51 protein-coding genes and 1 tRNA gene are annotated in these 56,431 nt (G+C 63.9%); 26 read left to right on the top strand and 26 right to left on the bottom strand.

Annotated features, from left to right (window positions below; all coding sequences use genetic code 11):
• Positions 1-128: 128 nt before the first annotated feature.
• The 4 genes from nagA (at position 129) to nagE (ending at position 6,717) form a co-directional block, all read left to right on the top strand.
• Entirely contained in the window at positions 129-1,232 is a 1,104-nt protein-coding gene (gene nagA / locus AWB83_RS22725) for an N-acetylglucosamine-6-phosphate deacetylase (protein ID WP_087047875.1), read from the top strand.
• Positions 1,225-2,232, top strand: coding sequence for an SIS domain-containing protein (locus AWB83_RS22720; protein ID WP_087047874.1), 1,008 nt, complete (start codon positions 1,225-1,227; stop codon positions 2,230-2,232). Before nagA ends, AWB83_RS22720 begins: the two co-directional genes overlap by 8 nt.
• Positions 2,233-2,244: 12 nt before the next feature.
• Positions 2,245-4,833: a phosphoenolpyruvate--protein phosphotransferase gene (gene ptsP, locus AWB83_RS22715; RefSeq protein ID WP_167389154.1), complete on the top strand. Its 2,589-nt coding sequence runs from the start codon at positions 2,245-2,247 to the stop codon at positions 4,831-4,833.
• Between the two features lie 84 nt (positions 4,834-4,917).
• Positions 4,918-6,717, top strand: a complete 1,800-nt coding sequence (nagE, locus tag AWB83_RS22710) for an N-acetylglucosamine-specific PTS transporter subunit IIBC (RefSeq protein WP_087047873.1) — start codon at positions 4,918-4,920, stop codon at positions 6,715-6,717.
• Positions 6,718-6,851: 134 nt separating this feature from the next.
• Here nagE and rpoH read toward each other — a convergent pair whose 3' ends face one another.
• Positions 6,852-7,787, bottom strand: coding sequence for an RNA polymerase sigma factor RpoH (gene rpoH / locus AWB83_RS22705; RefSeq protein ID WP_087047961.1), 936 nt, complete (start codon positions 7,785-7,787; stop codon positions 6,852-6,854).
• A gap of 366 nt (positions 7,788-8,153) precedes the next feature.
• On the opposite strand from rpoH, the gene AWB83_RS22700 reads away from it, so the two are divergent.
• Positions 8,154-8,720 (top strand): acyloxyacyl hydrolase, encoded by a 567-nt coding sequence (locus tag AWB83_RS22700; protein WP_087047872.1) that lies wholly within the window; start codon positions 8,154-8,156, stop codon positions 8,718-8,720.
• A gap of 45 nt (positions 8,721-8,765) precedes the next feature.
• Positions 8,766-9,149 (top strand): nuclear transport factor 2 family protein, encoded by a 384-nt coding sequence (locus AWB83_RS22695; RefSeq protein WP_087047871.1) that lies wholly within the window; start codon positions 8,766-8,768, stop codon positions 9,147-9,149.
• 25 nt (positions 9,150-9,174) lie between these two features.
• Here the strand turns inward: AWB83_RS22695 and leuA are convergent, their stop codons facing one another.
• Both leuA and ybiB read right to left on the bottom strand, forming a co-directional pair.
• Complete coding sequence (gene leuA / locus AWB83_RS22690; protein WP_087047870.1) at positions 9,175-10,830, bottom strand: 2-isopropylmalate synthase; 1,656 nt, start codon at positions 10,828-10,830, stop codon at positions 9,175-9,177.
• 444 nt (positions 10,831-11,274) lie between these two features.
• Positions 11,275-12,246 carry a DNA-binding protein YbiB gene (gene ybiB / locus AWB83_RS22685; RefSeq protein WP_087047869.1) on the bottom strand — a complete coding sequence of 324 codons (972 nt, stop codon included), beginning with the start codon at positions 12,244-12,246 and terminating at the stop codon, positions 11,275-11,277.
• Between the two features lie 330 nt (positions 12,247-12,576).
• Here ybiB and AWB83_RS22680 point away from each other — a divergent pair, with 330 nt between their 5' ends.
• Genes AWB83_RS22680 through AWB83_RS22670 form a run of 3 tightly spaced genes read left to right on the top strand, consistent with a single transcriptional unit; the run spans position 12,577 to position 14,559 of the window.
• The gene (locus AWB83_RS22680) at positions 12,577-13,275 is read left to right on the top strand and encodes a fumarylacetoacetate hydrolase family protein (protein ID WP_087047960.1); all 699 of its coding nucleotides are present in this window, start codon (positions 12,577-12,579) and stop codon (positions 13,273-13,275) included.
• Between the two features lie 10 nt (positions 13,276-13,285).
• Complete coding sequence (gene maiA, locus AWB83_RS22675; protein WP_087047959.1) at positions 13,286-13,930, top strand: maleylacetoacetate isomerase; 645 nt, start codon at positions 13,286-13,288, stop codon at positions 13,928-13,930.
• Positions 13,927-14,559, top strand: a complete 633-nt coding sequence (locus tag AWB83_RS22670) for a LysE/ArgO family amino acid transporter (RefSeq protein ID WP_087047868.1) — start codon at positions 13,927-13,929, stop codon at positions 14,557-14,559. Before maiA ends, AWB83_RS22670 begins: the two co-directional genes overlap by 4 nt.
• Positions 14,560-14,608: 49 nt before the next feature.
• Here AWB83_RS22670 and ftsY read toward each other — a convergent pair whose 3' ends face one another.
• Positions 14,609-15,892, bottom strand: a complete 1,284-nt coding sequence (ftsY, locus tag AWB83_RS22665) for a signal recognition particle-docking protein FtsY (RefSeq protein ID WP_087047867.1) — start codon at positions 15,890-15,892, stop codon at positions 14,609-14,611.
• A 234-nt stretch (positions 15,893-16,126) separates the two neighbouring features.
• On the opposite strand from ftsY, the gene rsmD reads away from it, so the two are divergent.
• The 3 genes from rsmD to AWB83_RS22650 all read left to right on the top strand — a co-directional run bounded on the left by rsmD (position 16,127) and on the right by AWB83_RS22650 (position 17,699).
• Positions 16,127-16,753, top strand: a complete 627-nt coding sequence (rsmD, locus tag AWB83_RS22660; protein ID WP_208636797.1) for a 16S rRNA (guanine(966)-N(2))-methyltransferase RsmD — start codon at positions 16,127-16,129, stop codon at positions 16,751-16,753.
• Between the two features lie 100 nt (positions 16,754-16,853).
• A complete protein-coding gene (coaD, locus tag AWB83_RS22655; RefSeq protein WP_087047865.1) occupies positions 16,854-17,360 on the top strand; it encodes a pantetheine-phosphate adenylyltransferase in 507 nt (168 codons plus the stop codon).
• Between the two features lie 81 nt (positions 17,361-17,441).
• Positions 17,442-17,699: a YfhL family 4Fe-4S dicluster ferredoxin gene (locus AWB83_RS22650; RefSeq protein ID WP_087047864.1), complete on the top strand. Its 258-nt coding sequence runs from the start codon at positions 17,442-17,444 to the stop codon at positions 17,697-17,699.
• Positions 17,700-17,714: 15 nt separating this feature from the next.
• Here the strand turns inward: AWB83_RS22650 and hisC are convergent, their stop codons facing one another.
• The 8 genes from hisC to AWB83_RS22610 all read right to left on the bottom strand — a co-directional run bounded on the left by hisC (position 17,715) and on the right by AWB83_RS22610 (position 24,842).
• Complete coding sequence (hisC, locus tag AWB83_RS22645; RefSeq protein ID WP_087047958.1) at positions 17,715-18,782, bottom strand: histidinol-phosphate transaminase; 1,068 nt, start codon at positions 18,780-18,782, stop codon at positions 17,715-17,717.
• Between the two features lie 13 nt (positions 18,783-18,795).
• Positions 18,796-19,398, bottom strand: a complete 603-nt coding sequence (gene pth / locus AWB83_RS22640; RefSeq protein ID WP_087047863.1) for an aminoacyl-tRNA hydrolase — start codon at positions 19,396-19,398, stop codon at positions 18,796-18,798.
• A 127-nt stretch (positions 19,399-19,525) separates the two neighbouring features.
• Positions 19,526-20,146, bottom strand: a complete 621-nt coding sequence (locus AWB83_RS22635) for a 50S ribosomal protein L25/general stress protein Ctc (protein ID WP_087047862.1) — start codon at positions 20,144-20,146, stop codon at positions 19,526-19,528.
• A 153-nt stretch (positions 20,147-20,299) separates the two neighbouring features.
• Positions 20,300-21,253, bottom strand: coding sequence for a ribose-phosphate pyrophosphokinase (locus tag AWB83_RS22630; RefSeq protein WP_087047861.1), 954 nt, complete (start codon positions 21,251-21,253; stop codon positions 20,300-20,302).
• Positions 21,254-21,304: 51 nt separating this feature from the next.
• Positions 21,305-21,381 (bottom strand) — tRNA-Gln (locus AWB83_RS22625).
• Between the two features lie 54 nt (positions 21,382-21,435).
• Positions 21,436-22,317: a 4-(cytidine 5'-diphospho)-2-C-methyl-D-erythritol kinase gene (ispE, locus tag AWB83_RS22620; protein ID WP_087047860.1), complete on the bottom strand. Its 882-nt coding sequence runs from the start codon at positions 22,315-22,317 to the stop codon at positions 21,436-21,438.
• Positions 22,318-22,347: 30 nt separating this feature from the next.
• The gene (gene lolB, locus AWB83_RS22615; RefSeq protein ID WP_087047859.1) at positions 22,348-22,983 is read right to left on the bottom strand and encodes a lipoprotein insertase outer membrane protein LolB; all 636 of its coding nucleotides are present in this window, start codon (positions 22,981-22,983) and stop codon (positions 22,348-22,350) included.
• Positions 22,983-24,842 carry a tetratricopeptide repeat protein gene (locus tag AWB83_RS22610; RefSeq protein ID WP_087047858.1) on the bottom strand — a complete coding sequence of 620 codons (1,860 nt, stop codon included), beginning with the start codon at positions 24,840-24,842 and terminating at the stop codon, positions 22,983-22,985. Before AWB83_RS22610 ends, lolB begins: the two co-directional genes overlap by 1 nt.
• A gap of 85 nt (positions 24,843-24,927) precedes the next feature.
• Here AWB83_RS22610 and mutM point away from each other — a divergent pair, with 85 nt between their 5' ends.
• Positions 24,928-25,758 carry a bifunctional DNA-formamidopyrimidine glycosylase/DNA-(apurinic or apyrimidinic site) lyase gene (gene mutM / locus AWB83_RS22605; RefSeq protein WP_087047857.1) on the top strand — a complete coding sequence of 277 codons (831 nt, stop codon included), beginning with the start codon at positions 24,928-24,930 and terminating at the stop codon, positions 25,756-25,758.
• Between the two features lie 6 nt (positions 25,759-25,764).
• The gene (gene mutY, locus AWB83_RS22600; protein WP_087047856.1) at positions 25,765-26,826 is read left to right on the top strand and encodes an A/G-specific adenine glycosylase; all 1,062 of its coding nucleotides are present in this window, start codon (positions 25,765-25,767) and stop codon (positions 26,824-26,826) included.
• On the opposite strand, the gene AWB83_RS22595 is transcribed toward mutY, so the two are convergent.
• From AWB83_RS22595 to kdsD, 11 genes are all read right to left on the bottom strand, one after another.
• The gene (locus AWB83_RS22595) at positions 26,823-27,455 is read right to left on the bottom strand and encodes an LON peptidase substrate-binding domain-containing protein (RefSeq protein WP_087047855.1); all 633 of its coding nucleotides are present in this window, start codon (positions 27,453-27,455) and stop codon (positions 26,823-26,825) included. The two genes, mutY and AWB83_RS22595, sit on opposite strands and share 4 nt — an antisense overlap.
• Positions 27,456-27,489: 34 nt before the next feature.
• Positions 27,490-28,386 carry an RNase adapter RapZ gene (gene rapZ, locus AWB83_RS22590; RefSeq protein WP_087047854.1) on the bottom strand — a complete coding sequence of 299 codons (897 nt, stop codon included), beginning with the start codon at positions 28,384-28,386 and terminating at the stop codon, positions 27,490-27,492.
• Positions 28,387-28,485: 99 nt separating this feature from the next.
• Positions 28,486-29,454 (bottom strand): HPr(Ser) kinase/phosphatase, encoded by a 969-nt coding sequence (gene hprK, locus AWB83_RS22585; RefSeq protein ID WP_008351692.1) that lies wholly within the window; start codon positions 29,452-29,454, stop codon positions 28,486-28,488.
• A 183-nt stretch (positions 29,455-29,637) separates the two neighbouring features.
• A complete protein-coding gene (ptsN, locus tag AWB83_RS22580) occupies positions 29,638-30,093 on the bottom strand; it encodes a PTS IIA-like nitrogen regulatory protein PtsN (RefSeq protein WP_087047957.1) in 456 nt (151 codons plus the stop codon).
• A 413-nt stretch (positions 30,094-30,506) separates the two neighbouring features.
• Positions 30,507-30,866, bottom strand: a complete 360-nt coding sequence (gene hpf, locus AWB83_RS22575) for a ribosome hibernation-promoting factor, HPF/YfiA family (protein WP_087047853.1) — start codon at positions 30,864-30,866, stop codon at positions 30,507-30,509.
• Between the two features lie 188 nt (positions 30,867-31,054).
• Positions 31,055-32,572, bottom strand: coding sequence for an RNA polymerase factor sigma-54 (locus AWB83_RS22570; RefSeq protein ID WP_087047852.1), 1,518 nt, complete (start codon positions 32,570-32,572; stop codon positions 31,055-31,057).
• 153 nt (positions 32,573-32,725) lie between these two features.
• A complete protein-coding gene (gene lptB, locus AWB83_RS22565; RefSeq protein WP_087047851.1) occupies positions 32,726-33,493 on the bottom strand; it encodes an LPS export ABC transporter ATP-binding protein in 768 nt (255 codons plus the stop codon).
• Positions 33,494-33,504: 11 nt separating this feature from the next.
• Complete coding sequence (lptA, locus tag AWB83_RS22560; protein ID WP_087047850.1) at positions 33,505-34,200, bottom strand: lipopolysaccharide transport periplasmic protein LptA; 696 nt, start codon at positions 34,198-34,200, stop codon at positions 33,505-33,507.
• Between the two features lie 30 nt (positions 34,201-34,230).
• On the bottom strand, positions 34,231-34,833 hold the full coding sequence (lptC, locus tag AWB83_RS22555) for an LPS export ABC transporter periplasmic protein LptC (protein WP_087047849.1): 603 nt from the start codon (positions 34,831-34,833) through the stop codon (positions 34,231-34,233).
• 4 nt (positions 34,834-34,837) lie between these two features.
• Positions 34,838-35,407, bottom strand: a complete 570-nt coding sequence (locus tag AWB83_RS22550; protein ID WP_087047848.1) for a KdsC family phosphatase — start codon at positions 35,405-35,407, stop codon at positions 34,838-34,840.
• Positions 35,407-36,390: an arabinose 5-phosphate isomerase KdsD gene (kdsD, locus tag AWB83_RS22545; RefSeq protein ID WP_087047847.1), complete on the bottom strand. Its 984-nt coding sequence runs from the start codon at positions 36,388-36,390 to the stop codon at positions 35,407-35,409. Before kdsD ends, AWB83_RS22550 begins: the two co-directional genes overlap by 1 nt.
• 162 nt (positions 36,391-36,552) lie before the next feature.
• Here kdsD and AWB83_RS22540 point away from each other — a divergent pair, with 162 nt between their 5' ends.
• The 5 genes from AWB83_RS22540 to purU all read left to right on the top strand — a co-directional run bounded on the left by AWB83_RS22540 (position 36,553) and on the right by purU (position 41,598).
• Positions 36,553-38,547 (top strand): monovalent cation:proton antiporter family protein, encoded by a 1,995-nt coding sequence (locus AWB83_RS22540; RefSeq protein ID WP_087047846.1) that lies wholly within the window; start codon positions 36,553-36,555, stop codon positions 38,545-38,547.
• A gap of 57 nt (positions 38,548-38,604) precedes the next feature.
• Positions 38,605-39,171: an adenine phosphoribosyltransferase gene (locus AWB83_RS22535; RefSeq protein WP_087047845.1), complete on the top strand. Its 567-nt coding sequence runs from the start codon at positions 38,605-38,607 to the stop codon at positions 39,169-39,171.
• Between the two features lies 1 nt (position 39,172).
• Positions 39,173-39,787 (top strand): LysE family translocator, encoded by a 615-nt coding sequence (locus tag AWB83_RS22530; RefSeq protein WP_087047844.1) that lies wholly within the window; start codon positions 39,173-39,175, stop codon positions 39,785-39,787.
• Between the two features lie 68 nt (positions 39,788-39,855).
• Positions 39,856-40,701: an NUDIX hydrolase gene (locus AWB83_RS22525; RefSeq protein WP_087047843.1), complete on the top strand. Its 846-nt coding sequence runs from the start codon at positions 39,856-39,858 to the stop codon at positions 40,699-40,701.
• A gap of 27 nt (positions 40,702-40,728) precedes the next feature.
• Positions 40,729-41,598 carry a formyltetrahydrofolate deformylase gene (gene purU, locus AWB83_RS22520; protein WP_087047842.1) on the top strand — a complete coding sequence of 290 codons (870 nt, stop codon included), beginning with the start codon at positions 40,729-40,731 and terminating at the stop codon, positions 41,596-41,598.
• A gap of 68 nt (positions 41,599-41,666) precedes the next feature.
• On the opposite strand, the gene AWB83_RS22515 is transcribed toward purU, so the two are convergent.
• Positions 41,667-42,758, bottom strand: coding sequence for an AI-2E family transporter (locus AWB83_RS22515; protein ID WP_087047841.1), 1,092 nt, complete (start codon positions 42,756-42,758; stop codon positions 41,667-41,669).
• 121 nt (positions 42,759-42,879) lie between these two features.
• The gene (gene uvrA, locus AWB83_RS22510; protein ID WP_087047840.1) at positions 42,880-45,753 is read right to left on the bottom strand and encodes an excinuclease ABC subunit UvrA; all 2,874 of its coding nucleotides are present in this window, start codon (positions 45,751-45,753) and stop codon (positions 42,880-42,882) included.
• Positions 45,754-46,098: 345 nt separating this feature from the next.
• On the opposite strand from uvrA, the gene AWB83_RS22505 reads away from it, so the two are divergent.
• From AWB83_RS22505 to AWB83_RS22480, 6 genes are all read left to right on the top strand, one after another.
• Entirely contained in the window at positions 46,099-47,301 is a 1,203-nt protein-coding gene (locus AWB83_RS22505) for an MFS transporter (protein WP_087047839.1), read from the top strand.
• A gap of 120 nt (positions 47,302-47,421) precedes the next feature.
• Positions 47,422-47,940, top strand: a complete 519-nt coding sequence (locus tag AWB83_RS22500) for a single-stranded DNA-binding protein (RefSeq protein WP_087047838.1) — start codon at positions 47,422-47,424, stop codon at positions 47,938-47,940.
• 463 nt (positions 47,941-48,403) lie between these two features.
• On the top strand, positions 48,404-49,036 hold the full coding sequence (locus tag AWB83_RS22495) for a response regulator (RefSeq protein ID WP_087047837.1): 633 nt from the start codon (positions 48,404-48,406) through the stop codon (positions 49,034-49,036).
• A 123-nt stretch (positions 49,037-49,159) separates the two neighbouring features.
• Positions 49,160-49,840, top strand: a complete 681-nt coding sequence (locus AWB83_RS22490; protein WP_087047836.1) for a response regulator — start codon at positions 49,160-49,162, stop codon at positions 49,838-49,840.
• 114 nt (positions 49,841-49,954) lie between these two features.
• Positions 49,955-50,605, top strand: coding sequence for a response regulator (locus tag AWB83_RS22485; RefSeq protein WP_087047956.1), 651 nt, complete (start codon positions 49,955-49,957; stop codon positions 50,603-50,605).
• 122 nt (positions 50,606-50,727) lie between these two features.
• Positions 50,728-53,685, top strand: a complete 2,958-nt coding sequence (locus AWB83_RS22480) for an ATP-binding protein (RefSeq protein ID WP_341866736.1) — start codon at positions 50,728-50,730, stop codon at positions 53,683-53,685.
• Positions 53,686-53,718: 33 nt separating this feature from the next.
• On the opposite strand, the gene AWB83_RS22475 is transcribed toward AWB83_RS22480, so the two are convergent.
• On the bottom strand, positions 53,719-54,678 hold the full coding sequence (locus tag AWB83_RS22475) for a LysR family transcriptional regulator (RefSeq protein ID WP_087047834.1): 960 nt from the start codon (positions 54,676-54,678) through the stop codon (positions 53,719-53,721).
• 441 nt (positions 54,679-55,119) lie between these two features.
• Between AWB83_RS22475 and AWB83_RS22470 the strand changes: the two genes are divergently transcribed.
• Positions 55,120-56,301, top strand: a complete 1,182-nt coding sequence (locus tag AWB83_RS22470; protein ID WP_087047833.1) for a porin — start codon at positions 55,120-55,122, stop codon at positions 56,299-56,301.
• Positions 56,302-56,431: the final 130 nt, after the last annotated feature.

Here is a 56,431-nt window from a genome sequence, read left to right as displayed (position 1 = left end):
CGACAGCAAGAAAGAGAACGAGAGGACCCAAGGAAACCGTTCGCTTCTTCCGCCATGGAAGCCTGCTCGCAGCAAGGCGCGGACGGCGCTGAACCTCATTTAGGCATCGCGTACTTCCAGAGACATTCATGCTGAAAGGAAACATACTCACGACCGATGGCTGGATCCATGGATCGATCCGCTTCGAGAACGGCCGCGTGACGGCGCTCGAAGGTCATATCGCCGATCCCCTTGCCAACGACGCGCCGTACATATTGCCCGGCTTCATCGACCTGCACGTGCACGGTGGCGGCGGGCGCGACATCATGGAAGGCGGCGACGCGGCGGACACCGTCGCGCGTCAGCATGCTCAGCACGGCACGACGAGCCTGCTCGCCACCACGATGACGGCGCCGCGCGACGAACTCATGCAAGTGGTCGCAGGCCTGGGCGAACAGGCGAAGCGCCGCGCCGCGGGGGGCGCGCGCGTGCTCGGCGTACATCTCGAAGGGCCGTACATCAATCCCGGCAAGCTCGGCGCGCAGCCGGACGCGGCCGCCGTCGCGGTGCGCGACGAGGTGTTGAAGTACCTCGAACTCGCGCCGATCCGGGTCGTCACCATCGCGCCGGAAATCTCCGGCCATCTCGACATCATTTCTGAAATGGCCGCGCGCGGCGTGCGCGTGCAACTCGGCCATTCGCTCGGCACCTACGACGACGCCGTCAACGCGCTCAAACACGGCGCGCGCGGTTTCACGCATCTGTTCAACGCGATGTCGCCGCTGCATCACCGCGACCCCGGCATGGTCGGTGCGGCACTCGCGCATGCCGAATATGCCGAGCTCATTCCCGATCTGCTGCACGTTCATCCCGGCGCCATCCGTGCCGCGATGCGCGCGATCCCGCGGCTTTACGTCGTGACCGACAGCACGTCGGCGGCCGGCATGCCCGACGGCGAATATCGCCTGGGCAGCCAACACGTCACCAAATGTATGGGCGGCGTGCGTCTCGCGGACGGCACGCTCGCCGGCAGCACGCTGACGATGGATCAGGCGCTGCGCAATCTCGTTTCGCTGGGCATTCCGCTCGCGGACGTCTCGAATCGCCTGTCGCGTTATCCCGCCGACTACCTCGGACTCGAGGATCGCGGCCGCATCGCGCGCGGCGCATGGGCCGATCTCGTCGTGCTCGACCGTGACCTCGCGCTGACCGCCACCTATGTCGAAGGAGAATCAATTGTCGAATATGCTTAACGAGGCGCTGGAGTCCGCGGATGTCGTCGCGGCCCAGCTCGCCGACACCTCGCGCATCGAAGCGCTGGCCGTCAAGCTCGCCGAACAGCCGCGCCATGTCGCGCTGACGGTCGCGCGCGGCAGCTCCGATCACGCGGCGAGTTACTTCGCAAGCCTGACGATGAGCCGCATCGGCGTGCCGGTGGCGTCGCTGCCGATGTCGGTCGCGACGCTCCAGCAGGCGCCGCTGCGCGTGTCCGGTCAGCTCGCCGTCGCGTTCTCGCAATCGGGCAAGAGCCCCGATCTCGTCGGCACCATGCAGGCGCTGCGCGATGCGGGCGCGTTCACCGTCGCGGCCGTCAACGTCACGGGCTCGCCGCTCGAAAGCGCGTGCGAATACTTCCTGCCGCTGCTCGCGGGACCCGAGCTTTCGGTTGCCGCGACCAAGAGCTATATCGCGATGCTCTCGCTGTCCGCCATCGTGATCGCGCACGTGCAGCGCGACGTCGAATTGCTCAAGGCGCTCGAGTCGCTGCCGGACAAGCTGCGCGGCGCGGGCAGGCTCGACTGGACGCGCGCCGTGAACGAGCTGAAGAACGTCGATCGCATGATCGTGATCGGCCGCGGTCTCGGCCTCGCGATCGCGCAGGAAGCGGCGCTGAAGCTCAAGGAAACCTCGGGCATCCAGGCCGAGGCGTTCTCCAGCGCGGAAGTGCGTCATGGCCCGATGGAAATCATCGACCGCGACTATCCGCTGCTCGTGTTCGCGCCGCGCGGGCCGGAGCAGGCGGGGCTCATCCAGCTCGCCGCCGACATGCGCGCCCGCGGCGCGCGCGTGCTGCTTGCCGCACCCGACGACGTCGCGGACGCGGAGCTTCCGCTCGTCGCCACCGATCACCCGGCGCTCGATCCGATCGCCGCGATTCTTTCCTTCTACGTAATGGCCGCGGGTCTGGCCGCCGCGCGCGGGCGCAATCCCGACGTGCCGCGCCACCTGAACAAGGTCACCGAAACCCATTGAGTGAGAACGCCGATGCGCCGTGCCGAGGAGTCCCTGTTGAACCATTCCACCGATAACCCGAACGACGTCGTTCTGCTCGCGCCGTTCACCGGCCCCATCGTGCCGCTCGCCGACGTGCCCGACCCCGTGTTCGCCGAAGGCATGTTCGGCGACGGCATCGGCATCGATCCGCTCGACAACGTGCTCGTCTCGCCCTGCGACGGCGCGATCACGCACCTCGCGCGCACGCATCACGCGGTGACGCTGCGCACGAAGGAAGGCGCGGAGATTCTCGTGCATATCGGCATCGACACGGTCGAGCTGGGCGGCAAGGGCTTCGCGCCGATGGTCGAGCAAGGCGCGACGGTGCGCGCCGGTCAGCCGCTGATCGAATTCGATGCGGATTACGTCGCGCGGCACGCGCCGAGCCTCGTGTCGGTCATCGCGGTGGCGAATGGGGATGCCTTCGACGTCGTCGAGCGCGCCGGACGTGGCGTGCTGCAGGCGGGCGCGCGCATGCTCGTTCTGCGCGCGAAGGACGGCGCGAAGGCTGAAACGGCGCGCTCCGGCGCGGCCGTCATGGAGGAGGCGCGCCGCAGCCTGACGCTGGCGCATGCGGGCGGCCTGCACGCGCGTCCGGCGGCGCGGGCGCGCGAGGCGTCGCGCGGCTTCGACGCGAAGGTCGAAGTGCGCTACGAAGGCAAGAAGGCGCCGGTGGAAAGCGTTGTCGGCCTGCTGGGTCTCGGTGCGGGCGAGGGCGCCACCATCGAGCTGGTTGCCATCGGCGCGCAGGCGCAGCAGGCGGTCGAAGCCGTCGCCGCCGAGTTGCTGCGCGCGGCACAAGGCGAAGTCGAAGAGACGCCGGCGCGCAACAAGTCGCCGGCGCCCGTCGCTCAGGCCGCCATGTCGGGCCAGCCGCTGCCGCCGAATACGCTCGCGGGCGTGTGCGCCGCGCCGGGCATCGCGGTCGGCAAGCTGGTGCGCTGGGACGATCAGGAAATCGTGCCGCCCGAGCAGGCGAGCGGTTCGTCGGCGGCGGAGAGCCGGGCGCTGGATAAAGCCATCGCTCAGGTCGATGTCGAACTCGGCGAAACCGTGCGCACCGCGTCGCAGCGCGGCGCGGTCGGCGAAGCAGGCATTTTCGCGGTGCATCGCGTGCTGCTCGAAGATCCGACGCTCGTCGATGCCGCGCGCGACCTGATCAGCCTCGGCAAGAGCGCGGGCTTCGCGTGGCGCGAGGTGATCCGCGCGCAGATCGCGCTCCTGAACAACGTCAACGACGAGTTGCTCGCCGAACGCGCGGCCGATCTGCGCGATATCGAAAAGCGCGTGCTGCGCGCGCTCGGGCTCACGAACACGGCGGCGCGCGAGCTGCCGGAAGAAGCCGTGCTCGTCGCCACCGAATTCACGCCGTCCGATCTGTCGTCGATCGACCGCACGCGCGTCACCGCGCTCGTGATGTCGCGCGGCGGCGCGACCTCGCATGCGGCGATCATCGCGCGGCAGGTGGGGATTCCGGCGCTCGTCGCCGTCGGCGATGCACTGCACGCGATTCCCGAAGGCACGCAAGTGGTCGTGGATGCATCGGCGGGCCGCATCGAGCACGCACCGACCGAACTCGACGTCGAACGCGCCCGCGCCGAGCGGCAGCGCCTCGCCGGCGTGCGCGAAGCGAACCGTCGCGTGTCGCAGCAAGCCGCGTCGACGAAGGATGGCCGCGCGATCGAAGTCGCCGCCAATATCGCGACACTCGACGACTCCAGGGCCGCCGTCGAGAACGGCGCGGACGCGGTCGGCCTGCTGCGCACCGAACTGCTGTTCATCCATCGCCAGTCGGCGCCGACGGTCGCGGAGCACACGGAAAGCTATCAGGGCATCGTCGATGCGCTGCAAGGCCGCACCGCGATCATCCGCACGCTGGACGTCGGCGCGGACAAGGAAGTCGATTATCTGACGCTGCCGCCGGAAGAAAACCCGGCGCTCGGCCTGCGCGGCATCCGTCTCGCGCAAGTGCGCCCGGATCTGCTCGACGATCAACTGCGCGGTCTGCTCGCCGTGAAGCCGATGGGCGCCGTGCGGATCCTCTTGCCGATGGTCACCGATTCCGGCGAACTGCAGCGCCTGCGCGCGCGCATCGACGAACTGGCGCGCGAAGCCGGCCGCACCGAGCCGATCGAAGTCGGCGTGATGATCGAAGTGCCGTCGGCGGCGCTGCTCGCCGACCAGCTCGCGAAGTACGCCGATTTTCTCTCGATCGGCACCAACGATCTCACGCAGTACACGCTCGCGATGGACCGCTGCCAGCCCGATCTCGCCGCGCAGTCCGACGGCCTGCATCCCGCCGTGCTGCGTCTCATCAAGGCGGCGGTGCAGGGCGCGGAGCAGCACGGCAAGTGGGTCGGCGTGTGCGGTGCGCTCGGCGGCGATCCGCTTGCGGTGCCGCTGCTCGTCGGACTGGGCGTGACCGAGCTGTCGGTCGATCCGGTGTCGGTGCCGGGCATCAAGGCGCGTGTGCGCAATCTCGATTACCACCTTTGCCGTCAGCGCGCCGAGGACTGCCTCGCGCTCGAGTCGGCACAGGCAGTAAGAGCGGCAAGCCGCGAAATCTGGCCGCAGGACTAACGTCCGTCCCTCGGTCCGTATCGCGGAGCCTTTTCAGTAATCCCCGAAGCAGTAACGACAAGACTTATATTTTTGGAGAACCCGATGGACGCCAACCCGTTTGCAAAGATGCAGCGACTAGGTCGCGCGCTGATGCTGCCGATCGCCGTGCTACCGGTGGCCGGTCTGCTATTGCGTCTCGGCCAGCCCGATGTCTTCAACATCAAGATGATCGCCGACGCCGGCGATGCGATCTTCTCCAACCTGCCGCTGCTCTTCGCCATCGGCGTGGCGGTGGGCTTCGCGAAGGACAACAACGGCACGGCGGGCCTCGCCGGTGCGATCGGCTATCTCATCGAGGTGGCCGTGATGAAGGACATCAACGACAAGCTCAACATGGGCGTGCTGTCGGGTATCGTGGCCGGCATGGTGGCGGGCTATCTGTACAACCGCTACAAGGACATCAAGCTGCCCGAGTATCTGGCGTTCTTCGGCGGCAAGCGCTTCGTGCCGATCGTGACAGGCGTCGCGTGTCTGGTGCTCGGCATCGTGTTCGGCTATGTGTGGCAGCCGGTGCAGTCGGCCATCGATGGCGCGGGCAACTGGCTCACGACGGCGGGCGCCCTCGGCACCTTCGTGTTCGGTGTGCTGAACCGCATCCTGCTGGTCACCGGTCTGCACCACATCATCAACTCGCTCGCATGGTTCGTGTTCGGCTCGTTCACGCCGCCGGGCGGCGGCGCGGTGGTGCACGGCGACCTGCATCGCTTCTTCGCGGGCGATCCCACCGCGGGCGGCTTCATGACCGGCTTCTTCCCGATCATGATGTTCGGCCTTCCGGCTGCGTGCCTCGCGATGTTCCACGAGGCGCCGAAGGAACGCCGCGCGGTCGTCGGCGGCCTGCTGTTCTCGATGGCGCTGACCGCGTTCCTGACGGGCGTGACCGAGCCGATCGAATACAGCTTCATGTTCCTGGCTCCCGTGCTCTATGGCATTCACGCGATTCTGACCGGCCTGTCGCTCGCGATCTGCTCGGCGCTCGGCATCCATCTGGGCTTCACGTTCTCGGCGGGCGCGATCGACTACGTGCTGAACTACGGCCTGTCGCAGCGCGGTTGGCTGGCGCTCGTGGTCGGCGTCGTGTACTTCGTCGTCTACTACGGCCTGTTCCGCTTCTTCATCCGCAGGTTCAACATGGCGACGCCGGGCCGCGAACCGGCGACGACCGATGCCGAAACCGACGCCCAGGCGACCGTCGAAGGCGGTCTGATTCCGCCGCTGCCGGGCGCGGCCGCGTCCGCATCGGGCACGCGTGCTTCGAAGTACATCGCGGCGCTCGGCGGCGCGTCCAATCTGACGCTCGTCGATGCATGCACGACGCGTCTGCGTCTGTCGGTGGCGGACACGGAAAAGGTGTCTGAAGCGCAGTTGAAGACCATCGGCGCGCGCGGCGTGCTGAAGCGCGGTGCGACCAACGTGCAGGTGATCATCGGGCCGGAAGCAGACCTGATCGCCGATGAAATCCGCGGCGAGCTGGAGCATTCGTCGACGCGCGGCGCGACGCCCGCCTCATCCGCGCCGGCTCAATCGAGCGCGGCGGTCGCGGTGGCGAGCGGCGCCGATCAGACGGAGGGACCGCTCGACCCCGATCCGCTCCGCTGGCTGGCGGTGTTCGGCGGCGCGACCAATATCGCATCGCTCGACGCGGTCGCCGCGACGCGCCTGCGCGTGGTCGTGCGCGATCCGTCGTCGGTGGATCGTCAGCGGCTTTCGTCGCTCGACGTGGCGTGGGTGTCGGCGGATACGTTCCACATCGTCGTGGGCACGGCGGCACAGCGTTATGCGGCGCAGATGTCCACGCGTCTGTCGGGCAACGGCGGCGGTGCGGCACCGCTGCCGGCATGATGCGTTAGCAAGCTTGTTGTAACGGAACGGCGCCTTCGGGCGCCGTTTCTTGTTCCACCGCACGACGGACCAAAAAAAAGCCCGCCGTCCTTCGACGGCGGGCTTCGCATTTTCTGCTAAAGCACAGTCAGGTATTACGCGTAGTCGTGCAGCGCCGAGCGCATCTTCTTCATTGCGCTCGCCTCGATCTGGCGAATGCGCTCAGCCGATACGCCGAACTCGTCGGCCAGTTCATGCAGCGTCTTGCCGCCCGAGCCGTCGTCCTGCACGTCGAGCCAGCGCGCCTTGATGATGCGGCGGCTGCGCTCGTCCAGCGACTCCAGCGCGTCGGCGAGGCCATCGCTCTGCAGCTTGTCGAACTGGCGTGCGGCGATGACGTTCGTCGGCTCGTTGTGCGAGTCCGCCAGATAGGCGATCGGCGCAAACGCTTCCTCGCCGTCGTCGACCTGGCCTTCGAGCGCGATATCGCCGCCCGACAAGCGGGTTTCCATCTCCGCGACTTCCTCGCGCTTCACGTTCAACTCGCTCGCCAGACCGTCGATTTCATCCGGCGTGAACGCCGAGTGGCCGGTCTTGTGGCTGCGAAGGTTGAAGAACAGCTTGCGCTGCGCCTTGGTGGTCGCGACCTTCACCATGCGCCAGTTGCGCAAGATGTACTCATGGATCTCAGCCTTGATCCAGTGCATCGCATAGGAAACCAGGCGCACGTTTTGCTCTGGATCGAATCGCTTCACGGCCTTCATCAGACCGATGTTGCCTTCCTGGATCAGGTCCGCGTGCGGCAGGCCGTAGCCCAGATAGTTGCGGGCGATCGACACGACGAGCCGCAGGTGCGAAAGCACGAGCTGGCGCGCGGCGTCCAGGTTGCCATGCTCGCGGAATTCGGTGGCGTACTGACGTTCCTCTGCCGGCGAAAGCATCGGAATACGGTTCACTGCTTGTATGTATGAATCGATGTTGCCGATCTGGCCGGTCAGCATCGACGACTGTGCGTACGTCAGCGCGCCTGCCGAAGATGCCTTGGCAGGTGCCGAGCTCACAACATTCGGAAGGGTCATCGCATTGGTCACGCTCATAAGCTCCTTGTCAACAATTCATTGCCCGCGGCCGCCATGCGGCGGCGGCGAATCAAGCACGATATTAGCACTCCCATTCAGCGAGTGCTAAGAGTTAGAGGTCAAAGGCATGTGCGAGTTCCCACAAATACTATCGAATTTGTGGGTCTCATAGGACAGATCGTTGCGCGGGTCGATGTCACATTTACCGACATGCCGGCGCCGATCGAATTGATTACCGCGCTTGTGCACTGCGGCGAAAGATAATTCAACAAAATGTAGTATGTGAATGCGATTCCTGCAAATCTTGTAGAAGGTCTCTAGAATCCGCCAGGCGACACCGTTTGTGAAACACGCCCGTTATTTGAATATGGGGTGCTCATGCATAAAAAAAAGAGTTCATGGCTTAGTCCGTTGTCCCGTCTGGCAATCTGCGCGACGTTAGGTCTCGCGTCGGCGGCGGCTCACGCCGACCGGTTCGGGGTTCAGATCGCCGGCGGCGTCGCCGACCGCGACATCAAGAAGGCCGACCTCGGCGTGGTCTGGGATCCGGGCCTCACCTGGTGGGAAATCGGCGGCTTCCACTTCACGCTTCTGGGCGAAGGCCATGTTTCCTACTGGCATTCGACCGAGGCCAACGCCGTCAACCCGAACATCTGGGAGTTCGGCCTCACGCCGGTCGTGCGTTTCGTGAAGAGCGCGGGCTACTTCCGGCCCTTCATCGAGGCGGGCGTCGGCGTGCGGTTGCTCTCGCACGCGCGCATCACACAGGACTTCACCGTATCGACGGCGTTCCAGTTCGCCGACATGGTGGGCGTCGGCATGATCTTCGGCGAGAAGCAGAATTACCAGGCGGGCTTTCGCTTCCAGCACCTGTCGAACGCCAGTATCAAAGAACCGAATCCTGGTATAAATTTCAGCCAGCTATATCTGCAATACAACTTCTGACGAGGCGCCGGCGCAGCGGTTCCTCGACACAAGGGGAACCGACAGATGCCGGCAAAAACCATTGAGGCCATACGCGGCCTCGAGCGCGACCGCTTCCGTGCGATGGTCGAGGGCGACAGCGCGGCGCTGGATGCGCTGCTGGCTGAAAACGTCAGCTACGTTCATACGAATGGCAAGCGGGAGACGAAGCGCCAGTTCATCGACGCCATCACCGCGGGCCGCCGCCGCTATCGCCAGATCGAAATCCAGTCGCAGGACGTGCTTCCCGCCGGTCGCGATACCTGTCTGGTTTCCGGCCGCGCGCTGATCGAGATGGAATCGAAGAACGGCGCGCTGCTTTTTCCCATCGCCTATACGGCCGTGCACATCCAGACCGAGGGGCAGTGGCAACTGCTCGCGTTGCAGGCGACGCGCGTAGCCCTCGAGTAGCACTACGCGCGCGGTACGCTGAGGATTACGCCGCCTCCATCGTCTCGTCCTGACGCTCTTCCTGCGCGACGCGCTTCGAGCGGTTCACCGCGCTCACGACCGCATCGGCGACGGCGAGCGCCGGGTTCGCATGCACCGCGACGCCGAAGCGCGTCGGGCCATCGCCGACGCGGCAGCCGACGAACGCCGCCGTATCGCCGCCCGCCGTCACGGCCGTCTCGAACCAGTTCACGTTCGCATCGACGCCCAGCGCCGCCGCGACGGCCTGCGCCCAGATGTCGCCGCTCTCCGCGCTCGATGCCGGCGTCACCGCGACGCGTCGTCCGAGCACCGACAGCGTCGACGCGTCGACGCGCGAAACCGGCCCGCCCGCGTCGAAGTACTCGCGCTTGAAGAGGGCGCAGATCGCCTCGCCGCTGATTTCCTCGCCGGATGCGTCGGCGAGCGCCTGCACCGCGTGGCTGAACTCGATCTGCACGCGGCGCGGCGGCGTGAAGCCGAGACCGCGCTCGAGCAGATACGTCGCGCCGCCCTTGCCGGACTGGCTGTTGACGCGAATCACGGCATCGTAGCTACGGCCGAGGTCGGCCGGATCGATCGGCAAATAGGGCACTTCCCAGACCGCTCCGGGCACGCGCTGCGCGAAACCCTTGCGGATTGCGTCCTGATGCGAACCCGAAAACGCCGTGAACACGAGATCGCCCGCGTACGGATGGCGCGGATGCACCGGAATCTGATTGCAGCGCTCGACCACGCGGCGCACGGCGTCGATGTCGGAGAAATCGAGGCCCGGATCGATGCCTTGCGTGTAGAGATTGAGCGCGAGCGTCACGAGATCGACGTTGCCCGTGCGCTCGCCGTTGCCGAAGAGGCAGCCCTCGACGCGCTCCGCGCCCGCCAGCACCGCGAGTTCCGCCGCGGCCACCGCCGTGCCGCGATCGTTGTGCGGATGCACCGAGAGGATGATGCTGTCGCGATAGCCCATGTTGCGGTCCATCCACTCGACGTGATCGGCGAAGACGTTCGGCATCGCGGCTTCGACGGTCGCGGGCAGGTTGACGATCATCTTGTGATCGGGCGTCGGCCGCCACATCTGCGCGACGGCGTCGCAGACCTCGCGCGCGAACGGGAGCTCGGTCATGCTGAAGGTTTCGGGCGAGTATTGATAGATCCAGTGCGTCTCCGGCCGCGCGGCCGCGCATTCCTTGATGACGCGCGTGCCTTCGACCGCCAGCGCCTTCACTTCTTCCTTCGACTGATTGAACACGATGCGGCGGAACGACGGCGCGATCGCGTTATAGAGATGCACGATCACCTTCCTCGCGCCCACGACGGCCTCGAACGTGCGTTCGATCAGTTCGCGGCGCGACTGAACGAGCACTTCGATGGTGACGTCGTCCGGGATGCGCTTTTCGTCGATCAGCTTGCGGACGAAGTCGAAATCCGTCTGCGATGCCGACGGGAACCCCACCTCGATCTCCTTGAAACCCGTTGCCACCAGCATGTCGAAGAATTCGAGCTTGGCCGCGATGCTCATCGGCTCGATCAGCGACTGGTTGCCGTCGCGCAGATCGGTGCTCATCCAGATCGGCGCCTTTTCGATCGTGCGATTCGGCCAGCGACGGCCATTCAGACGGACTTGCGGAAACGGGCGGTATTTCTCGGCGGGGTTCGGCATCATGATCGTCGATCTCTCTTGGGACGGTTTGCGTAGCGTCTGCGAGAGAGGCCGTGTCCGGCGGCTGGCCGGGCGTGGCGGGATGCACGTGAAACCGGGCAGCGCGCGCGGTCACACGGATCACCAGCGACGGTGACGCCTGCGACCAATGTGAACGTGCGCGAAGCAGCGTGCATTTGACCCTCGCGTTTCCGTTTCGCGGGATGCGCGAACGAAAAGCTGACGACTACAGGTGGTAAGAAAAGGAACTGCGGGAACTGCGGGAAGGACCGCGCGCCTTGCGACGCACGGCGCTATGTCTGGCGACTTACGCTAGACGTAGCGATAGGGGCCGCGCTAGGCGGCCCGAAATAATTCGGAGGGAGGAAGGCTGGGTGAAGCTCATGCGTTCGACTTTAAACCAGCGCTGAAGACTGTGTCAAATGCGGATTTCGCTGACGAACGCGATCAAGCCGGCCTGCGGACCACGTCCGCGATCGCTTCGACCTGCCGTGCGACCGCGGACGGCACCGGCACGTCGCCGCGCAGCACGGATTCGGTCCAGCGCGCGGTAGAGGCCGCGTCGAGCGCCTCGGGCAACTCGACGGGCAGCGCGTCCGGCTGCGAACGCTCCGGCGATATCAGCGTTTCGGCGCGTCCTGCGTGGAACCAGTCGACTTGCACTTGGCGGCGCGTATCCGCGACGGCTTCGCCCTCCGTGCCGCGCGCGAGCAGCGCACCGCCCGATGCCGCATCCGGATGCTCGGAGAAGAGCCCGGTGAGGCTCTCGCGATACTGGGGATGCGTGTAGTTGACGAGCCTCAGTCCCGGCTCCGCGAACGGCTGAAGGAGCTTCACGAGCGTATGCGTCGAATTGCGCACGCCCATCCGGCGCCTGAGCGCCAGGAGCCGCGCGAGCTTCGGCGCGAGCACGGTGATCGGCGCGAAGGCGAGGCGGCGCGACGCGAGGCTGTCCTCGATTTCATCGTGCGAGGCCGCGTGCGGAATGCCCAATTCCGTGAATATCTCGGCGCTCGTCACGCGGCCCGGATCGTCGGTAACGCCGTGCACCAGCACCGGCACGCCTTCGCGCGCGAGCAGGAGCGAGAGCAGCGGCACGAGGTTGGGCGTCTTGCGCGCGCCGTTGTAGCTCGGAATCGAGACGGGCCGCGCGTGTTCGCGGCCATCCTGAACGTGCAGCGGCTCGAACGAGCGATGCGCGGCGGAAAGCATCGCGGCGAGTTCGGCGGAAGTCTCGCCCTTGACGCGATAGGCGAGCAGCACTGCGCCGAGTTCGAGCTCGGGAACACGGCCGTCGAGCATTGCTTCATAGAGCGCGTAGGCGTCGTCGTGCGAAAGCGCGCGCGCGCCGTGCGGCCCGCGGCCGATTTCCTTGATGTAGCGCGCGCAGGTGAAAGTGGGGGCAGCGGAGTCGGTCATCGGCAGGGTGCGCGGTTCGGGCGCTCATTTCCGTAGGGTGAGCGATGCCGTCGCGCGTATTCAGGGTGCAGGAATGTCATTCAGTATCGCATTTGCGCAGCGCTGGCAAGGTGGGATGATCAAAGGTTTCGCGCGGATTTGGTCCGATGCATCGTCGCGATGCCCGGCCGGCCGAGCCGCCGAAGGCTCGTCGAAAGCTCGCAAAGCCGCGCCCGACAAGCCTCGCCACGATTTGCGCGCGCACGTTAAACTCCCTTTTCTCGCGGGTCGTTCGCGCCAGCGCATGCGCCCATGAATCTGCCAATCCAGAAACAGCAACAGGAGAGCGGGATGAGTTATGTGTTTCCTCCGGCGCCGGCGGCAGCCGTGCCCGTCGATGGTTCGAACGAGCAGTTTCCCGTGCGCCGCATCTATTGCGTCGGGCGCAACTACGAAGCCCACGCGCGCGAAATGGGGCACGACCCGGACCGCGAGCCGCCGTTCTTCTTCAGCAAGCCCGCGGATGCCGTGCTGTATGTCGCGCCCGGTGCGACCGGCGAGTTTCCGTATCCGTCGCAGACGAAGAACCTGCACTTCGAGATGGAGCTGGTCGCCGCGATCGGCAAGCAGGGCAAGGACATTCCCGCCGATAAAGGGCTCGACTACGTCTACGGTTACGCGCTCGGCCTCGACATGACGCGCCGCGACCTGCAAGGCGAAGCGAAGAAGCTCGGCCGTCCGTGGGACACCGCGAAGGGTTTCGACCGCTCCGCGCCGATCGGCCCGATTCACCCCGTGTCGAAGGTGGGGCATCTGGAAAAGAGCGCGATCTGGCTGACCGTCAACGGCGAGGAGAAGCAGCGCTCGGACATCTCGCAGCTGATCTGGTCGGTGGGCGAGACGGTCGCGTATCTCTCGACGCTTTTCGAACTGTTTCCCGGCGATCTCATCTTCACCGGCACGCCCGAAGGCGTCGGCGCGGTCGTGAAGGGCGATCTGCTCAAGGGCGGCGTGGACGGGATCGGCGAATTCTCCGTGCGCGTGGTCTGAGTCCATGACCATGAAGCTCTACAGCTATTTCCGCAGCTCGGCCGCGTATCGCGTGCGCATCGCGCTGAACCTGAAGGGCCTCGGCTACGAGTACGAGGCGATCCATCTTCTGCGCGACGGCGGCCAGCAGCTCAAGCCCGAATACCGTGCGCTGAATCCGGACGGCATCGTGCCGACGCTGATCGACGGCGACGACGTGCTGACGCAGTCACTCGCGATCATCGAGTATCTGGAGGAGACGCATCCCGAGCCGCCGCTCTTGCCGAAGAGCCCGTCGGATCGGGCGTTCGTGCGTTCGGTCGCGATGCAGGTCGCGTGCGAAATCCATCCGCTCGACAATCTGCGCGTGCTCAAGTACCTGAAGCATCAGGTGAAAGTGCCGGACGAAGTCAAGGACACCTGGTACCGGCACTGGGTCGACACCGGTTTCGAGTCGCTTGAAAAGCGGCTTGCGGCCGACAGGCGCGTCGGCGCACTGACCTTCGGCGACACGCCGACAGTCGCCGATCTGTGCATCGTGCCGCAGGTGTTCAACGCGCGGCGCTTCGGCATCGACGTGAGCCGCTTTCCGACGCTCGCGCGCATCGCCGATCACGCCTGCACCATCGACGCCTTCGCACGGGCCGCTCCGGCGCAGCAGCCGGACGCCGAATGACGGGAGCGGTTTCAGCGGGAGCGCTGGCGAGCTATCTGTCGGGCGCGGGGCTCGGAGCGAGCCTGATCGTCGCGATCGGCGCGCAGAACGCGTTCGTGCTGCGGCAGGGACTGAAGCGCAGGCACGTCGGCATCGTGGTGTCGATCTGCGCGCTCATCGACGTGCTGCTGATCGCGCTCGGCATCGGCGGAATGGGCGCGCTCATCGCGCGCGCGCCTTTTCTGCTCGACGTGATTCGCTGGGCGGGCGCGGTCTTCGTGTTTCTATACGGACTGCGCGCGTTTCTTGCAGCGTGGCGCGGGCCGGGGCATCTGAATGCGTCCGACGGCGATTCGCAGACGGCGCTCGGCGCGGCATCCACCGTGCTCGCGCTGTCGCTGCTCAATCCGCACGTCTATCTTGATACCGTGGTGCTGCTCGGCGGCATCGGCGCGCGGCGCGGCTGGCCGGGCAACGCGTGGTTCGCGGCGGGCGCGATGTGCGCGTCGGTCATCTGGTTCATGGTGCTCGGCTACGGCGCGCGTCTGCTGGAGCCGTGGTTCGAGAAGGACATGTCGTGGCGCGTGCTCGACGTGATCGTCGGCTGCGTGATGTGGTGGATCGCAGCTTCCCTGATCCTCGCGCGATGAAAAAAGGGCGTTCGCCCGAACGCCCTGTTTCTGCCAGTCAGCCTGCGAATCAGCCCAGCAGCGCGTCCGCGAATTCCTCCGCGCTGAACGGCTGCAGATCCTCGACCTTCTCGCCCACGCCGATGAAGTACACCGGGATCGGCCGCTGCCGCGCGATCGCGGCGATGATGCCGCCCTTCGCGGTGCCGTCGAGCTTCGTCACGATGAGGCCGGTGAGGCCCAGCGCGTCGTCGAAGGCCTTGACTTGCGCGAGCGCGTTCTGACCCGTGTTCGCGTCGATCACGAGCAGCACTTCGTGAGGCGCGTCGGGCATCGCTTTCGCGATCACGCGGCGCACCTTGCGCAGCTCTTCCATCAGATGCAGCTGCGTCGGCAGGCGGCCCGCGGTGTCGGCCATCATCACGTCGATCTTGCGGGCGCGCGCCGCGCCGACGGCGTCGTAGATGACCGCCGCGGCATCGCCGCTTTCCTGCGCGATCACCGTCACGTTGTTGCGTTCGCCCCAGACCGTCAGCTGTTCGCGCGCGGCGGCGCGGAAGGTGTCGCCCGCGGCCAGCAGCACCGACTGGTTGAAGCGCTGCAAATGCTTCGCCAGCTTGCCGATGCTCGTCGTCTTGCCGACGCCGTTTACGCCCGCGATCATCATCACGAGTGGCTGCGCGCGGCCGAGCATCAGCGTCTTCTCGAGCGGACGCAGCAGATCGACGAGCAAATCGCGCAGCGCGGCCTTGACCTGCGGCGCATCGGTGAGACGCTCCGAGCGCACTTTCTCCCGCAGCGATTCGAGCAGGAATTCCGTTGCGTCGACGCCCGCGTCGGACATCAGGAGCGCGGTTTCGAGCTCTTCGTACAGATCTTCGTCGATTTTCGCGCCGACGAAGATGCCGGTCAGGTTCGAGCTCGTCTTCGAGAGGCCGTGGCGCAGGCGCGAGAGCCACGACTTCTTCGCGACCGGATCGGGCTCGGGCGGCGGCACGAATTCTTCGCTCGCCTCATCCGTTTCGGGACCGCGTGACCATTGCGACTGAGTCCGGCCCTCCCAGTATTCCTTCGACTCCTCCGCTCGTGGCGCCGCGGGCGAAGCGGATGCGGGAGCGGGAGCGGCGACGGCTTTGGCGGGCGTCGGCGCGGCGGGCGCTGCGGGTGCGGCAGGCGCCGATTCCTCGCGCGCATCCGGCTGCGCCTCTTCCGGCGTCGCTTCGGAGGCAAGCGCCTGCCGTTCCAGTTCGGCCTCGGAGACTTCTTCCTCTTCGGCCGCCTCGACGGATTCTTCCTGAGGCGTGTCGAGCGGCTCGTCAGCCGGCTTTTTGAATCGTTTGAAGAAGCTGAACATGGGTGTGTGGCGATGATGCGCGCGTCATCAGACGGCTTGCCGCGTGCGCCGCGAAGCGCCACGCCGGAAAAGCCCGCGCGATGGAGTGGAAGCCGCGTATTTTATCAGGCGCGGCCGGTGACTTCCGGGCCGGAAAAGTGCGGTACCCGGCACACGAAGCCGCTGTGGTAACGTTGGCGGTCAATACGCGCGAAAACCATGCGAAGACCGCGCCCCGATTCGAATTCCGTTCCTATGCCTCGCTCGTCCGCCACTCGATCCGCCTTGCCCAGCCATACTCCATCGCGCGGAGGCAAACCTCATACGATCCGCATCATCGGCGGAGACTGGAAGCGCACGCCGCTGCCCGTGCTCGATCTCGACGGCCTCAGGCCGACGCCGGACCGCGTGCGCGAAACGCTCTTCAACTGGCTCGGCCAGGACCTTTCCGGACAGAATTGTCTCGACATGTTCGCCGGCAGCGGCGCGCTCGGCTTCGAGGCGGCGTCGCGCGGCGCGGCGCGGGTGCTGATGGTCGAGAGAAGCGCGAAAGCCGCCGGGCAGCTCAGGGCGAACCAGGCGAAGCTCGGCGCGCGCAATATCGAAATCGCGGAAGCCGATGCACTGCGGCTCGCCGCCGGCCTCGCGCCCGGTTCGTTCGACGTGATCTTTCTCGATCCGCCGTTCGGCGATCACGCGCTGCTCTTGCGCGCACTGGAACTGGCGGCGCCGCTCGCCACCGCCGACGGCGTGATCTACGTCGAATGCGGCGATCCGCTCGACGTGCCGGGCATCGGTGCGCTCGCGGGCTGGTCGGTCGTGCGCGAAGGGAAGGCCGGCGCGGTCCGCTATCATTTGCTGCGCCGCGAAAATGAGGAATAATGCGCGTTCCCGATTCTCGCGCAGCCAATGTCGCAGGAAATGAGGCAGAGTTGGTCGTCGCAGCCACGCGGCCCAAGGTCAATTAGAAGAGGAGAAGCTCATGGTTGTCGCCGTGTACCCGGGAACGTTCGACCCGCTCACTCGCGGGCATGAGGACATCGTCCGGCGCGCATCGAGCATTTTCGATCAGCTCGTCGTGGGCGTCGCGGACAGCCGCGCGAAGAAGCCGTTTTTCTCGCTGCAGGAGCGGCTCGACATCGCGCACGACGTGCTCGGGCATTACCCGAACGTCCATGTGAGCAGTTTCACTGGTCTTTTGAAGGATTTCGTGCGCAAGAACAACGCGCGCGTGATCGTGCGCGGCCTGCGCGCCGTCTCCGATTTCGAATACGAGTTCCAGATGGCCGGCATGAACCGCTATCTGCTGCCCGACGTCGAAACGATGTTCATGACGCCGTCCGATCAATACCAGTTCATCTCCGGCACCATCGTGCGCGAGATTGCGCAGCTCGGCGGCGACGTGAGCAAGTTCGTGTTCCCGTCGGTGGAAAAGCGGCTGATCGACAAAGTCGCTATTCTGTCGCAGAAGGACCCTGCGGCGCCCTGAGCGCCCGGCCCGTGTGCCGCTTTCAATAGCGCGGCGCGCGGGCGTCATGCCGGTTTCGACACCGGCGCAAGAGAGTGAAGCATGTCTTTGATCATTACCGACGAGTGCATCAACTGCGACGTTTGCGAGCCCGAGTGCCCGAACGACGCCATTTCGATGGGTCCGGAAATCTACGTGATCGACCCGAACAAATGCACGGAATGCGTCGGCCATTTCGATGAGCCGCAGTGCCAGCAGGTCTGCCCCGTGGAATGCATTCCGCGTGATCCGGCGCACTTCGAAACGCCGGAGCAGCTGCTGGCCAAGTATCACGCGCTGATGGCGGCGAAGGGCAAGTAAGCCCTTCGTGCTTGCTTATCCGACCAGGCCGGTCAGGGCCGCGACGAGCGCATCGCATTCTGCGGGTGTGCCGATCGAAATGCGCAAATGCTGATCGATGCGCGGCAGCTTGAAGTGGCGCACGAAGATTTCCTGCTTCTTGAGCGCGGCGGCAAGCGTCGCGGCATCGTGCGCGGGATGTTTCGCGAACACGAAATTGGCCGCCGACGGCGCGACATCGAAGCCGAGCGCCTGTAGCTGCGCCTGCAACTGATCGCGGCTCGCCACGACCTTCGCGCAGCTTTCCTCGAACCACGCCTGATCCTCGTACGATGCGAGCGCCGCAACCTGCGCGAGACGATCGAGCGGATAAGAGTTGAAGCTGTCCTTCACGCGCGTGAGCGCTTCGATCAGCGCGGGATCGCCGAACGCGAATCCGACGCGCATGCCCGCCAGCGAGCGCGCTTTCGATGTCGTCTGCACGACGAGCAGATTGGGATACGTGTCGATCAGATTCACCGCCGACTCGGCGCCGAAGTCCACATACGCTTCATCGATGATCACCGGCGCATCCGGATTCGCGTCAAGCAGCACCTCGATCTCGGCGAGCGACAGCGCGCGGCCCGTCGGCGCGTTCGGATTGGGCAGCAATACGCCGCCGTTCGGCGCGCGATAATCATCGACATCGATGGCGAAATCCGCGTTCAGCGGAATCGTGCGGTACTGGACGCCGTACAACTGCGCGTAGACCGGATAGAAGCTGTACGTGATGTCGGGAAAGCGAATCGGCTCGTCATGCTTGAGCAGCGCCTGGAACGCGTGCGCGAGCACTTCGTCGGAGCCGTTGCCCGCGAACACCTGCTCGATGCGCAATCCGTGATGCTTCGCGACGGCTTCGCGCACCGCGCGGGCGGACGGATCGGGATACTTGCGCAGCGACGCGCCGTCCTCGCCGAGCTCGCGGCGAATCGCCTCGACCACGCGCGGCGACGGTGGATACGGATTCTCGTTGGTGTTGAGCTTGACGGGATGCGCCAGCACAGGTTGCTCGCCCGGCACATAGGGCGTCAGTCGATGAACGATATCGCTCCAGAAACGGCTCACGGTCGGCTCCAAATCATGAATTGCGGTGCAGGTTCATCATTGCGCGCTCGGTTTCGCCGGCGACGACGAAGGGCATCACGGCGAGCGCGCGCTCGATCGACTGATCGATCACGTCCTGCTCTTCGCGGCGCGGCGGCTTGAGCACGAAATTCGCGACGTCGGGCTTGGCGCCCGCGCGCGCGCTTTCCGGGATCAGATCGCGCGGATGCCCGATGCCGATGCGCAGCCGCCAGTATTGCTGCGACGACAGATGCGCGGAAATGTCCTTGAGCCCGTTGTGGCCGCCGCTGCCGCCGCCGAGCTTCATCTTGACGGTGCCGGGCGGCAGATCGAGTTCGTCGTGTGCGACGAGAATCTCGTCGGGCAGGATCTTGAAGAACTGCGCGAGCGCGACCACGGATTGCCCTGAGCGGTTCATGAACGTCTGCGGCTCGAGCAGATGCACTTCGTGGCCGTGCAGGCGTCCCTTGCCGTAAAAGCCGTGGAAGCGGCGCTCATCGCGCAGCGTAGCGCCTGCGTCGCGTGCGAACTGGTCGACGAACCAGACGCCCGCGTTGTGACGCGTCGCGGTATATTCGGCGCCCGGATTGCCCAGGCCGACGATCAGCTTGATCATGTCGAGTCATCGCGAGCCCGAAAGCCCGCTTGGTCTAGAGCGAAAAAAACCCGCCGGGCTTGCGCTCCGGCGGGTCACGTCGACCGTTCGCGAGAACGGATCGAGAGGATAGCGGTGTACCGCGTGTTTACTCGGCCGCCGGCGTTTCGCCTTCCGCAGCTTCGCCCGCCGTATCCGACACGACAGCAGCCGGAACCGTCGCCGATGCGATCACCGGGTTTTCGGTCACGACCGTCACCGTCAGGCTCACGCCCTTCGGCAGCGGGATGTCCTTCGCGTGCATCGTCTGGCCAGCTTCGATCTTCGCCAGATCGATTTCCAGGAACTCGGGCAGGTCAGCCGGCAGGCATTCCACTTCCAGTTCCGTCACGACGTGCGTGATCACCGCGCCCGACAGCTTCACGGCCGGGTTGGTTTCCTGGTTCATGAAGTGCAGCGGCACCCGGGTGTGGAGCTTCTTCTTCGCGTCGACGCGCTGGAAGTCCACGTGCAGCACGAGTTGCTTGAACGGATGGTATTGCACGTCGCGCAGCAGAACCTGTTGCGACTTGCCAGCGATTTCCAGGTCGAGAATCGACGAGTGGAAAACTTCTTTCTTCAGGGCGTGCCACAGGGCGTTGTGGTCGAGTTCGACCAGTTGAACGTCCGTTTCACCACCGTACACGATACCCGGGGTCTTACCCGAGTTGCGCAGGCGGCGGCTCGCACCCGTACCTTGCTTGCTACGCTCGAAAGCGACGACTTTCATGTTTGACTCCTATATCTGCCCGCGACCAGGCAGGGAAACCGGGATCATCGAAAATGTGTGATCCCACAACAAGCGATGCGAACCTTCGTTCGTTCGCACCGATCATGCAAAAAGACGCGAAGCGTGTGCTTCGCGTCTTTTCGCCAATTCTGCTTAACCTTCGGCGAAGAGCGACATCACCGAGTCGCCACGCCGGATTCGGGAGAACGTCTCCGCGAGCAGACCCGCGCTCGACAGCGGACGGATCTTCGGGCACGCCAGCGATTCCGCCGAAAGGGGAATCGTGTCGGTCACGACGAGCTCATCGAGCTGCGACGCCGCGATGCGCTCCGCTGCGCCACCCGAGAGCACCGGATGCGTGGCGTATGCGAAAACCTGCTTCGCGCCGCGCTCCTTGAGCACCTGCGCGGCCTTGCACAGCGTGCCTGCGGTATCGACCATGTCGTCCATGATCACGCAGGTGCGGCCTTCCACTTCACCGATGATGTTCATCACCTCGGCGACATTCGCCTTCGGACGGCGCTTGTCGATGATCGCGAGGTCCGTGTTCAACTGCTTGGCGAGTGCACGCGCGCGCACCACGCCGCCGACGTCCGGCGACACGATCAGCAGATGATCATGGTTCTGCTTGCGCAGATCGCCGAGAAGAACGGGAGTGGCGTAGATGTTGTCGACGGGGATGTCGAAGAAGCCTTGAATCTGGTCGGCGTGAAGGTCCATGGTGATCACGCGATCGACGCCGGCAATTTCCAGCATGTTCGCGACGACCTTCGCCGAGATAGCCACTCGCGCGGAACGCGGACGGCGGTCCTGACGCGCATAGCCGAAGTAGGGGATGGCTGCGGTGATCCGGCCGGCGGACGCGCGCTTGAGCGCATCGACCATGATCATCAGTTCCATCAGGTTATCGTTCGTGGGAGCGCAGGTGGACTGCAGAACGAATACGTCTTTGCCCCGAACGTTTTCCTGAATCTCGACCATGATCTCGCCGTCGGAGAAACGGCTGACCATCGCTTTGCCGAGAGGAATTCCAAGGATCTTGACGACTTCCTGTGCAAGCGCGGGATTTGCGTTGCCAGTAAAAACCATCAGGCCGTCACTGCTCATCGTGCACCTGTCTGCGGCTGGAGGCGAGAGGAAAAAACGCGAGAAAAAGAATGGCAGGGGAGGAAGGACTCGAACCCTCGCATGCCGGAATCAAAATCCGGTGCCTTGACCAACTTGGCGACTCCCCTACACTAACTTTGAGTCTTGCCGGGAAGTGTAGGACATGCCCGACAAAACAAAACCTATGACGCGAAAGCGAAGAGAGGATGAGAATCCAGACTTGCCGTCACCACGCTCTTCCAGCTTGCCGGGAGTTTGGCTTGCGCCATTTCCGCTTCGGCTCGGCTGGCGAAAGCGGCAAACACGCTTGCTCCAGATCCGGTCATTCGCGCCGGTGCGAGATTGGAAAACCACTCGAGCACCTGTGCAACTTCCGCGTACTTTCCTGCAACAACAGCCTGCATGTCATTTCGACCGAAGCTGTCTGGCCAGTTAGCGTCTGACCTTTGCTGTGCAAGAAAGTCCATCATTGTGGCGACTTTCGTATCCCGTGTCAAGCTTTTATCGGAGAAAATCGCCGCGGTGGGGACGTGCACAGCAGGATTCACTACCAGGAAGAAACGTTGAGGCAGATTCACCGCCTGCAGCGCTTCGCCCACTCCTTCAGCGAAAGCATTTTGCCCGAAGACAAAAAACGGCACGTCGGCGCCGAGTTGCAGGCCGAGATTCTGCAGAATCTCACGCGAAAGATCAACACCCCAGAGACGATTCAACGCTAAAAGCGTCGTCGCCGCGTCGGAACTGCCTCCGCCGAGGCCCGCGCCCATCGGCAGGCGCTTGTCGATCTCGATTTCCACGCCGAATTTCGAACCCGTATGTCGCTGCAGCAGTCGCGCGGCCCGCACGACGAGATCGTCGGCTTCGGGCACGCCCGGCACGTCCGTCTTGCGCGTGATGACGCCGTCGTCGCGTCGCGTGAAGTGCAGCCGGTCACCCCAGTCGAGCAACTGGAAGACAGTCTGCAGCGAGTGATAGCCGTCGGGACGGCGGCCCGTGATGTGCAGGAAGAGGTTCAGCTTCGCGGGCGCGAGGCAGTCACGGAGCGAATCGTGGGTTCGGGACATGCGTGGTGCTATGGCAAATGCAAGAAGACGTTATTGATCGAGCACCAGCTTGATGTCGAGCGGCGGCTCGTTGCGCGTGAGGTTCACGCGCTTCACGCCCGTCGCGGGAGCGTCGGCGTAGGCGAGATAGTCGATCGTCCACCCGTCCTGCTTGATTTCCTTCGGACGGCCGTTGTTTGCTTCGGGATCGAGCGTCGTCTGCGCGCGCGAGGTGGGCGCCGCCGATGGCTGCAGCCAGTAGCGCAGGCCTTCGACCGGCAACGCGAAGCCGAGCGCGTTCTGCATCAGCTCGGAGACGTTCTCGGCGTTTACCGGCTGACGATTCGGCAATTCGAGCGTGGCGAGCGACGGCGACGACGTGACGATCGCCATCGTCTGGCCGAGCGGGTTGCGCAGTTGCAGGGTGACGGTATCGCCCGTCTCTTCCCAGTCGAAGTTGCCGTACGCGTTGCGCTGCACGCCGTTCTGGTCGTTGTACTGGACCGCGAAGCGTCCGTGATACGCACGGCTCGTCTGCGTCGCGAGCGAGGTGGTTGCGTTCGTCGTCGTCGGCACGCGCGGCTGGACCGCGCAACCCGACATCACCAGCGCGGCGGCCGCCGCCAACCCGAGCGCGCCACATCGGACATGAAGACGGGGCGCGCCGGCAAAGAAATCGAAAGCCATCAAAGATCGTTTACCTGGAGTCGTTTTAGTGTTTTGACGAGCGTGTCGTTATCGGGTTCGAGCTTTTGTGCCTGCCGCCAGGTGGCGCGGGCCTGATCCTGCTGTCCCGATTTCCACTGGACTTCGCCCAGGTGCGCGCCGATCTCGGCATTCGGCTGAAGGTTATAAGCATTCTTGAGAATCTTTTCCGCTTCGGCCGAATTGCCCTGACGGAAGCGCGCCCAGCCGAGACTGTCCATGATGAACGCGTCGTTCGGCGCGAGCGAGACCGCCTTTTCGATCAGCTTCACCGCTTCGTCGAGCCGCTGATTGCGATCGACCAGCGAATAGCCGAGTGCGTTGTACGCCTGCGGGTTGTTCGGCTGCGTGCGCATCAGCGTGCGCAACTGCGTTTCCATGACGTCGTAATGCCCGTTCTTCTCCGCGGCCATCGCGTAGTCATAGACGAGATCGGGGTCGTCCGGGAACGCGGCGACGGCCTTCGCGAGATTGGCTTCCGCATCCTTGTAGCGATGCGCCTCGAAGAGAATCGCTGAATCTGTGCGCGCGAGCAGTGCGAGATCGCGAGGATCGGAGCTCTGCAGGCTGCCGAGCAGGGCGCGGGCATCGTCGACCTTGCCTTGCTTCGCGAGCAATTGCGCGCGCGTGATCTGGGCGGGCAGATACTGCTGGCTCGTACGCGGAATCCTGTCGAGCCACTGGCTCGCGACGGCATCGTTCTTCTGTTCGAGCGCGAGTTGCGCGAGATAGATGTACGCCTGGCCCGGATCCGCGCCCGGCGTGCTCTCGGCGGTTTTCGCGTAGAGATTCAGATAATCCTGCGCCTTGTCGAACTGCTTCTTCTGAACGCTGATGAGCGCGAGCGCCATCAATGGCGTGAGGTCTTTCGAGTCGTTCTTGCGCATGATCTCGAACTGCTTTTGCGCATCGTCGAGCCTGTCGGCCGACAGATACAACTGCGCGAGCGCGAGCCGTGCATCATGCGATTTCGGATTCTTGTCGAGGTACTTCTCGAACGAGGCGATGCCCTCGCTGCGTTCCTCCGGGCCCATGCGCGCGAGCGTCAGCGCGGCGGGCAAATAGTCCGGACGCAGTTGCAACGCCTTTTCGAGCGATGCCTTCGCGCCCGGCGCATCGTCGGCGAGCAATTGCTGGCGCGCGAGCGCGAGTTGCGCCTCGGGCCGGTCCTGATCGTCTTTCGTCAGATCTTTGATGACGTTCAGCCCGCCGATGCGATTCGGTCCGCGCGCGAGCAAGGTCTGCAGCGACACGAGGGCGTCGCCGCGCTGCTCCGGCGGCACTTTCGCGAGCTCGCGCTCGAGAGTGGGTTTCGCGTCTTCCGGCTTGCCGTTGACGATCAGAAGCGACGCGCTCAACTGCGCCGCACGATCGGAATGCGGCGCGTACTGCTGCCAGAGTTGCGCCGACGCGAGGGCGTCGTTCGGGCTTTGCGCCGCGATCGCGATTTCGGTCGCACGCTGCGCGAAGCGCGGATCGTGCGTGTCGCGGGCAAGCGCGAGATACGTCTGGAATGCAGGCGCCGGCTGACCGCGCTGCAGCGCGACCTCCGCCGCCAGAACCTGAAACACGATCTGGCTGGACATCGCCACGTTCGGCAAATCCTGCGATTCCGCGCCGCTCACCGGCGCGGTCAGCATGTCCGCGGCGTTTTGCGCGTCGGATTGATCATCGGCGCTCGGGACGGGCGTCGCGTTGGGCTCCTGAGCGTGCGCGGGCGCGAAGGCCAGCGCGGCCATCGCGAGCGCAACGGCGCCGGCGATTCGCGACATTGGCATGGCGAACGAATGCGCCAAGCTGGCCTGACGCTTCGCAAACAGCTTCATGACGAACGAGTTCATGGAAATCCAGACGATGTTTCAGTCGATTGTAACGCGGTCGCTAAAATACCGGCACACTCGCCCAAGCAAGTCTCTCTCCAGAAAAATGCCCGAACTGCCGGAAGTCGAAGTCACCCGCCGGGGAATCGAACCCTACGTCGCTGGAAGGCGCGTCGAGCATGTCGACGTGCGCACGCGGGCGCTGCGCTGGCCCATCCCGCAGCATCTTCCGAAGACGCTCGATCACCTGAGAATCGAGAAGGTCGAGCGGCGCGGCAAGTATCTGCTGTTCGAAACCGTGGAAGGATGGCTGATCGTTCATCTCGGCATGACGGGCACGCTGCGGGTCCTGCGGCACGTGCCGAAGCCGCCTGAGGCGGCGAAGCACGATCACGTCGATATCGTGTTCGACGATTTCATCCTGCGCTTTCGCGATCCGCGCCGCTTCGGCGCGATCCTGTGGCATCCGCGCGCGGACGGCGACGTGCTCGATCATCCGCTGCTCGCGGACCTGGGCGTGGAGCCATTCTCGCCCGAGTTCTCCGGTGCGCTGCTCTTTCGCGCGACGCGCGGGCGCAAGGTGTCGGTGAAGCAGGCGCTGCTCGCGGGCGGAATCGTCGTCGGCGTTGGAAATATCTACGCGTCCGAAAGCCTCTTTCGCGCGGGAATCCGGCCGACGACCGCCGCCGGGCGCATCTCGCTCGTGCGCTACGACCTGCTTGCGGACGCCGTGCGCGTGACACTCGCGGCCGCCATCGACAAGGGCGGCAGCACCTTGCGCGATTTCGTCGGCAGCAATGGCGAATCGGGCTACTTTCAGCTCGATTACTTCGTCTATGATCGCGCCGGGTTGCCATGTCATGTCTGCGGTACCGCCATCAAGCAAATCGTCCAGGGGCAGCGCTCGACGTACTATTGTCCGCGCTGCCAACGCTAATTTCCGATGCTCGCTCTCACCGATTTCTCCGCGCGCCTGATCGCGTGGCAACGCATTCACGGCCGCCACGACCTGCCGTGGCAAAACACGCGCGATGCGTATCGCATCTGGCTGTCGGAGATCATGCTGCAGCAGACGCAGGTTTCGACCGTCATCCCGTACTACGCGCGTTTTCTCGAACGTTTTCCGGCGGTGACGGCGCTCGCCGACGCGCCCATCGACGATGTCATGGCGCTGTGGGCCGGGCTCGGCTACTACTCGCGCGCGCGCAATCTGCATCGTTGCGCGCAGGTGGTGGCCCATGAGCATGGCGGCGCGTTTCCGCAGACGGTCGACGAACTCGCCGAGTTGCCCGGCATCGGCCGCTCGACCGCGGCGGCGATCGCGTCCTTTGCGTTCGGCGCGCGCGCGACGATCCTCGACGGCAACGTGAAGCGCGTGCTCGCCCGCGTGTTCGGCGTCGACGGCTTTCCGGGCGAGAAGCGCGTCGAAAACGCAATGTGGACGCTCGCCGAATCGCTTTTGCCGGACGCGGCGAACAAGGAGGAAGTGACGGCGTACACGCAGGGTCTGATGGACTTGGGCGCGACGCTCTGCGTGCGCGGCAAGCCGGATTGCGCGCGCTGTCCGTTCGCGTCGGATTGCGTGGCCAATGTCGAGGGACGTCAGCGCGAATTGCCCGCGGCGCGTCCCAAGAAAACGGTGCCGACGCGCAAGACATGGATGCTCGTGCTGAGGGACGGCGATTCGATCCTGCTGGAGAAGCGTCCGCCGACGGGCATCTGGGGCGGCTTGTGGAGCCTGCCCGAAGCGGCGGACGAGGCGGCGCTGGCGGCGGTGGCGCACAGCCTCGGCGCCGACGCGCAGTTGCAGCGTCTCGCGCCGCTGTCGCATACCTTCACGCACTTCAAGCTGGATATCGAGCCGCGGCTCGGCGAGGCGCGCGGCGCGCCGCGCGAGGCGATGAGCGCGCAAACCGTCTGGGCGCCGCTCGCGCGGATCGATTCGTACGGGGTGCCCGCGCCCGTGCGCAAGCTCCTCGATGCGCTGACCGGCTCGCTGATCTAGAGCAGCTGATGGTGCTGCATGTAGTGATGCACCACGTCGATGCGCGCGCCGGCGTCCATCAGCTCCATGAGCTTCTGGCGGGCGCGCATCGGGATCGGCAGGATTTCGGCGAGACGGTTTGACACCCAGGTGGGATTGTCGAACAGGAACGGCTCGACGAACGGCAGGTTCTGCGGCTCGCGTTCCCTGATCGTGTCGATGATGCGTTCCAGCACTTCCGCGCACGCGCCGAACTTGGCGAGCGCTTCGGCGCCTTGCAGCGGCTGATCCTCGCCCAGCAGTTCCGCCGTGCCGACGATCAGATTGCTCGGTTCCACGCGATGGTCGGTCAGCATGAAACGCTCCGTGCCGCGGGCCTGGACGAGCAGGAGGCCAAACGTATCGACATCGCATTCCGAGATCTCGGCGAGGCAGCCGATGCGTTCCGGCACCGACGGATCGCCCGGCGACGCCACCTCGTGCCCACTCTTCAGCAAGCACACGCCGAACGGCGTCTTTTCGCGCAGACACGAGCGCGCCATGTCCAGATAGCGCGCCTCGAAGATCTTGAGCGGCAGCAGGCCGCCCGGAAACAGCACGGTGTGAAGCGGAAACAGCGGCAAGTCGGCCAAGACAGGATTCGCGGACATCGCGCTCCTCCAGAGTGGACCGCCGGCGCGGCGATCAGGTTCGCGTGTGAGCCGCGTCGTCATCCACCGGGATGGGCGCGTCACGATGCCGCACGATCACATTTGCCTTCTCGCGAAAGCGCGCGGCAAGCGCCTCTGCGATGAAAACCGAGCGATGCTGGCCGCCTGTGCAGCCGACCGCGACGGTGAGATAGCTGCGGTTGTCGTCGCGAAAACGCGGCAGCCATTTGCCGACGAACGCGCCGATGTCGTCGATCATCTCGCCGACCAGCGGCTGCGCGCAGAGGAAGTCGATGATCGGCTTGTCGAGGCCCGTGAACGGACGCAACTCGCGGTCGTAGTACGGGTTGGGAAGCGTGCGCACGTCGAACACGAGATCGGCGTCGAGCGGCACGCCGCGCTTGAATCCGAAGGATTCGAACATCAGCGTGAGATCGGCCGCCTCCGTCTCGACGAAGCGCTTGACCCACGCGCGCAGCACGTTCGCGCGCAGGTTGCTGGTGTCGATCTGATGCCCGTATTCGGCGAGACCGGCGACCAGTTCGCGCTCGCGCTCGATCGCTTCGGCGAGCGAATTCAGCACGCCGACGTCCGCCTCGCGCATCGGCGGGCCGGAAAGCGGATGACGCCGGCGCGTCTCGGAGAAGCGCTGGATGAGCGACTGCGTGCTCGCGTTGAGGAACAGCACGCGCAGGTCGTAGTCGTTCGAGAGCTTGTGAATGATGCCCGGCACTTCGTCGAGCGAGAGGCTCGAGCGCGCGTCGATCGCGACGGCGAGGCGCGTCTGGCCTTCCTTCGCGAGGTAGGCGGCGAGTTCGGGCAGAAAGCGCGGCGGCAGGTTGTCGACGCAGTAGTAGCCGCCGTCTTCCAGGGCGTTCAGCGCAACGGACTTGCCGGAACCGGAAATGCCGGTGATCAGGATGATACGCATGGGAATCGACTCGTTCGCTTAATCTTAGCACCTGCACTTGATTCGATTTCGGCGCGAAACAGTCGGAGCGAATGGCGGTCGAGCCATTCGCGCTCGCGATCAGATCAGCTTGCCGGGAAACTGGCTGTCCGGGTCCTGCATGGCGAGCCGCTGACGGTCCATGAAGTCGCGCAAGGTATCGATGCCGCGCAACTGCAGGATCGTATTGCGCACCGCGGCTTCGACCAGCACGGCCAGGTTGCGGCCGGCCGCGACCTGAATCGTCACCTTGCTGATCGGCAGGCCGAGGACGTCGACCGTCTGGCTCTCCAGCGGCAGGCGCTGGAATTCGCCGTCCGGCCGGCGCACGAGCTGCACGATCAGCTTGAGCTTCATCTTCCGGCGCACGGCGGTTTCACCGAAGATCGTCTTGATGTCGAGCAGGCCGAGACCGCGCACTTCGAGCAGATTCTGCAGGAGAGGCGGGCAGCGGCCTTCCACGAAGTCGGGGCCGAGGCGCACGAAATCGACTGCGTCATCCGCTACCAGACCGTGGCCGCGGCTGATGAGTTCCAGGCCGAGCTCGCTCTTTCCGAGCCCGGAGTCGCCGGTGAGCAGCACGCCCATCCCGAGGATGTCGATGAACACGCCGTGCAGCGTCGCGCGCGGCGCGAGAATGCGCGACATGTAGGCGCGCAGGCTGTCGATCACGGCCGCCGCCGACATGCGCGTCGTGAAGAGCGGCGTGGACGAGCGCGTGCAGCGCAGGACGAGTTCGGGCGGCGCGCCGACTTCGCCCGCGACGACCAGAAACGGCGGCTCGAGCGCGATCAACTCCGCCATGTGGCGCGAGCGGTCTTCGTCGGACTGGCGCTGGTAGTAGTTGATCTCGGCGTCGCCGAGCACCTGGATACGGTTCGGGTGGATCAGGTTCAGGTGACCGACCAGGTCGGCGCTCGACGTCGCGTTCGCGACCGTCTCGCTCGAGAAGCCGCGCTCCCAGCCCTCGTGCCCGGTGAGCCAGCTGAGCTTCAGAGCGGCGGCGTTGTCGTCAAAAATACTTTGGGCGTTGATGCTGGACGTATCCATGAGGCCGGAACTCCGTTGGAAGCCGGGAGCAGCCTTCGCGGGACGTTGAAGCGGGTCGCTTCGATATGCCGCATGGCGCTGCGTTTGACCGATTGTGCCCTAGAAGCAACGCGTAAGCGAGGCGCGCCGGGTGTATGAAAAGCGCCGGCGCCCCGGCCGCGAGTCGCTATGTTCGTGCGGCTATCACGGTTGCCATTGCGTGAGCACTTGATAAAGCGCCTCACGATCTTCTTCCTTGTGCAGACGCTCGCGCGCCTCGCTGTCGGAGAGCAGTTGCGCAATCTCCGAAAGAATTTCCAGATGCTGCTGCGTCGCCTGCTCGGGCACGAGCAGGAAGATCAGGAGGGAGACCGGCTGGCCGTCGGGCGATTCGAACGCGACGGGTTCGGCCAGGCGCACGAAAGCGGCGAGCGGCTGCTTCAGCCCTTTGATGCGGCCGTGCGGAATGGCGACGCCCTCGCCGAGGCCGGTCGAGCCGAGGCGCTCTCGGGCGAAGAGATTGTCGGTGACGGTACTGCGGGCGATGCCGTTCTGGCTTTCGAAAATCAGGCCCGCTTGCTCGAATACGCGTTTCTTGCTGGTAACGGACAGTCCGAGAACGACGTTCTCGATGGGAAGAAATTTGGCTAAACGATTCATGTTGGCAGGCTGATGCGTGGCCTGATAGCTCCTCATCGTGGCTGCTGTCTGAAAGCGCTCACGGCGGTGTGAAACGAAATGTGCGCTGGCGGCGTTTCCCTGCAGCGTTCCTGTCGTGCGACCCCGAAAATAACCGGACCATTATAGAACAGGCCAAAGCACGATGGTGCGCCGCGCCATGGAAGTATCAGCGATCCAATGTGCAGTACAAAACCCTGAAAATCAATGGCTTGAGCCACGCAACGACGAAAATCCAACAAAAAAGCCGCCTGGAAGGGCGGCTTCGGTTCGGTGCACGCTCATCGCGATCGTTTCGGGACTTCGAGGAATTCCTCGAAACCCGCCCGCCGTCCCGTGGCGGCGGGTCTTGCCGGACTACACGGTCAGTTCGCAAGCAGTGCGCTGTTGCTCGCTCAGGGCGACGGCGCCTCGATGCTTTGCGGTTCGCCCCGATACTTCACTGCCTCGTGTGCGTGGCCCTGAATCTTGTCCTTGTGCTTGATGACCTGCCGATCCAGCTTGTCGACCATCAGATCGATGGCCGCGTACATATCAGCGTCACAACTCTCGATAAAAATGTCCTTGCCCTTCAGGTGCAGGTTGATTTCTGCCTTCTGCCGCTTTTCCTTTTCCCTATGATTGTCGACCGAGAGGACAACGTTGCCGTCGATCACTTGATCGAAATGACGGAGCACCCTGTCCAGTTTCGTGATCACGTACTCGCGCAACGCAGGCGTCAATTCGAGGTGGTGTCCACTGATCTTCAGATTCATAGTTGCTCTCCAAGCTAATGGCCGCCAGGCCACGTCGGCTCGTCCGATACCGGTCGGCAATGCGTCCCGTCAGCTCGTCATGTTTGACGCGCTCGAAAAAACGGGTCGCTTCGGCCGGCACGTCCGCGCTTTCGCGTTGCGGCCGGTAAACGCCCATCGCAAAATGCGATGGACTATATAGAGACGGGTCATAGAGACTTGCGCAGATTCACTGCCGGGATCCTGAGGGCTTCGCGATATTTGGCTACAGTGCGCCGCGCGACCACGAATCCTTGTTCCGCCAGCAGTTCGGCGATGCGGCTGTCTGAAAGAGGAGTTTTGGGGTCTTCCGCTCCTATCAGTTGCTTGATGAGGGCCCGGATCGCCGTGGACGATGCCGCGCCTCCTGTGTCGGTCGAAACGTGCGATCCAAAGAAGTACTTAAATTCAAGCGTCCCGAAGGGGGTGAGCATGTACTTCCCTGTGGTCACCCGCGAAACGGTCGACTCGTGTAAACCCAGCGTATCAGCAATCTCCCGCAAAACCAAGGGCCGCATGGCGATTTCGCCATGTGCAAAAAAGTTCTTCTGACGCTCCACAATTGCCTGCGCCACACGCAGGATCGTCTCGAACCTCTGCTGAATATTCTTGATGAGCCAGCGCGCTTCCTGGAGTTGCTGACGCAGCGAGCCGCTGCCCGGATCTCCGCGATTGTTGCGCAGGATATTCGCGTACAAATGGTTGATGCGCAGCCGCGGGACGATTTCCGGATTCAGCTCAGCCGTCCAGCCGCTGGCGCTCTTTTTCACCATGATGTCGGGCACTACGTAGTCGGCCTCGCTCTTGCCGTACGCCGCGCCCGGGAACGGTTCGAGCGACTTGATCAGCACGTGCGCGTCCCGAAGCGAGTCGTCGCCGGCCTTCAACTGCTTGCGCAACCGCGTGAAATCGCGGGCCGCGAGCAGTTCCAGATGATTCGTGACGATCTCGAGCGCCAGCGTGCGCGTGGGCGACGCATCGAGCCGCAGCAATTGCAGCTTGAGGCATTCCGACGCCGAGCGTCCGCCCACGCCGGGCGGATCGAAGCTTTGCAGGAGCGCGAGCGCGGCGCTCAGCTCGTCGACGTCGACTTCGAGCTCCTCGGGCAGATCGGCCTGGATTTCCTCGAGCGAGGACGTGAGATATCCGTCTTCATCCAGTGATTCGATGAGAAACGTGATCAGCGCGCGATCGCGCTGATTGGCCGCGGTCATGCGCAATTGCGCGGTCAGATGATCGCGCAGCGTCGTCGTCGATTCGTGGATTTGCAGCGGCGGGAGATCGTCGTCGTCGGACGCGTTGCTCGCGCGGCCGTAGTCTTCGAGATTCCACGAACTGGAGTCCGAGTTGCTGTCCGAACCCAGGCCGTTGTACTCGTCGACGCCCTGCGGCTCGCTGTTTTCCGAACGTTCGGAACTCGACGTGCCCGATGCCGAGCCGTTGCTCATCATCGGCTCGGGCGGCGCGCTCTGCGCCGCGGGCGAGGCGATTAGCGAGCCGTCCGCAGCGACGCGCAGCGGGCTCGAGATCCAGTCGTCCTCGTTCTCCAGAAGCGGATTCTGAGCGACGGCCATCGCGACTTCCTGCTGCAGTTCGAGCGTCGACAGCTGTAGCAGCCGGATGGACTGCTGCAGTTGCGGGGTCAGCGCAAGATGCTGCGAGAGGCGGAGTTGGAGGCTGGCTTTCATGGCAAAGTTTTAATCATTGTAGAGAGTTTGCCACGCGCGCGAAACCTCGCGGCGAATCCAAAAAGAAGCGTGCCGCCTCGAGGGGCGGCACGTAAGTCTTGCTGCTTTCTCCTGGTGCGGCGCACGATGCGCGCCGCGCTCGCCGGGTAGCGCTTACATGCGGAAATGCTCACCGAGATAGACGCGCCGCACGCTTTCGTTCTCGATGATCTCGTTCGGCGCCCCGGCCGCGAGTACGCTGCCGTCGCTGATGATGTACGCGTGATCGCAGATGCCGAGCGTTTCGCGCACGTTGTGGTCGGTGATCAGAACGCCGATGTTGCGCTGCTTCAGGAACTTGACGATCTTCTGAATTTCAAGCACGGCGATCGGGTCGACGCCTGCAAACGGCTCGTCGAGCAGGATGAAGCTCGGATTGGTCGCGAGCGCGCGCGCGATTTCCACGCGCCGGCGTTCACCGCCCGACAGCGACAGCGCGGGATTTTCCCGCAAGTGCGCGATCTGCAGTTCGTCGAGCAAGGCTTCAGTGCGCTGGGTAATGGCGTCTTTGGACAGGCGCTTGCCCGATTCGTCCGTTTGCAGTTCCAGCACGGCGCGGATGTTCTGCTCGACGGTCAGCTTGCGGAACACCGAAGCTTCCTGCGGCAGATACGACAGGCCGAGGTGCGCGCGCTGGTGAATCGGAAGGAGGCTGATCGAGTTGCCGTCGAGATCGATCTCGCCGGCGTCGAGCGGCACCAGGCCGACGATCATATAGAACGAAGTCGTCTTGCCCGCGCCGTTCGGGCCGAGCAAACCGACCACTTCGCCGCTCTTCACGTCGAGCGAAACGTCCTTCACCACGGTGCGCGAGCCGTAACGCTTCTTCAGATTGCGGACGACCAGCGAGCTCGACTGGCCTTCCGGCTTGCGGTGGGGCATGGCGGACGAATTCACTGCTGCGGCGTTCCTTGAATGGTGGTCGACGGAGAGAGCGTGGCGGGCGGGCCGTTCAGCGGCGCTGCGCCGCCCGAGCGCGGCGCGAGCATCGCGCGCACGCGGCCGGTCGGATTGCCGGGGCCGGCGACGTCCTTGCCGGCGGTTGCCGTGTAAAAGTCCTTCTGGCCGTCGTAGGTGATCACGCTGCCGTGCACTTCGTCCTGCACGGTCGTCAGGCCTTGCAGGCGGCGCACGGTGGCGCGCGTCGTGAGCTTGGTGAAGTCGTTCTTGCCGTCGTAGTCGATGCGCACGGCGTTGCCGTCGATGTACTCGTCCACGCCGTCGCGCTTCTGGCGGAAGTACGACAGGGTGTTGCCGCTCGACGTCCCCGTGGCGTACTGATAGCCCTGCGGGTCCTGCGTGACTTCCACGCGATCGGCCTTGATGACGATCGTGCCCTTGGTCGCGACCACGTGGCCGGTGAAGATGTTCTTCTGGTTGAGATCGTCGTACGACATGTTGTCCGCTTCGATGTTGAGCGGCTTGTCGCGGTCGGCCTTTTCGGCGTGCGCGGGGAGTGCCGTCAGCGCGACGACGGACGCGAGGGCGGCGCAGAGCGCGGCCCTCGAGACTCGCCGGGCGCGCGTGACGCGGCGCGCGAGCGTTGCGCGCGCATGGCCGCCATCGGGACGAGGGAACCTTTCGTTCATGCAGTCACAATTCGGATGGGAGTGCCGGGATTACTTGGAAGAGCCGCCATTGATATCCGAGGCGGCGATCGAGCCGCGCACGTTACCGAAGAGCTTCATTTCCCGGGTCACGTTGTTGTAGTTCATGCCGTCGGCCGTCATCACCGACGGACCGCGCTGAAGTCTAACCGGTTTTTCCGTTTCGATGACATCGTCGTTCACCAGCACGCGAAAATGCTGGGAATCCGCCTGCATCTGTGGATCTCCGTAACCGGCGGCGCGCAGGATGCGCGCATTGTCGTAGAGATCGACGATCGAGACGTCGCCGTTGACCGTGCCGCGCAGGGCCGTCGCCGTGACGGTCGGCTTCTGCGGCTGGAACATGCGCATCGCGGGCAGCGTCAGATCGCTGTTCTCGTCGTCTTCATAATGCACCATCGACTTGGCCGTCAGACGATATTGCGTCGTGCCGGTCGCGTCGAGTTCGGAAACGGAGAAGTTGTCCGCGAAATAATCGGGCGTATGGCGCTTGGCCGGCTCCGGCGCTTCGGACGCGGGCGGCAGCGTGGCCTGCAACAGCCAGTAGGTGATGCCCGCGAGCGCCGCCATCGCGACGAGCGGCAGCAGCGAGGCGAGCTTTCCGGGGCGCTGCATGACGTCAGCCTCCGAGCGCTGCGGCGAGCAGCTCGTCGTAGCGATGTTGCGCGCGCAGGATCGCGTCGCACACTTCGCGCACCGCGCCATGGCCGCCGCGCGCTTCCGCGACCCAGTGCACGCGCTGGATGACTTCCGGATGCGCGTTCGCCGGCGCGGCCGCGAAGCCGCAGCGGCGCATCACCGCGAGGTCGGGCCAGTCATCGCCCATGTAGCCGCACTCGACGGCGGAAATGCCCGTGGCGTCCAGCAATTCGGCGAGCGCCACCGTCTTGTCCTCGACGCCCTGATACAGATGCGTGATGCCGAGCTCCTTCGCGCGCGCCGCGACGATGCCCGACTTGCGCCCGGTGATGATGGCCGTCTGCACGCCGACCGACTGAAGCATTTTCACGCCGTGGCCGTCGAGCGAATTGAACGACTTCATCGCGTCGCCCTCGGCGGTGAAGTAGAGGCTGCCGTCGGTGAGAACGCCGTCGACGTCGAAGATCATCAGCCTGATGCGGCTTGCGCGCTCAGCGGCGCTCGCCGTGGCCGGCAGCGCCGCGGCGGCGGACGAAGGCTTTTGCGCCATCAAATTACCTTCTTGGAGAAAAGGTCGTGCATGTTCAGTGCGCCGATCAGCGTCGCCTCGGCGTCCACGACCAGCATCTGATTGATGCGATGACGCTCCATCAGTTCCACCGCCTCGACGGCGAGGTGGTCCGGCGCGATCGTGCGCGGATTGTGCGTCATGACGTCGGCGATCTTCAGCGAGCGGAAATCGCCGTCGCGCTGCAGGATGCGGCGCAGGTCGCCGTCGGTGAAGATGCCATGCACATGACGATTGCCGTCGACGACCGCCGTCATGCCCATGCGCTTGTCGGTGATCTGGAAAAGCGCGTCCGACACGGTTGCCTCGAGCGACACGACGGGCACCTCGTCGCCCACGCGCATCACGTCGCGTACATAAGTGAGCAGGCGCCGGCCGAGCGCGCCGCCCGGATGCGAGCGCGCGAAGTCTTCGGGGCCGAAGCCGCGGGCGTCGAGCACGGCGACGGCGAGCGCATCGCCGAGCGCCATCGTGGCGGTGGTGCTCGCCGTGGGCGCAAGATTCATCGGGCACGCTTCCTTTTCGACGCGCGCGTTCAGGTGCATGTCCGCCAGTTGCGCGAGACTCGACTCGGGACGCCCGGTAATTGCGATCAGCTTTGCGCCGAGACGCTTGATGAGCGGCAAAATGGCGACGAGCTCCTCGGTTTCGCCCGAGTTCGATAGCGCAATGAAGATGTCGTCGGCGGTGACCATGCCGAGGTCGCCGTGGCTGGCTTCGGCCGGATGCACGAAGAATGCGGGCGTACCGGTGCTCGCGAGCGTCGCGGCGAACTTGCGCGCGACGTGTCCCGACTTGCCGATGCCCGACACGACCACGCGCCCGCGGCAGCCGAGCAGGGCCCGGACCGCGTTGGTGAAATTGTCGTCGAGGAGTTCGGAGAGACCGCGAACGGCGTCGGCTTCGATCTGGATTACATTGCGAGCCAGCGCCAGTGCCCGGTCGCCATTGATTTTCGCTATCATGCGCGGGAGTATAGCAAAGGCGATTCCGGGCCGCGCCGCACGGTGCGTGGCCCGCCGCCGCCCATCCGCCCCCGCGGGCCCTGTCATCTGGGGCTTTTCCACGACACCGCCGCGCATCGAAATACGCGCTTCGGTACGCTGCCGAACGAGGACGCCAGACGGATGATTTCTCCGCTCGAAATGACGCTGCTGCTGCTGCTGTGCTCGGTGGTGGGCGTCGTGGTATTTCGGTATTTCAACCTGCCGCCGATGCTCGGCTATCTGACGGTGGGCATCATCGTGGGCCCGCACGCCGCGGGCATCGCGCCGGACTCGGACCGGGCTCAGCATCTCGCCGAATTCGGCGTCGTGTTCCTGATGTTCTCCATCGGTCTCGAGTTTTCGCTCTCGAAGCTCCGTTCGATGCGGCGCATCGTGTTCGGCCTTGGCGCCAGCCAGGTCGGGGGGACCATCGCGCTCGCCATGATCTTCGGCTGGATCGCGAATTTCTGGGTCGCGATGTCCTGGCAGGCGAGCTTCGCGCTCGGCGGCGCGCTTTCGATGTCGTCCACCGCGATCGTCAGCAAGCTGCTCGCGGAGCGGCTCGAGCTCGAATCCGAGCACGGCCGCAACATTTTCGGCGTGCTGCTCTTCCAGGATCTCGCCGTGGTGCCGCTGCTCATCATCATCGCGGCGTTCGCCAACGGCAATTCGTCGCAGCTCGCGATGTGGCTCGGCATCGCGGCGGTGAAGATCGTCGTCGCGTTGACGGTGCTGCTCTTCATCGGCCAGAAGTTCATGACACGCTGGTTCGATCTCGTCGCGCGGCGGCGTTCGCAAGAGCTGTTCATGCTGAACCTGCTGCTCGTCACGCTGGGCGCGGCGTTCATCACCGACAAATTCGGGCTGTCGCTCGCGCTCGGCGCGTTCATCGCGGGCATGCTGATCGCCGAGACGCCGTACCGGCATCAGGTGGAAGAGGACATCAAGCCGTTTCGCGACGTGCTGCTCGGCCTGTTCTTCGTGACGACCGGCATGCTGCTCAATCCGCGCGTGATCTGGGAACATCCGTTCCTGGTGCTCGGCTTCTTCATCGTGCCGATCCTGCTCAAGGCGGTCATGGTTACCGCCCTGGCGCGCGCGTTCGGCGCGCCGCAGGGCGTCGCGATGCGCACGGGCCTCGGGCTCGCGCAGGCGGGCGAGTTCGGCTTCGTGCTGCTGAATCTGATTCTGGATTCGCATCTCGTCAATTCGACCATCCTGCAGGCGATCCTCGCCGCGATGCTGCTTTCGATGCTCGCCGCGCCGTTCATCATCCAGAATGCCGATCGCATCGTGCTGCGCCTGTCATCGACGGAGTGGATGCTGCAATCTCTGCAAATGACGAAGATCGCGACGCAAAGCCTGAAGCAGAGCGGCCACGTGATCATCTGCGGCTACGGCCGCGCCGGGCAGAACCTCGCGCGCATGCTGGAGCAGGAAGGCATCTCCTACGTCGCGCTCGACCTGGACCCGGACCGCGTGGCGGCGGCCGCGGCGGCCGGCGAATCGGTCGTGTTCGGCGACGCCGGGCGGCGCGAATCGCTGCTCGCGGCCGGCTTGCATCGCGCGGCGACGGTCGCGATCACCTACGCCAACACGCCGTCCGCGATGCGCGTACTGCACAACATCCACGAGCTCGCGCCGACTTTGCCCGTGATCGTGCGCACCGTCGATGACGCCGATCTCGAGAAACTCACCGCAGCCGGTGCGACGGAAGTGATTCCGGAGATCGTCGAGGGCAGCCTGATGCTCGCGTCGCACACCCTCGTCCTGATGGGCGTGCCGATGCGTCGCGTCGTGCGGCGCGTCGAGGAAATGCGCGATGCGCGCTACAGCCTGCTGCGCGGCTACTTCCACGGCGCCGACGACGTCGACGACGACGATGGCCACGAGCAGGTGCGGCTACAATCCGTACCGATCGACGAGAATTCGGACGCGGTCGGGCATTCGCTCGACGATCTCGGGCTCGTCGGCAACGGTGTCGAGGTGACCGCGATCCGGCGCCACGGCATCCGGGGCGTCGAACCCGACCCCGAAACCAAGCTGCGCGCGAACGATATCGTCGTGCTGCGCGGCCTGCCCGAAGTGCTGGCGCTTGCCGAGGAACGGCTCTCGCGCAATCGGCGGGCGGCGTAATCGTCTTCTTTTGTCATATGGCGGGCGCGGCCTCACAGCGCGGACTCCGGAGAAGTCATGTCCATTTCCCCTTCGAATGCGCCGCCCGACGCCGCGCGTTTCATCAAGGAGCGTGTGCGCACCGTCGAAAACTGGCCGCAGCCCGGCGTGCAGTTCCGCGACATCACGCCCGTTCTGCAGGACCGCCGTGCGCTGCGCACGCTGATCGATCTGTTCGTGCAGCGCTATATCGACGAGAACATCGATGTGATCGCCGGAATGGACGCGCGCGGCTTCATCATCGGGCCGATTCTCGCGTACGAGCTAAGCCTCGGTTTCGTGCCGATCCGCAAGAAGGGCAAGCTGCCGTACAGGACGCTTTCGCAGTCTTATGAGCTGGAATACGGCAGCGCCACCGTCGAGATTCACGAGGATGCGTGCAAGCCGGGCGACCGCGTGGTGATCGTCGACGATCTGGTCGCCACCGGCGGCACGATGATGGCGGGCAAGATTCTGCTGGAGCGGCTCGGCGCCGAAGTGGTCGAGGCGGCGGCGATCATCGATCTGCCGGATCTGGGCGGCTCGAAGCTGTTGCGCGATAACGGCGTCCCGCTTTACACCGTCTGCGAATTTGGCGGGCACTGACATGCCGAACTTCCTGCTCTTTCTTGCTGCATCCATCGCGATTACCGTTGCGCCAGGGCCGGACAATCTTCAGGTGCTCGCGCGCGGCATCTCGCAAGGACGGCTCGCGGGCGTCGTTGCGGCGCTCGGCTTCGCGTGCGGCGTGATCTTTCACACGACGCTCGCCGCGCTCGGCATCGCGGCGCTGCTGCGCTCGTCGCCGATGGCGTTTCAGGCCGTGAAGCTCGCGGGCGCGGCATATCTCGTGTGGATCGGCATCAAGGCGCTCAGGAGCCACGGTCTCGCGACCGCGCACGAGCGCCCGAGCCAGCCGCTTTCGACCGTGTTCCGCCAGAGCGTGATCGGCAACATGCTGAATCCGAAAGTCACGCTGTTCTTCATCGTGTTCCTGCCGCAATTCGTCGATCCGCACGGCGCGCAAAGCGTGATGCTGCAGATGTTCGAGCTGGGCGGCGTGTTCATGCTGCAGACGGTCGTCGTGTTTTCGCTGTTCGGCATCGGCGCGGGAACCATCGGGGTGTGGCTGAAGCGCCGTCCGCGCGTCGGCGTATGGCTCGACCGGCTCGCGGGCGTGACCTTCATCGCACTGGGGATTCGCGTCGCGCTGCGCGACTGAGCTTTTCGACGAGCGGCCGCGCGCTACAATTTCCGGCCATTTTTCCTGCCGAGCTTGCCGGAGCCCTCATGACCTTGCCTGCGATCGTTGCCGCCCGCCGCTTCGATGCCGCCGCGCACGCGCCGTTTATCATCGGCGACGAGCGCGTCGGTTGGATTCGTCATGCCGACGTGGACGCGCTGCGGCGCTGGCCGGACGTGTTCGAAATCGCCGCGGCCTCGGTTCGCCTGCGCGCGTCGCTCGCCGATGCGAACACCCGCAGCGCCGCGCTCGGCGCGGTCATCGGCGCGCTCTACGCCGAGGGCAGAATCCCCGGCTGGCGCGACGAAACCTACGCGATCCGCAACGACTTCGACGCCGCGCCGCTCGCGTTCATCGAGCGTGCGGCGTCGCGCTTCTTCGGCACGATGACCTACGCGGTGCATCTCAACGGCATCGTAAAATATGCGGGCAAGGCACCGCACTTGTGGATCGCGCGCCGCAGCGACACCAAGGCGACGGATCCCGGCATGCTCGACAACGTCGTGGCGGGCGGCATCGGCTGGGGCTTCGAACTCATGCCGACGCTCGTGAAGGAGTGCTGGGAAGAAGCCGGCATGAGCGCGGAACTCGCCCGGACCGCCGAGCGCGGCCGCACGTTCCATGTGCTGCAATCCTTGCCCGAAGGCACGCAGGCCGAGCAGATCTTCGTCTACGACGTATCCCTGCCGCCCGATTTCGCCCCGCGCAATCAGGATGGCGAAGTCGGCGAGCACCGGCTCGCGCGCATCGAGGAAGTCGCGCGCTGGATCGAAGAGGGCAAGCTCACCGTCGATGCCAGCCTCGCGACGCTCGACTGCATGCTGCGCCGTCAGTGGATCGACGAGGACGCGTGCGCGGGCATCGCCGCGCTCTACGAATCGCCGCAAGTTTGAATTTCAAAGAATCGAACGAGGAAGGTCATGTCGACCGAACATAGCTTTTACCTGAAGTTGTCGTGCCCGGACCGTCCGGGAATCGTCCATGCCGTGTCCGGTTTCCTGTTCAACCTCGGCGCCAATATCCTCGATTCCGCGCAGTTCGGCGACAGCCGCACCGGCGAGTTCTTCATGCGCGTGCATTTCCAGCAAGTCGGCGGCGATCCCGGCCTCGACGCGCTGCGCAAGTCGTTTGCCGGACTGGCCGACGAATTCGGCATGCGCTGGGAGTTGCACGACGCATCGGTGAAGCCGCGCGTTGTCATCATGGTGTCGAAGATCGGTCACTGCCTGAACGACCTGCTGTTCCGCTATCGCACCGGCCAGTTGCAGATCGAGATTCCGGCGATCATCTCGAATCACAAGGATTTCTATCAGCTCGCCGCGAGCTACGACATTCCGTTCCATCATCTGCCCCTGCACAAGGCCACGCCCGAAGCGAAAGCCGCGCAGGAAGCCCGCGCGCTGGAAATCGTCGATCAGCACGACACCGATCTCGTCGTGCTCGCGCGCTACATGCAGATTCTGTCGGCGGACATGTGCGACAGGCTCGCCGGCCGGGCGATCAATATCCATCACTCGTTCCTGCCGAGCTTCAAGGGCGCGAAACCGTACTATCAGGCGTTCGATCGCGGCGTGAAGCTGATCGGCGCGACCGCGCACTACGTGACGTCGGATCTGGACGAGGGCCCGATCATCGAGCAGGAAGTGGAGCGAGTCGATCACAACATGACGCCGGAGCAACTCACGGCGATCGGCCGCGACGTCGAATGCGTGACGCTCGCGCGCGCGGTGAAGTGGCATGCGGAGCATCGCATTCTGCTGAACGGGCACAAGACGGTTGTGTTCCGTTGAGCCTCGCCTGAAACGACAAAGCCCGCCGGATCGTTCGACCGGCGGGCTTTTTCATGCCTGAACGCTGCTTAAACGAGCCGCAGATAAATCAGCTCGCGCTTGATATACGCATAGAAAATCGGCGCGGCGATCACGCCCGGAATGCCGAACGCGGCTTCCATCGCGAGCATCGCGAGGAGCAATTCCCACGCGCGCGCCTCGATCTGCCCGCCGATGATGCGCGCGTTCAGGAAGTACTCGAGCTTGTGAATGAGGATCAGGAACGCGAGCGAAGCGACCGCCGTGCCGAACGATACCGACAGCGATATCCCGACGATGATCGTATTGGAGATGAGATTGCCGATCACCGGCATCAGGCCGACGATGAACGTGACCAGCACGAGCGTCTTCGAGAGCGGCAGCTTCTCGTGGAAGATCGGCAGCGCGACGAGCAGATACAGCGCGGTGAAGACGGCGTTGATCGCCGAAATCTTGATCTGCGCGAACACGATGCGGCGGAACGCGTCCGAGAAGCGCGACACGCGCGCGACGAGCGCCGTGGACAGGGGCAGGCGGTGATGCGACTGCTTCGGCGCGCTGACCGCGATGATCGCGCCGATGATCATGCCGATGACGACATGGCCGAAGCCGCGCGCCATCTCCTTGCCGCCTTGCTGGAGCATCTCGGCATGCCTGTGCATGAGCTCGGTGGCCTTGTCCTTCATCTGGCCGGCGTCGACCGGCAGATAATTCGCGATCCAGTCCGGCACGCGCAGGCGCGCGCTCGACGTGATGCTCATCAGCTGATCCAGCAGCTTTTGCAGGCTCGGCACGTCATGCTCGAAATGCTCGATCGTGGCGATGGTCGCGCCCGTGAGGCCGCCGACGATGATCGCGGAAATCAGCCCAACCGAAATGAGCCGCGCGCCCCTGCTCACCACGTGGCGCTCGATGACCGGCGAAATCATGTGCACGAGCTGGAACACCAGCATGCCGGCGAGCAGGCCGCCGAGCAGCTTGAGCGTGAGCACGAGATACATCGCCACGAAGGCCAGGATGTAACTGCCGATCTCCACCGCGGACAGCTTCGGCAGGCTCATGTCGCTGGTCAGCCTGACGTGGCGAGTCGGCAGATCCCGTACTTGGCCCTCCTCGTTGGCCGCTTCGTTGCGCTTCGGCATGACTGCGTTCCTTTTCCCTGCTGCATACAACGGTTATCCGCGCCACGGCGCGGGCGGCTGATTCGCCGACCTGACTCGGCACGCCGGCGCGGCCCGGGACGCCGTGGCCCCGGAGCGGAACTCACGCCGCCGACTTGGGCCGTTGCAGCAAGGGCGCCAGATACCTGCCGGTAAAACTCGCCTTCGATTTCGCGACCTGCTCCGGCGTCCCCTGGGCGATGATCTGCCCGCCGCCCGCGCCGCCTTCCGGGCCGAGATCGATGAGCCAGTCGGCGGTTTTGATCACGTCGAGATTATGCTCGATGATGACGACCGTGTTGCCCTGATCTCGCAGCCGATGGATCACTTCGAGCAGCAGCGCGATGTCATGGAAGTGCAATCCGGTCGTCGGTTCGTCGAGGATATACAGCGTCCGACCGGTATCGCGCTTGCTCAGTTCCAGCGAAAGCTTGACGCGCTGGGCTTCGCCGCCCGACAGCGTCGTGGCCGACTGGCCGAGCCGGATGTAGCCCAGACCGACGTCGAGCAGCGTCTTCAGCTTGCGCGCGACCACCGGCACCGCCCTGAAGAACTCGTGCGCGGATTCCACGGTCAGGTCGAGCACTTCGCTGATGTTCTTGCCCTTGTACTGGATTTCGAGCGTTTCGCGGTTGTAGCGCTTGCCGTGGCACACGTCGCAGGGCACGTACACGTCCGGCAGGAAGTGCATTTCCACCTTCAGCACGCCGTCGCCCTGGCAGGCCTCGCAGCGTCCGCCCTTCACGTTGAACGAGAAGCGGCCGGGATCGTAGCCGCGCTCCTTGGCCGCCGGTACGCCCGCGAACAGTTCCCGGATCGGCGTGAAAAGGCCGGTGTAGGTGGCCGGATTCGAGCGCGGCGTGCGGCCGATCGGCGACTGATCGACGGCGATCACCTTGTCGAAGTGCTCGAGACCCTCGATCGACTCGTACGGCGCGGGCTCCGTCGCCGAGCCGTACAGATGCTGGGCGACCGCGTGCTGGAGCGTGTCGTTGATGAGCGTCGACTTGCCGGAGCCGGAAACACCGGTCACGCAGGTCAAGAGTCCGACGGGCAGATCCAGCGTCACGCGCTTCAGATTGTTGCCGTGCGCCTCGACGATGCGCAGCCTGCGCTCGTCCGGCGCGGTGCGCTCGGCCGCATAGCTGATGGTTCGCTTGCCGGACAAATACTGGCCGGTGATCGAGTTCGCGTCCTGCTGCACCTGGAGCGGCGTGCCCTGCGCGACGACCACGCCGCCGTGCTCGCCCGCGCCCGGTCCCATGTCGACGACGTAATCCGCCATGCGGATCATGTCCTCGTCGTGCTCGACGACGATCACCGAGTTGCCGATATCGCGCAGATGCTTGAGCGTGTTGATGAGCCGGTCGTTGTCGCGCTGATGCAGGCCGATGGAGGGTTCGTCGAGCACGTACATCACGCCGGTGAGTCCGGAGCCGATCTGCGACGCGAGCCGGATGCGCTGCGCCTCGCCGCCGGAAAGCGTCTCGGCGCTGCGCTCGAGCGACAGGTAATCCAGCCCGACGTTATTCAGGAACGAGAGCCGCGCGACGATTTCCTTGACGACCTTGTCCGCGATCTCGCCCTTCGCGCCTTCGAGACGCAGCGTCTGAAAATAGCCGAGCGCGTCACGCAGCGGCCAGCCGCTGATTTCGTAGATGCCGCGCGCGTCGTCGCCGGAACCGACCTTCACGAAGCGCGCTTCCCGCCGCAAACGCGTGCCTTCGCAAGCCGGGCAGGGCTGGTTGTTCTGGTACTTGGCGAGCTCCTCGCGCACGGCGGCCGAATCCGTCTCGCGGTAGCGCCGCTCCAGGTTCGGGATGATGCCCTCGAACGCATGCTCGCGCACCGAGGCGCGGCCGCGCTCGTTGATGTACGAGAACGGAATCGCCTGCTTGCCCGAGCCGTACAGCAGGATCTTGCGCACCTTCTCGGGCAGTTCCTCGAACGGTTCGTCGATGTCGAATTCGTAGAACGCCGCGAGACTCTGCAGCATCTGGAAATAGAACTGGTTGCGCCGGTCCCAGCCCTTCACCGCGCCCGCCGCCAGCGACAGCGACGGATGCGCGACCACGCGCTTCGGATCGAAGAAGGTGATCTGGCCGAGGCCGTCGCATTCGGGACACGCGCCCATCGGGTTGTTGAACGAGAAGAGGCGCGGCTCGAGCTCCGGCAGCGAATACGAGCAGATCGGGCACGCGAACTTCGAGCTGAAAAGCTTTTCGCGGTCCGTATCCATTTCGAGCGCGATCGCGCGGCCGTCGGCGAGTCGCAGCGCGGTTTCGAACGATTCCGCGAGACGCTGCTTCATGTCCGGCCGCACCTTGAGCCGGTCGATCACGACGTCGATCGTGTGCTTGTCGGTTTTCTTGAGCTTGGGCAGCGAATCGACTTCGTAGATTTTCGCGACGCCTTCGTTCGCTGTGCCGCCGCCCGAGCGGATGCGAAAGCGGATGAAGCCCTGCGCCTGCATTTCCTCGAACAATTCGACGTGCTCGCCCTTGCGATCGGCTACGACGGGCGCGAGGATCATCAGCTTGGTTTCCTCGGGCAGCGCGAGCGCGGCGTCGACCATTTGCGAGACGCTTTGCGCTTCGAGCGGAATCAGGTGATCCGGGCAATACGGCGTGCCGACGCGCGCGTACAGAAGACGCAGATAGTCGTGGATTTCCGTGACCGTGCCGACGGTCGAGCGGGGATTATGCGAAGTCGCCTTCTGTTCGATGGAAATCGCGGGCGACAAGCCTTCGATCAGATCGACGTCGGGTTTTTCCATCAACTGCAAGAATTGCCGCGCGTACGCCGAGAGGCTTTCCACGTAACGCCGCTGACCCTCCGCGTAAAGCGTGTCGAACGCGAGCGACGACTTGCCCGATCCGGACAGCCCGGTGATCACGATCAGCTTGTGGCGCGGCAAGTCGAGACTGACATTCTTCAGATTGTGGGTGCGAGCCCCACGAATGCGAATTTCTTCCACGAGTTTGTTCCGGGGTTCTTTCGGGTGTTCTCGGCAGCTATTCCAGCTTTCCCCGACCGGGCCGTGCTGGCGGCGCGGGGCGAAAAGGGAGGGGGCCAAACCTGCTACTATAACGACTTTTAAAGGGTGCGGCGCCGGGGCTCCCTGGGCCGGACGCGCACCGATCGGTCGGCGCGGGGACTTGCCGGCCATGTGCGGGGCGGGCGCGGCCGGCAAGCGAATAAAACGCGGCGCCGTCCAGGCAATGCGTCCCATATAGTGCCGTTTCGAGCAAGAACAAGGCGGCCGCGCCTGGCTGCGCCGCGGGCCAGGCCAGACGCGACCCTCATCCATTTCCCGTTTCTGATGTCCAATCCGTCTGCCACGTCCACACGTCTCTCCGCGCCGGAGTTGCGCGCGACCGTGTCGCTCGCCGCCATCTTCGCCCTGCGCATGCTCGGGCTTTTCATGATCATGCCGGTGTTCTCGATCTACGCGAAAACGATACCCGGCGGCGACAACGTGCTGCTCGTCGGCATCGCGCTGGGCGCCTATGGCGTCACGCAGTCGATGCTCTACATCTTCTACGGATGGATCTCCGACAAGTTCGGGCGCAAGCCGGTCATCGCGTTCGGGCTGCTGGTGTTCGCGCTCGGCAGCTTCGTCGCGGCGATCGGGCACTCGATGGCGTGGATCATCGCCGGGCGCGTGATTCAGGGCATGGGCGCGGTGTCGTCGGCGGTGATCGCGTTCATCGCGGACCTGACACACGAGGAAAACCGCACCAAGGCCATGGCGATGGTCGGCGGCAGCATCGGCGTGTCGTTCGCGGTGGCGATCGTCGGCGCGCCGATCGTGTTCCACTGGATCGGCATGAGCGGGCTTTTCACGGTGATCGGCGCGCTGTCGATCGTCGCGGTGGGCGTCGTTCTCTGGATCGTGCCCGATCCGCCCGCGCATCCGGTCCACGTCAAGGCGCCTTTCGCGGAAGTGCTGCATAACGTCGAGCTGCTGCGCCTGAATTTCGGCGTGCTCGTCCTGCACGCCACGCAGACCGCGCTCTTTCTCGTCGTTCCGCGCATTCTGGAGGCCGGCGGGCTGCCGGTCGCGTCGCACTGGAAAATCTACCTGCCCGTGATGGCGCTCGCCTTCGTGATGATGGTTCCGGCCATCATCGCCGCGGAGAAACGTGGAAAAATGAAGAGCGTCATGCTGAGCGCGATCGGGCTTATCCTGATTGGCCAGTTGTTATTGGGCGCCGCTCCTCATACGCTGTGGTCCGTGGCCGCCATTCTGTTCGTGTACTTTCTCGGCTTCAACGTGCTGGAGGCGTCGCAGCCGTCGCTGGTGTCGAAGCTTGCGCCGGGCACGAGAAAGGGCGCGGCAGCGGGCGTGTACAACACGACGCAATCGATCGGCCTCGCGATGGGCGGGGTGATCGGCGGCTGGCTGCTCAAGCTCGACGGGCCGAGCGCGGTTTTTTTCGCCTGTTCGGCGCTGGTGCTCGCCTGGCTGCTGGTCGCGGCCGGGATGAAGGCGCCGCCGCGCCGAACCGAGCGCGCGGCCTGAGAGAATTTTTGAACCATCGAATCGAGCCGGCGCGGTGCTGCCGAATCCCTGTCTGTCAGGCGGGATCGGCTTGATGACGCGGTGCGGCTGGCAGTAAGCAAGGAATCTACTGGAGAAATCATGGCATCAGTCAACAAGGTCATTCTCGTGGGCAATCTGGGCGCCGACCCGGAAACTCGCTACCTCCCGAGCGGCGACGCCGTGGCCAACATCCGTCTCGCAACGACGGACCGATACAAGGACAAGACATCCGGCGAGTTCAAGGAACTCACGGAATGGCATCGCGTCGCGTTCTTCGGCCGCCTCGCCGAGATCGTGAACGAGTATTTGAAGAAGGGTTCGTCGGTGTATATCGAAGGACGCATCCGCACGCGCAAATGGACGGATCAATCGGGCCAGGAACGCTATTCGACGGAGATCGTCGCCGACCAGATGCAGATGCTCGGCGGCCGCGGCGGCGCGGGCGGCGGCGATGACGGCGAATACAGCCGCAGCGCCCCGGCGGAGCGTTCGGGCGGCGGCGGGCGCGCTCCTGCTGCGGGCGGACGCGCGAGCAGCGGCGCGGGTGGCGGTTCCAGCCGTCCGAGCGCGCCGGCCGGCGGCGGCTTCGACGACATGGACGACGATATCCCGTTCTGACGAATCGCAACGATTCATGCATCGGACAGCCTCGAGCTTCGACAGCTCGAGGCTTTTTTCATTTTGGCGAGGCGCTTTCTGAATTATCGCGCGCTCCCCCCTTTTTTTGCCGTGACGTATTAATCTCACGTCGTTTGCCAATGATCTGGTGCGCCGAATTCCGAGGAGGTGGATTTAGGATGGCCCAATCGGAATAATCCTATGGTCTGCGAAATATCCGCAATTTATTTTGAAAGCACGCGTTCGCGAATATGGTGAGCAATTTTTATTTGCTTGTTGCCATTGAATTCATTCATTTTGTTGTTCGCGTTTGAAGACCGCCGGGTAATAAGCGTGCATATAGACAGGCAGTTATTCGGCCGAAAAGGCGCCGATGCAGCTTACTGTCCGGTCAGCGTGCGATCCAATAAGCGGAATCGTGGAGACTAAACGATATAACGGGGGCCTTTTGAAACTTCGAGTAGTGTTGGCTGACGATCATCCCTTCGTTGTCCTTGGGATGAAGGCGCTGTTTGCTGCCGACGATGGAATAGACGTAGTCGGCGAGGCAAATAATGCGAGTACGTTATTGGCCGAGCTCGTCGATGTTCCGTGCGATGTACTCGTCACGGACTTCGCGATGCCCGAGCACGGAGCGGATGCGAAGGATGGACTTCGTCTCATTCGCAAGGTGCGGCAGGATTTCCCGAGCATCAGCATCGTCGTGCTGACGAGCGTGAGCAACGTTGCGATCCTGCGTTCCATCCTGAACGCCGGCGCAATGGGGCTTGTCAACAAGGCCGAGCCGATTGAACTCGTGGCAACGGCGGTCCGCCACGCCAGTGTCGGACGGCGTTACGTGAGCGCATCGTTTGTTGCAGCGCTTGCGGAAGCGGGCGCAGAGACGGACTTTCCCTCCGAGCAGCTGCCTCTCTCTCCGAGAGAGATCGAGGTCGTCCGGCTGTTCGCCAAAGGCCACTCGATTACGGAAATCGCAAGGGAACTCGACCGCGATGTTCGCACGATCAGCCGCCAGAAACGCGATGCCATGAACAAGCTCGGCGTGAGGAACGATCCCGGATTGTTCGCTTTTGTTCGCGCACGTGGATTGGGATGATTGTTTCATCATCCAGTTTTATTTCGGATGCATCTTATGTATTTCAATGTTTCGGTATCCGATTCTAATAAATCGGTTCTTGCAGTAGATTCAAGTTCGCATGGCGCGAAGGGGTTTGATTTGATGGAATCCGCAAACGGAAGCCAGGTGTTTTCGCATGCTAAACGGGTGAGGCTGGCGATCGCGGATGACCATCCTCTCGTCATTCTCGCGATCGAAAGACTCGTGGGGAATTTTCCCAACGTGGAGGTTGTGAGTCGTAACGCAAATTCTACGCAGCTCAATGAGTCGCTCGCGCGTGGAGATTGCGACGTAGCGATCGTCGATCTCTTCATGCCGGGCGGGCATCACGGAGAAGGTGTCGAGATGATCCAGCATCTGGCCAATCGCTATCCGGATGTCCAGCTGGTCGTTCTGTCGCGCAACGACGATGCCGCGCTCGTCAAGCAGGTGCTGGAAGCCGGCGCACATGCATTTCTCAGCAAGGAGGATCGCCTCGATCTGATTTACGTGGCCATCGTCTCAGTCATTGCGAACGAGACCTATCTCGGGCCGACGATACGCCGCACGCTGGCACTCTCGGACGCCGAAAATCACGCGCGCTTCATCCGGCAGAGGCTCACGAGCCGTGAACTCGAAGTGATCGAACGCTATGCGAGGGGCGCGAATGTCACCGAGATCGCGAAGGAACTGGAACGCAGCGTGAAGACGATCAGCGCGCAAAAGTGCGCGGCCATGCGAAAGCTGGATCTTTCTACCGACGCGGATCTATATCGTTTCATAGCGGACAGCGGCTTGATTTAACAGGTTCTCGCAGCGCGTACGACGCACTGGCATTCGAGGCCTGCGCAGGGGACAACGCTCAGTCGATTTCAACGATTGGTGCGTGCCGGATTTCTCAACACAACCAACAAGAATATGAGAACAACAACGCCGATACGAGCGATCGTTGCGGACGACCATCCAGTCGTCATCAAGGGTATTCGGAGCTTTCTGGAGCGGGAAGGGCAGATACGGGTGGTCGCTACTGCGCGAGACACGTCACAGTTGGCCGAGGCGCTCGACGCCTCGCCGTGCGACTACGTTTTCTCGGACATCGGTATGCGGGGCATTGACGGAGAAAGCAATTCGATCGGATTTCTACGGCGTCTGTCGTGGCAGCAGGGGCGACCGAAGGTCATCGTCGTGACGATGATCTCACAGCCTCGCATGCTGGCGGCTCTCGTTCAACTGGGACTCGATGGCGTGATCGACAAGCGCGATGGGCTCGAGTGTCTGAGCGAGGCGATATCCGTGGCGGAGGCCGGTGACTGCTTTCTTTCACCGTGCGTGGAAGCGGCCGTGCGTCAACTGCCGCATACGTCGCCGGCGCGGGCCGGCGTGCTGAGCCGGCGCGAATGGGAGGTGTTTCAGCTCTATGCGCGCGGCCTTTTGGTCCACGAGATCGCCGCCCATGTCGGCCGTAGCCGCAAGACGATCGCCACGCAGAAACGAAGCGGCATGCGCAAGTTGGGACTCGAAACAGAAACTGAACTCGTCGCTTTTCTGCAGCAGGTCGGGTTGATATGAAGTGACGAGATCGTCTGGACCGCGTTCATCTCGGAATTATTTGGGACGCTTCTGATTCGGTCTCGAAGCGAGGCAGATCAGACTCAGGACATTTGCATTTCGACGCGGTCAGCCGGAGCGCGATGAATTGCCGTGGCAGGTGTCGGCCTGCTTCTGAGAGGTTCGAATTGAGATCATCGTTCGCGCGTTGCTTGTTGCTCATATGTCTGATCGTGCCACTCTGCTGCTACGCGGCGGAGCCGGGCTGGAACATCACAGGGTTGCGCCTGCTGCCGGTGCTCATCGGTGTGGCAGCGGTGCTGTTCGTGACGCTTCGCGCGTTCATCCTGCTGCAACAGGAGGTGGCTAAGCGAATCGAGACGGAGCAGCAGCTCGGCACACAACTCAGCTTTCAGCAGACCATGATGGAAGTGGTTCCGTATCCGCTTGTCGCAAAGGACATGGAGAACCGCTACATCGCGGTCAACCGTGCTTTCGAAGAAGCGCTCGGCGTACGGCGTGAAGATATCATCGGGCGCACCAGCCTCGAGGTCGCAGCATGGGGCGCCGAGCATAGCCGACTGCTGCACGATCTCACCAGCAGGACCTTTGCGACCGGCGAGCGGCAGGAACTCGAAGCCGAGTTCCGTGACGACCAGAATGTCCCGCGCTGCGGTCTTTTCTGGACCGGTGCGTTCGCGGCTTCGAATGGCGAGCGGGCGGGCGTCGTCGGTACGATGATCGACATCACCGATATTCGCAATGCGGAATCCCGCGCCCGGCAGACCGAGCGGCGCCTTCACGACGTGACCCGATCGCTGCCCGCCGTGGTCTTTCAGTTGCGCCGGGCGAGCGACGGCACTTACAGTCTTCCATATATCGATGGCGACACGCGCCAGTTGCTCGGCCTGGATGTGGTGACGCTGGCCGACGATCCGATTCATCTGCTGATGCGGGTCCACGCCCAAGACGCCGCCCGCCTGCTCAAGGAAATCGAAACGTCGGCGCGCACGCTCGAGCCTTTGCATACGGAATTCCGCTCGACAATCGACAGCATCACGCGCTGGATTCGCGCTGATCTCGTCGCGCAGCGCGAAGACGACGGCGCGGTGGTATGGAGCGGCTACTGGGCTGATGCCAGCGTGGAGCATGCGCGCGCGGATGAACTCGCCCGGGCGCGAGATACCGCCGAAGCCGCCTCGCGCGCCAAGGACGACTTTCTCGCGATGATGAGCCACGAAATCCGCACGCCGATGAACGGCGTGCTGGGGCTCGTCGAAGTTCTCGAGAACACGCGGCTGAATCCGGACCAGTCGCAGATGCTCGGCATGATTCAGGATTCCGCGAGCGCGCTGTTGCAGATCCTCGATGATCTCCTCGACTATTCGAAGATCGAGGCGGGCAGACTGGCGATCGAATCGACGTCGATCGACCTTCGTGACTTGGTGGACAGCGCGGTCGGCCTGCTTGCTGGGCGAGCGCATGAGAAGGGCCTACGCGTGCGAGTCGATGTCGGGCCGGAAGTGGCCGCGACCGTCAGGGGCGACAGCGTGCGCCTCCGGCAGATTCTCTTCAATTTGATGAGCAACGCCATTAAGTTCACGATCAAGGGCGATGTCTCGCTTCATGTGCATGCGGTCGAGCAGCGCGACGCGGAACAAATCATCGAATTGTGCGTGAAGGATACCGGCATCGGGATCGCCCCAGAGGCCCAGGAGAGCCTGTTCGAACCATTCGTTCAAGCGGAGACATCCACGACGCGGCGCTTCGGTGGTACCGGGCTCGGACTCACGATCTGCAATCGCCTCGTCGAACTGATGGGCGGCACGATGAGCCTGAAGAGCACAATTGGCGTCGGAACGGCCATGACCGTTCGGCTCACGATGCCCGTCGAGACATTGCATTACCAGATCGAGGGACTTCGAGGCAAGCGCGGCATTGTCGCAATCGACGACGACCGCGTGGCTGCGGCGCTCCTCCACTATGGCGAAGCGCTCGGCCTCGAATTGGAACGGCACGCGCCCGGAGACCTTGCGTTATCCGAGCCTGGAGCGCTCGAAGGCGTCGACATCATCTTTCTGAGCGACATACACAAGAGCACGTCGCCGATGGGCTCGCGCGTGATCCACATCACCGAGAAGCCGAAGCCGACCGGATACCGCATTCTCGAGGACGACATCCGCGTGAGCGTCAATCCGATCTCATGGCATGGGCTCGGCGCGGCATGCGTCGCGGCGCTGACGGGTATGCCGCAGATCGCATCGCGCGCGGCGCTCGGCCCTGAAACGAAGATGGCTGTGCCGGACCGGGAAGATGCGCTGCGCAGCGGCACGCTCGTGCTCGTGGCCGAGGATCATCCGGTCAATCAGGAGTTGATCCGTCATCAGCTTGCGCTGCTCGGTTTCGCCTGCGACGTCGTGCACGACGGCGCCGAGGCGCTCTCCGCCCTGGCGAATACGCGATACGGTTTCCTGATCACCGACTGCCACATGCCGAACATGACGGGCTACGAGCTTGCGCGCCGCGTGCGAACCGAAGAGTCCGGAACGTTGCGGCATCTGCCGATTCTTGGCATCACGGCCAGTACCGTGCCCGACGAGTTGAGCCGGTGCCGCGAAGCCGGCATGGACGACTGCCTGGTCAAGCCCACCAGGCTTGCAACCTTGCGCGAACATCTGAATCGCTGGCGGGCGTCGGAGCGTTCTGCAACCGGGGCCGATGCCCAGTCTCCGCCCAATGTCGCCACGCCGTCACGAGACGATGACGAGCTCGATCTGGCGGCCATGGCGCAACTGTGGGGTAACGAGGCGACCGTGAAGGCGCTGCTGGAGGCGTTCGTATCGTCGTTCCGCGAGGATCTCGTCGCGCTTCGGCGATTGCTTGATCGCGGCACCGTCGATGATCTGCGCGACTGGCATCATCGCGTCATCGGGGCCGCCAGCGTGTTGCAGTATCGGCCGCTGCTGGATGAGCTCGAGGCCTTTCGCCGCGACTTGCGTACGGCAACGCGAGAAATGCGCCAGCGAGAAGGGCTTGCCTTTGCCGCGCGATGCGAGCGCCTTGTCGAGCGCATCCACTCGCAGGTTGCCACGATCATCTGATTGGGGCAGGCCGCGCGCCGAGCGTCGCGCCTGTTACGAATGGGTTCGCGATCCAACCCATTCAGAGGACGCTCCGGCGTTCTCATTGAAGGGCTCGCGGTTTCGAAAATAGTCCAACGCGAAATCCACGAAGGAACGTGTCTTGGCGGAGACGTGCCGCCGTCCCGGGTAGACGATCGACACTTCCTTGTCGGCGTCCTTGAGCGTGTAGTCCGGCAGTAAGCGAACCAGCGCACCCGCCTGGATGTCCTGCGTCACATAGGTCTCAGGCAGCACGGCAATGCCTATTCCGGACACGGCCGCCTGCCGCAGCATGTGCGAACTGTTCACCGTGTACGCGGGATCCAGCACGACGCTTTCCACTGCGCCGGATGGCCCGATGAACGACCACGTCGATCCGTGGATTTCCGCGGACGGCGCGAGAAATTCATGAGTGACGAGCGCGGCCGGATGAGCGGGCGTACCGCGCTGCGACAAATACTCCCGCGATGCGACGAGCACTGCGCCGACTTTCAGCAACGGGCGATTGATCAGCATGCCGCTGTTGACCAGATGAGGCACGACGATCCCGACGTCGAAGCCTTCGGCGACGAGATCGACCGGCCGATGCAGCAGGGTCAGGCGCAACTTCACGTTCGGATACCGGTCGCGAAATTCGCACAGCATCGGTGTGAGCCCGAGCAGCGAGAACGACGCTGATGCCACGATTTTGAGCGTGCCTGACGGGTCGACCGAGCTGTTCGCCACGGACGCTTCGATCGCGTCGATTTGCTCGATGACCGCGCGGCAGCCTTCAGCGTAGGAGCGCCCCGCTTCGGTCAGCGATACGCTGCGCGTTGTCCGGTTCAACAGGCGAGTGTTGAGATGCGTCTCCAGCAAGGAGACGTAGCGCGTAATCACGGCGTTGGACAGATCAAGCGCTGCGGCGGCACGGCCGAATGATTCGGTTTCCGCCACTTTGAGAAAGACGCGCATCGCTTGGAGTTGATTCATGAAGGGATCGGGTAGGGAGCGATCTTTGAGCGCTGCGATTATGCGATTCGATACGCGAGCTGGAAGGGCCTTCTCGCGTGCGCGATCTTAAAGGGCAGTTGGCTGCATCGGAATCAGATCGCTCTGATCAACGTCACCTGTCTCAATACGACCACTGTCGCATGTATGCAACTGAAGCGTGTTCGCGCTCTGTCCCACGTTGAACGAAGCGATGGATAAGTCCACGTGGCCTAAGCGTTTATTCATATTGAAATTGCATTTTTTGAATTATTCGAAAGGATTTTTGTGTTTTCTTTTTCGGCGTCCCAAAAAAGTCGGGCAATAAACTTTGCTCTGCCGAATATCGGTGCAGAGCCAAGCGAGTGAAGAAGCAAATCTACTCGACAAACACTCAGCCTGAAGCAACCCATCGAGTCTCAGGACTCACTCATAGGAACACGCATGAAAAAGAATCTCATCGGCGCGGCAGTAGCAGCACTGGCTGCATCGTTTGCAACCGCTGCAAGCGCGCAAAGCAGCGTCACGCTGTATGGCGTTGTCGACGCGGGGCTGACGTTCGTGAACAACGTCATCAACGACAATCCGAACAACGGAAACCAGAAGGCGAGCTTTCGCGGCCTGACCAGTGGCAATCTGCAAGAGAGCCGCTGGGGTTTGCGCGGATCCGAAGACCTGGGCGGTGGCATGAAGGCGATCTTCGTATTGGAGAATGGCTTCAGCCTGAACAACGGTAAGGCCAACGAAGACGGTACGCTGTTCGGTCGTCAGGCGTACGTCGGTATGTCCTCCGACTACGGTACCGTCACACTGGGTCGTCAGTACGACGGCGTCGTTGACTACCTTGGGCCGCTGAGTGCTGCCGGTACTTGGGGTGGTACGTATTTTGGCCACGTCGCGGCTAACGACAACCTGAACAGCAACTTCAGCATCGCCAACTCGATCAAGTACCAGAGCGCCAACTACTCTGGCTTCTCGTTCAGCGGTCTGTATGGTTTCTCCAATAAGGCAGGTGCGTTTGCAGACAACCGGGCTTACAGCTTCGGTGCGGGCTACGCAAACGGCCCGTTGAAGATCGGGGCTGCGTATATGCAGGCCAACGGCGTGAACTCGCACACCAATGGCAATGGCGCTGTTATCGGCGATGCAGCCCCGCAGATGCTGGGCCTGGATGACATCGACGGTTCCCTCCGTCAGCGTACGTTCGGCGCTGGCGCCAGTTACGCGTACGACGCCATGGTCTTCGGCGCAGTGTGGACGCAGACGCGCTTCGACAATGGTCGCCGTGGTGACTACTCGAACGTATTCAACAACTATGAAGTTAATGGGCGCTATTTCGTGACGCCGGCTTTGGCGCTCGGAGCGGCGTACACATATACCACCGGCAAGATCAGCGACTTCGGCCTTACGTCCAGTACGCTCAAGTGGCATCAGTTTGGTCTGCAGGCTGACTACGCGCTGTCCAAGCGCACGGACTTCCATATCGAAACCGTGGCGCAGATCGGCAGCGGCGGTAATGATAATTTCACCCCGCTGGCGGCTATCGCGAACAGCAATGGCGCATTCGGTCCTTCCTCGAGCAGCCGTCAGGTGCTCGTGAACACGGGTATCCGTCACCGCTTCTAATAGAAAAGTCGCGTGAGCTGCAAGCTGTAGCAAAAGGGCGCCGCAAGGCGCCCTCAGACTGCTGACAAAGCCCTGGCTCTGCCCAGGGCTTTGTTCTTTAATAGAGGTCATGCTTAAGAAGCCGACACCC

It is taken from the genome of Caballeronia ptereochthonis, from assembly GCF_001545075.1.
GTDB classification, from domain to species: domain Bacteria; phylum Pseudomonadota; class Gammaproteobacteria; order Burkholderiales; family Burkholderiaceae; genus Caballeronia; species Caballeronia ptereochthonis.
This window is presented reverse-complemented; position numbering and strand designations above follow the sequence as displayed.

What these genes read in the sequence shown, in the direction of transcription:
- AWB83_RS22695 (WP_087047871.1), top strand. Translation starts at nt 8,766, where the DNA reads ATGCCGGCAAAAACCATTGAGGCCATACGCGGCCTCGAGCGCGACCGC.
- nagA (WP_087047875.1), top strand. Translation starts at nt 129, where the DNA reads ATGCTGAAAGGAAACATACTCACGACCGATGGCTGGATCCATGGATCG.
- maiA (WP_087047959.1), top strand. Translation starts at nt 13,286, where the DNA reads ATGAAGCTCTACAGCTATTTCCGCAGCTCGGCCGCGTATCGCGTGCGC.
- AWB83_RS22595 (WP_087047855.1), bottom strand. Translation starts at nt 27,455, where the DNA reads ATGTCCGCGAATCCTGTCTTGGCCGACTTGCCGCTGTTTCCGCTTCAC.
- rsmD (WP_208636797.1), top strand. Translation starts at nt 16,127, where the DNA reads ATGCCTCGCTCGTCCGCCACTCGATCCGCCTTGCCCAGCCATACTCCA.
- AWB83_RS22700 (WP_087047872.1), top strand. Translation starts at nt 8,154, where the DNA reads ATGCATAAAAAAAAGAGTTCATGGCTTAGTCCGTTGTCCCGTCTGGCA.
- AWB83_RS22470 (WP_087047833.1), top strand. Translation starts at nt 55,120, where the DNA reads ATGAAAAAGAATCTCATCGGCGCGGCAGTAGCAGCACTGGCTGCATCG.
- mutY (WP_087047856.1), top strand. Translation starts at nt 25,765, where the DNA reads ATGCTCGCTCTCACCGATTTCTCCGCGCGCCTGATCGCGTGGCAACGC.
- lolB (WP_087047859.1), bottom strand. Translation starts at nt 22,983, where the DNA reads ATGGCTTTCGATTTCTTTGCCGGCGCGCCCCGTCTTCATGTCCGATGT.
- rapZ (WP_087047854.1), bottom strand. Translation starts at nt 28,386, where the DNA reads ATGCGTATCATCCTGATCACCGGCATTTCCGGTTCCGGCAAGTCCGTT.
- hpf (WP_087047853.1), bottom strand. Translation starts at nt 30,866, where the DNA reads ATGAATCTGAAGATCAGTGGACACCACCTCGAATTGACGCCTGCGTTG.
- lptC (WP_087047849.1), bottom strand. Translation starts at nt 34,833, where the DNA reads ATGCAGCGCCCCGGAAAGCTCGCCTCGCTGCTGCCGCTCGTCGCGATG.
- ftsY (WP_087047867.1), bottom strand. Translation starts at nt 15,892, where the DNA reads ATGTTCAGCTTCTTCAAACGATTCAAAAAGCCGGCTGACGAGCCGCTC.
- AWB83_RS22505 (WP_087047839.1), top strand. Translation starts at nt 46,099, where the DNA reads ATGTCCAATCCGTCTGCCACGTCCACACGTCTCTCCGCGCCGGAGTTG.
- ybiB (WP_087047869.1), bottom strand. Translation starts at nt 12,246, where the DNA reads ATGACCGACTCCGCTGCCCCCACTTTCACCTGCGCGCGCTACATCAAG.
- AWB83_RS22500 (WP_087047838.1), top strand. Translation starts at nt 47,422, where the DNA reads ATGGCATCAGTCAACAAGGTCATTCTCGTGGGCAATCTGGGCGCCGAC.
- AWB83_RS22490 (WP_087047836.1), top strand. Translation starts at nt 49,160, where the DNA reads ATGGAATCCGCAAACGGAAGCCAGGTGTTTTCGCATGCTAAACGGGTG.
- AWB83_RS22550 (WP_087047848.1), bottom strand. Translation starts at nt 35,407, where the DNA reads ATGGCGCAAAAGCCTTCGTCCGCCGCCGCGGCGCTGCCGGCCACGGCG.
- ptsP (WP_167389154.1), top strand. Translation starts at nt 2,245, where the DNA reads ATGCGCCGTGCCGAGGAGTCCCTGTTGAACCATTCCACCGATAACCCG.
- AWB83_RS22480 (WP_341866736.1), top strand. Translation starts at nt 50,728, where the DNA reads ATGAATTGCCGTGGCAGGTGTCGGCCTGCTTCTGAGAGGTTCGAATTG.
- lptA (WP_087047850.1), bottom strand. Translation starts at nt 34,200, where the DNA reads ATGAACGAAAGGTTCCCTCGTCCCGATGGCGGCCATGCGCGCGCAACG.
- purU (WP_087047842.1), top strand. Translation starts at nt 40,729, where the DNA reads ATGTCGACCGAACATAGCTTTTACCTGAAGTTGTCGTGCCCGGACCGT.
- ispE (WP_087047860.1), bottom strand. Translation starts at nt 22,317, where the DNA reads ATGTCCCGAACCCACGATTCGCTCCGTGACTGCCTCGCGCCCGCGAAG.
- nagE (WP_087047873.1), top strand. Translation starts at nt 4,918, where the DNA reads ATGGACGCCAACCCGTTTGCAAAGATGCAGCGACTAGGTCGCGCGCTG.
- leuA (WP_087047870.1), bottom strand. Translation starts at nt 10,830, where the DNA reads ATGATGCCGAACCCCGCCGAGAAATACCGCCCGTTTCCGCAAGTCCGT.
- AWB83_RS22475 (WP_087047834.1), bottom strand. Translation starts at nt 54,678, where the DNA reads ATGAATCAACTCCAAGCGATGCGCGTCTTTCTCAAAGTGGCGGAAACC.
- AWB83_RS22635 (WP_087047862.1), bottom strand. Translation starts at nt 20,146, where the DNA reads ATGAAAGTCGTCGCTTTCGAGCGTAGCAAGCAAGGTACGGGTGCGAGC.
- hprK (WP_008351692.1), bottom strand. Translation starts at nt 29,454, where the DNA reads ATGGATACGTCCAGCATCAACGCCCAAAGTATTTTTGACGACAACGCC.
- AWB83_RS22515 (WP_087047841.1), bottom strand. Translation starts at nt 42,758, where the DNA reads ATGCCGAAGCGCAACGAAGCGGCCAACGAGGAGGGCCAAGTACGGGAT.
- AWB83_RS22485 (WP_087047956.1), top strand. Translation starts at nt 49,955, where the DNA reads ATGAGAACAACAACGCCGATACGAGCGATCGTTGCGGACGACCATCCA.
- AWB83_RS22720 (WP_087047874.1), top strand. Translation starts at nt 1,225, where the DNA reads ATGCTTAACGAGGCGCTGGAGTCCGCGGATGTCGTCGCGGCCCAGCTC.
- kdsD (WP_087047847.1), bottom strand. Translation starts at nt 36,390, where the DNA reads ATGATAGCGAAAATCAATGGCGACCGGGCACTGGCGCTGGCTCGCAAT.
- pth (WP_087047863.1), bottom strand. Translation starts at nt 19,398, where the DNA reads ATGATCAAGCTGATCGTCGGCCTGGGCAATCCGGGCGCCGAATATACC.
- AWB83_RS22630 (WP_087047861.1), bottom strand. Translation starts at nt 21,253, where the DNA reads ATGAGCAGTGACGGCCTGATGGTTTTTACTGGCAACGCAAATCCCGCG.
- AWB83_RS22650 (WP_087047864.1), top strand. Translation starts at nt 17,442, where the DNA reads ATGTCTTTGATCATTACCGACGAGTGCATCAACTGCGACGTTTGCGAG.
- lptB (WP_087047851.1), bottom strand. Translation starts at nt 33,493, where the DNA reads ATGCCCCACCGCAAGCCGGAAGGCCAGTCGAGCTCGCTGGTCGTCCGC.
- AWB83_RS22530 (WP_087047844.1), top strand. Translation starts at nt 39,173, where the DNA reads ATGCCGAACTTCCTGCTCTTTCTTGCTGCATCCATCGCGATTACCGTT.
- AWB83_RS22535 (WP_087047845.1), top strand. Translation starts at nt 38,605, where the DNA reads ATGTCCATTTCCCCTTCGAATGCGCCGCCCGACGCCGCGCGTTTCATC.
- coaD (WP_087047865.1), top strand. Translation starts at nt 16,854, where the DNA reads ATGGTTGTCGCCGTGTACCCGGGAACGTTCGACCCGCTCACTCGCGGG.
- AWB83_RS22680 (WP_087047960.1), top strand. Translation starts at nt 12,577, where the DNA reads ATGAGTTATGTGTTTCCTCCGGCGCCGGCGGCAGCCGTGCCCGTCGAT.
- mutM (WP_087047857.1), top strand. Translation starts at nt 24,928, where the DNA reads ATGCCCGAACTGCCGGAAGTCGAAGTCACCCGCCGGGGAATCGAACCC.
- AWB83_RS22540 (WP_087047846.1), top strand. Translation starts at nt 36,553, where the DNA reads ATGATTTCTCCGCTCGAAATGACGCTGCTGCTGCTGCTGTGCTCGGTG.
- AWB83_RS22610 (WP_087047858.1), bottom strand. Translation starts at nt 24,842, where the DNA reads ATGAACTCGTTCGTCATGAAGCTGTTTGCGAAGCGTCAGGCCAGCTTG.
- AWB83_RS22525 (WP_087047843.1), top strand. Translation starts at nt 39,856, where the DNA reads ATGACCTTGCCTGCGATCGTTGCCGCCCGCCGCTTCGATGCCGCCGCG.
- AWB83_RS22670 (WP_087047868.1), top strand. Translation starts at nt 13,927, where the DNA reads ATGACGGGAGCGGTTTCAGCGGGAGCGCTGGCGAGCTATCTGTCGGGC.
- ptsN (WP_087047957.1), bottom strand. Translation starts at nt 30,093, where the DNA reads ATGAATCGTTTAGCCAAATTTCTTCCCATCGAGAACGTCGTTCTCGGA.
- AWB83_RS22570 (WP_087047852.1), bottom strand. Translation starts at nt 32,572, where the DNA reads ATGAAAGCCAGCCTCCAACTCCGCCTCTCGCAGCATCTTGCGCTGACC.